Source organism: Neoroseomonas terrae (assembly GCF_018129025.1).
GTDB lineage: Bacteria > Pseudomonadota > Alphaproteobacteria > Acetobacterales > Acetobacteraceae > Neoroseomonas > Neoroseomonas terrae.
Genome location: NZ_JAAEDI010000040.1, coordinates 1 through 48,654 on the forward strand (window position 1 = coordinate 1; position 48,654 = coordinate 48,654).

Here is a 48,654-nt window from a genome sequence, read left to right on the forward strand (position 1 = left end):
GGCGCGGGCACGGCCTCGGCCACGCGCGGCGGTGCCGGGGGCTCCGCGGGACGCGGCGGGCTCGGCGGAGCCGGGGGTGTGGGCTGCGCCGGCTGAGCGGTAGGTGGCGGCGGGGGCGGCGGTGGTGGTGGGGCGGGCGGCGGGGCGAGGGTGACCGCGGGTGCTTCCTCCGGCGCCTCGGCGCCGCGGGGTGCCTGTTCCGCCCCGCCTTCGAACACCACGGCGAAAGACGGCGGCGGGAGTTCCTCCGGCGGGCGGCCGCGCGGATCGATCTCGAGCAGGATCGCGACCACCAGCGCGAGATGCAGCAGGACCGAGACCATTCCGGACCAGCGCAGCGTCCGCCGCGCGCGCCGCCGGGGCGCGAGCGGGCCTGGCGGCTCGGTCACGGAAAGGGCGGCCGGCACCGGGGGCGGCTGGCGGTCTCGCGGGGACAGGCGCATCGGGCGGTCGGGGAACCCCTGGCGATGTGACGGCAGCGGGCCGAATCGGGGATCCGGACGGGTTGCCGCGTGGAAAGGCTCTGCTACACCAAGGCGGCGCGCCGGGTTAGCACAGTGGTAGTGCAGCGGTTTTGTAAACCGAAGGTCGGGGGTTCGAATCCCTCACCCGGCATTGCCACTCAGGCCCTCCGTCGCGCGCTTGGGCCCGGCCCGAAGGCTCTTTCACGCGCTTCTAACGCGACGCTCACCCCACGCTCCGCTAATTCTCGATGCCGTGATGGAGAGTTGGCGATGATTGGCGTCGCAGCCCGTTCCGGCGGGGATGATTTTGCTCAGTTGGCGGCCTCGGTGCAGGCAATGCGGGAACTGGTCTGTGCGGCAGGCGAAACCGCGCAGTCGGAAGCCGTGACCACGTTGCATAGCCTCGCCAGGATCCTGGAACGCGTCGCCCAGCAGTAGCCCGCGTCAGCGTACGTACGGATCGTACGGCTGGATCGGCACAGGCGCTTGCTGGGTCGCCGACAGAATATCGAGCGACGTTAAGAGGACGATCGCGAGAGCGAGCGCGACCGAAATCAGCGCAAATTTCATGGGTCGCGCGTACACGGCCCCGTGATGTTGCGCCAATCACGGTTTCGAGATCAGAAGGATGATCTCGGCCACCGGCGGGAAGCTGCGACCCCATTCACTACACCGCCGGGTTCGCCGGGTCGCTTGCCGGGGCCGCAAGCACGAAGGCGCTGCCGCGCGACACCGGCGCCAGCACCAAGCTACCCCCCGCCGCCTCGGCCAAGCTCCGCGCGATGGCGAGACCGAGCCCGGTGCCGCCGCTTTCCCGAGTCGTTGTGAAGAAGCGGTCAAACACGCGTCCCGCATTACCGGCCGAGATGCCCCGGCCATCGTCGCAGACGGTGACCCGCACGGAGCCGCCCGAGCGTGCCCAGGCGATTCGGCACCGCGCGCCCGGCCCGGCGTGCTGCCGCGCATTCTCGAACAGGATGGACAGGATGCTGCGCAGCGCCTCCGGTGCCATGGCGATGGCGACGTCGTCCTCCCCGTCGAGCATGATCGCGAGGCCGGCGGCCATACACGGTGCCGCTGCCTCGCCCGCCACGGCCGCTACGACGGCCCTATCCGCGCCGTGGGCGTGGGGCACCTCAGCGCGCGCAAGGTCCAGCAGCCGTGTCACCAGGCGGTCCAGCCGCTCCACATCCGCCATTGCCTGGGAAAGGAATTGGGTGCGCTCGGCCTCCGTCATCGTCGCCGCATGGTCCTGCAGCAGTTCCACGGCGCCGCGCAGGGCTGCGAGGGGCGTCTTGAACTCGTGGCTGACGGCCGTCGCGAACTGGCCGATGTAATCAGCCCGCCGTTCCAGCGTCTGCGCCATGCTGCCGATGGCCACTGCCAGTTCGTCGGCCTCCCGCACGGCGCTGCGGCGGACGCGGCGGGCTTCCACGCGGGCCCCGGCGGCCACGGCCCGCGCCTGGTCGGCCACGGCGCGGATCGGGCGGCTGACGGTATAGGCGGTGAAGCCTGCCAACAGCGCCGCGATGCCCAGCAGCGCCAGCGTCAGTGCCGCGAGCTCCCGCCGCTTGTTGTGCAGCGCCTGCCGGATCGAGGACGGTGTGCGCGAGAGCAGCACGGCGCCGATCACGCGGTCGGCCTCGCGCACCGGCAGCGCGACGAAGACGCGGAAGGATGCGGCCCGGCTGATCGAAGCGGAATCCGCGACCGTCACGGCTTCCCGGCGCGCACGAACGCGGGATGCGGGTTCCCCGGCCAGGGCGGCGGCAACCTCCTCGAGAGGCAGGAGGGACAGCCCGCCCTCGCCGGCGGTACTGGCGACGACGATGCCGCCCGCATCGGTCACGCGCATCGCGGCAAGGGTGATGCGCTGTGTCTCGGTAAGCACCGGCGTCAGCATCGCCCCCGCGGCACGTGCGACCCGGCCCGCGGATTGAGCGGGCGCTACGGCGTCCGGCGGCGGCGGCAGAATGGGGTCGCTGGCCAGATCCAGGGTCGCGTAGCGTGGCGCCCACCCTTCCGCACGCGGTACGGTGGGTAGCGCGGCCAGAAGGGCGGGCGCCTCCCCCCCGGCCTCGGCCAGCCAGGCCTGGCGATAGGCGGCGGCGATCACGGCGGCTTGCGACACCAGCTCGGTTTCGGTCTGCCGCACCAGCGCGCTCTCATACAGCCGCAGCATCCACAGCCCGCCGAGCGGCAGGCCGAGCAGCGCCAGGTTCACCAGCAGCAGCACGGTGCGGATGCGCGGCTTGCGCCGCGGCATCGGCGGGTCAGCCGTCATCCCGGTACCTGTAGCCGAGGCCGTGCACCGTGCCGATCGGGCTCGCCCCCACGGCCGCCAGCTTCGCGCGAAGGTGGCGTACATGGCTGTCGATGGTGCGGTCGGCGACGATGCGCGCATCGGCATGGGCGGCGGCCATCAGCGCGTCGCGAGTGAAGACGCGGCCGGGTCGCGCCGCCAGGGCCTGGAGCAGGCGGAACTCCGTCACCGTCAGCGGGATCGGGTGGCCGGACCAGCGGGCCTCGAAGCGGTCCGCGTCCAGGCTCAGCGCGCCGCGGCGCAGCGGCACCGGCGCGGCATCAGGCGAGCCCGCAACGCGTCCTTCCCGCCGACGCAACAGGGCGCGGACGCGGGCGACCAGCTCGCGCGGGCTGAAGGGCTTCGTCATGTAGTCGTCGCCGCCGAGTTCGAGGCCCAGCACCCGGTCGAATTCCTCGTCGCGGGAGGAGAGGAAGATGATCGGCACGTCGCTGTCGCGCCGCAGGCGCCGGCACAGTTCCGTGCCGTCCATCTCCGGCATCATCACGTCGAGGATCAGCAGGTCCGGCGCCTCGCCCGTCGCGAGGGCGAGCGCCGCGGCACCGTTCGCGGCCTCGATGGTGGCATGACCGTCCCGCGCCAGGGCGAAGCGAATGACGTTGCGGATATGCGGGTCGTCGTCGGCGATCAGGATCTTCGGCACGCGGGCGCCCTCTGCACGACATTTGCACCAAACATCCCGCGCTCCTGCAAGGGCGCGCCATGGGCACTGCATCGGGGCGCGCGAGGCTGTCGGTACCACGCAACAGCAGGGATCCCTCCGCATGTCCGATACGCCCGCCGCCCCCACCCAGCCGCCCGATCAACCCGGCACCGCCAGTGACGTGAAACGCACGCTGGGGCCGGCCGGAATGAAGCTCGCCGCAATCGGCGCACTCGTGCTGGGGTTGCTGCTGCCGCAGTACTTCGTCGCAGGGCTGATTGGTGAGCGGGAATCCCGGCAGGCGGAGGTGCAGTCGGAGATCGCCCGCGCCTGGGGGCAATCGCAGACGGTGCTCGGCCCGCTGCTGGTGGTACCGATGCGGCCGAGCTTAGGCCCGGACGGCAAGCCGGTCGCGCCGTGGAGCATCGCGATCCCCGCATCCGAACTGTCGATGACCGCGACCATGGAGCCGGAACGCCGGCGGCGAGGCCTGTTCGAGGCCGTCGTCTATACGGCGCAGGTCGAGTTCTCCGGCCGCTTCGGCCAAGTGGCCGCCATTCTGCCTGCCGACGCGGACCCGGACTGGGCAGGTGCTTTTCTGATGACGGGCGCGAGCGATCTGCGCCCGGCGACGGACGCGCCCACGCTGCGCTGGGGTGAGCGGCCGCTCACGATCTTCAACGAAGGCGCCATGCGCTGTGGCCCAACGGAGGCGATGCGCTGGCCGCTTGGGCTGAACGGGCCGCCCGAACCGGGCGCCGCCTTCACCGGTAGCATGGAACTCCGCGGCACCGGCACGCTTGCCTTCGTGCCGGCGGCGCGGCGGCTTCAGTTCGTTGCCCACGGCCCGTGGGCGACGCCGAGCTATGTCGGCGCGAACCTGCCGCTGCGCGCTGAGACCGACGAAGCAGGCTTCCGCGCCGAGTGGGCTGGCGGCATGGCGGCACAGGCCATTCGCCTGAACCCCGGTCACTGCGCCGGCAACGTCCTGCCGAGCGCCATGGGCGTCGCGCTGCTGGAACCGGTGCCGACCTATCGCATGGTGAACCGCACGGCGAAGTACGCGGTCCTGTTCGTCCTGCTTGCCGTCATGACCTACTGGTTGTTCGAGATAACGGCGCGAATCCGCATCCATCTGGTGCAGTACGGGCTGCTCGGCCTGTCGATGGTACTATTCCCGCTTCTGCTGCTGGCGATCGCCGAGACGCTCGGCTTCGGCGTGGCCTATGTGATCAGTGCGGCGATGGTGATGGGGCAGGCCGGGCTCTACACCGCGGCGGTGACGGGGCGCGTACTGCTCGCCACGATCTTCGCCGGTGTCCTCGGGGTGCTGTTCGGCTTCCTCTACGTCGTGCTGCGGATGGAAAGCATGGCGCTGTTGGCCGGTGCGTTGGGACTGTTCGCGTTGCTGTCGGCCGTGATGGCGGCGACACGGCGAATGGGAACCAAGGAGGCGTGAGGGTTGTCAGGGGAGGGGCGGTGCCCCTCTCCGTCAACGCGCCGGCTGATGGTCCTTGAACATCTCCCGCAGCCTCGTCTTCAGGATCTTCCCCGTCGCGGTGTGCGGGATCTCGTCCAGCACCGCGAGGTCATCCGGCAGCCACCACTTCGCGACCTTGTCCGCCAGAAAGGCATTCATCTCCGACAAAGCCGGCGCGGCCGCGCCGTCCTTCATCACCAGGATCAGCAGCGGCCGCTCGTCCCACTTCGCATCCTTCATCGACACCACGGCGGCCTCGGCGACGCCGGGATAGCCGACGGCGGCGTTCTCGAGCGCGATGGAGGAAATCCATTCCCCGCCGGACTTGATCACGTCCTTCGAGCGATCGGTGACTTCCATGTAGCCGTGCTCGTCGATGGTCGCGACGTCGCCCGTGTCGAAGAAGCCTTCGCCGTCGAGGATCTCCTCCTCCTCGCGCCGGAAGTAGCGGCGGGAGATCGCCGGGCCGCGCACCTTCAGCCGGCCGAAGGTCGTGCCGTCCCAGGGCAGAGGCCGGCCGTCGTCGTCGGTGATCTTCATCTCGATCGTATAGGGGGGCGTGCCCTGCTTGGCCTGCAGCCGCAGCATTTCGTCGGTCGCGAGTGAGGCGACCTCCGGCTTCACGGAGCACAGCGTGCCGACCGGGGACATCTCGGTCATGCCCCAGGCGTGGATGACGCGGACGCCGTACTTCTCCTGATACGCCCTGGTGATTGCCGCAGGGCAGGCGGAGCCACCGATCGCCACGCGGTTCATCGAATCAATGCGCCCGCCGGTGGCCTCGAGATGCTGCAGCAGCATCATCCACACCGTGGGCACGGCGGCCGAGAACGTGACCCGCTCCTGCGCGACCAACTCATGCACCGAGGCGCCGTCCAGCCTGGCACCTGGCATTACCATCGCCGCGCCGACCATCGGCGCGGCGAGAGCCAGCGACCAGCCATTGGCGTGGAACATCGGCACCACCGGCATGACGCGGTCTGCCGAGCCCAGCCCGAAGGCATCCACCTGATTGCACGCCAGCGCGTGGATCACGTTGGAGCGGTGCGAATAGACCACGCCCTTCGGATCCCCGGTTGTGCCGGAGGTGTAGCAGATGCCGGCCGCCGCATTCTCCGCGACCTTCACCCAGGCGTAGTCGCCATCGATTTCTGCGATCCAATCCTCATACGCGACCGCGTTGCGCAGCGTGGTCCGCGGCATATGGGCCGCATCGGTCAGGATGATGAAGCGTTCCACCTGCGGCAGCTTGTCGGCCAGCGATTCAGCGAGCGCAACGAAAGACAGGTCGAGCATCAGGATGCGGGATCCCGCGTGGCTCATGATCCATGCGATCTGGTCGGGGAACAGCCGCGGATTGACGGTGTGATAGACCGCGCCCGCGCCGGCGATGCCGTACCACGCCTCCAGATGGCGCCAGGTGTTCCAGGCGAGGGTTGCGACGCGGTCCCCGTTGCGGATGCCGTCCTTCGCGAGGCGCTGGGCGACGCGCAGCGCGCGGCCGCGCAGCGTGGCGTAGTCGGTGCGGTGGAAGGGGCCTTCGACGGACCGGCTCACGACCTCGCGTTTCGGGTGCTGCGCCGCGGCATGGTCCAGCACCGTGTGCATCAGCAGCGGCCAGTCCTGCATCAGGCCAAGCATGGCGTATCCTTCCCTGCGTGGCCGCCCTTCGTGGCAGGCCTTCGTCGAAGGCGCAGGCTACACCGATTCAGCACGGATGCAGGAAGGGCGAAGCACCCGGCAGTGCTTGCCCTCGCCGCGCCGCTGCATCATTTTTCGCCACGAACCTAGCTGCAAGGAGCCGCATCGTGACAGGCGTTCCTGATATCGGCCCCACGGAGACCTGGCAGTTCCTCAGCGAGGGGCCGGACACTGCCCTGGTGGATGTTCGCACCGACGCGGAGTGGAACTTCGTCGGCTTGGTGGATCTGACCGCGGTCGGCAAGCAGCCGGTGCTGATCCCGTGGCAGCTCTACCCGACCATGCAGGTGAACGATCATTTCACCGATCAGCTCCGCAAGGCTGGGCTCACGCCGCTGCACCGGATCTATTTCATCTGTCGCTCCGGCGCGCGGTCGCTCGTGGCCGCGCAGGCCGCGCAGGCGGCGGGCTTCCCGCACGCCTTCAACGTGGCGGATGGGTTCGAGGGGCCGGTGGACGAGCAGGGGCATCGCGGGACGGTCGCCGGGTGGAAGGCCGCGGGGCTGCCCTGGCAGCAGCGCTGAAGCGCGGGCATTCTTCTCGGCATTGACCAACGGGAAGAACGCCATGACGACGCTGCCGCTGACCTCCGAATTCCTGTTCCGCCTGGCGCTGTCGGCCGGCGCGCCGCAGATGGCGGGCACGGCGCGCAACGGAGAGCTGCGCGTCATTCCCGTGACCGGCGGCACTGCGACCGGCCCGCGCTTCAACGGGGAAGTGCTGCCCGCCACCGCCGCCGACTGGCTGCGCGTGGACCCCGACGGCACGGCGCACATGGATGTGAGGCTGACGTTGAAGGCGGCGTCCGGCGCCATCGTGTTCGTGCACTACACGGGCCTGCGCCACGGGCCGGCGGATGTGCTGGCGCGAATGAACGGCGGACAGCCGACCGATCCGTCCGAATACTACTTCCGCACCGCGATGCGGTTCGAGACGGGGGATGCGGAGCTCGCCTGGATGAACAAGGTGATCGCGGTCGGCGTCGGCCAGCGGCCACCGAGCGGGCCGACCTACGACGTCTACGCCATCACGTGATTCGTCTGCCTCCGGCGCCGGCGGCGCGATCTGGTGGCTTGGCTTTCCAGCGCTGCGCTGTTGTCTGATGGTTTGAGCGGGGTCGTACTGCGCGCTGCCAGCCCGATGCAGGCATCGGGCCGAAATCCATCACCGCGGCTGCCTGGATGATTTGTCTCAGCGAGGCACGTCGAGCCGCTGCAGGATCGGCCGCCACTGCTCGTCCGACCGCTTGAGGAAGGTGGCGAAGTCGTCGGGCGTGCCGCCGGCGAGGAACTGGCCTTCCGTCGTCAGGCGTTCGCGGATGCGGGCGTCCTGGAGCGCCTCATTCGCCGCGGTGTTCAGCCGCTGGATCATATCGGCGGGCGTGCGGGCCGGGGCCAGCATCCCGAACCAGGACAGCACGTCGAGACCCGGCGCGAACTGAGCGATGGAGGGCACGTCCGGCGTCGATTCCACGCGCCGCGCGCTGGTCCAGGCGATCAGCCGCCCCTGCCGGTTCAGATGGACCGGTTGCGCCGTGCCGCCGGCGACGATCAGCATGTCGAGGTCGCCCGCCAGGAACGCCGCGAGCTGGGCGGAATCGCCGCGATAGGTGACGTCCTGCATGGTGATGCCGAGGCGCTCCATCACCATCAGCATCGCGACGTTGGTCAGGGTCGTCGGGCCGTTGGTGCCGTAGGTCATCCGCCCCGGCCGTGCCTTCGCCGCCGCCACCCAGGCCGGCACGTCCACCGGGCCGCCATTCAGCTTCGTGATGATGCCGAAGGGGAAGGTCGTGGCGAGCATCACGGGCGCGAAGTCGTCCACCTTGTAAGGCAGGTTCGGCACGATCACCGGATTGATGGTGAGCGTCGTACCGGCGGCCATCAGCAGCGTCAGTCCATCCGGCCGCGACCGCGCGACGTATTCCGCGCCGATCACGGTGTTCGCGCCGGGGCGATTCTCCACCTGCACGGGCTGGCCCATCACTGTCGTCATGCGCTCGGCGAGCAGGCGGCTGACGATGTCGGTGCTGCCGCCCGGTGCGAAGGGGACGACGATGGTGACGGGGCGGGCTTGGGTCTGCGCCAGAGCAGGGGCGGGCAGGGCGGCGAGCGCGGCGATCAGCGGCCGGCGGCGGATGGCGAATGTCATGGCGGCATGTCCCTGGACGAGGCGTGGGTTGCGCTCTGGCGGCGCGGTGGCGGGCATCTTCGCCCGATCGGCGAGGCTTTGGAACCACGCCTTGCTTCACGGCAGGGGCCCCATCACTCCAGGAGAGCCTTACTGATGAGGTACTTACTTCCGTCGCCGGAGATCGGAGGGGCGCTGCCCCTCCGAACCACCCCGCCAGGGGGTTGGACCCCCTGGACCGCAATCTGTTGGTGTCGGGCGCAACGGCGGGCTTCGGCGTCGTCGTGCCCCCGGAGCACGGCGCCAGGTGGAGGTTTGCAAAGGCCCTTCGGCCTTTGCTGGGGTGGCTTGGAGGGGCAAAGCCCCTCCAATTCTGGCGCTGGAAGTAACGTCGTCGTCTGGAAACCGATCCCGGGGACGGCTCAGATCATGTCTCAGCGCTGGCTCGCCAGTTGCCGGTTCTCCAGCCGGGACAGCATCCGCACCACCGGCCAGAGCAGCAGGAAGTACACCACCGCCGCCGCCATGATCGGCGTCGCGTTGTAGGTGACGGATTGCGCCTGCCGCGCCTGGAACAGAAGTTCCGGCAAGGCGACGACCGATGCGATGGAGGTCAGCTTCACCACTTCGAGCGTATTGGAGATCAGATCCGGCAGGACGTTCCGCACGGCCTGGGGCAGCACGACATAGGTCATGGTCTGGCCGCGCGTGAGGCCGGTGGATCGCGCGGCTTCGAGCTGCCCGCGCGGCACGCTTTCGATGCCGGCGCGCAGGATCTCACCGTAATAGGCGCCGGTGTTCAGGAAGAAACCGATCGCGACGGCGCCCCAGGCACCGACATCGACGCCGATGAAGGGCAGGCCGGCGAAGACGAAGATCAGCAGCACCAGCGGCGGCAGGGCGCGGAAGATGTCCACCCAGACGCGCAGCGGCCATTTGATCCAGGGGCTGTGAAAGGTGGACAGCACCGCGATCAGGATGCCGCCGGCGAGCCCGAGCGGCACTACCAGCGCCGAGAGCAGCAACGTCGCCTTCAGCCCCTGCCACAGGATCGGCCAGGCCTCCGTGACGATCTGCCAGTTGAAGAAGGTGTCGAGGAACAGGTCCATCGGGGTCACCGCTTCCACGCGAAGCGTGTCTCGATCCAGCGGCCGAGCACGACGACGGGCAGGAAAAGCACGAGATACGCGATGGCGCCGAGTGTGAGCGGCGACGGGTTGAACGAGAAGGATACCCCCGCATTCGCCGCGCCCAGGATGTCCGGCACGGCGACGACGGAGGCGAGCGCCGTGCCCTTGGTGATCGCGATGGTGCGGTTGGTCAGTGGCGGGATGGTAATCCGCAGCGCCTGCGGCAGCACGACGTAGCCGAGCGTCTGCACGAAGCCGAGGCCGGTGGAGCGCGCGGCCTCCCACTGCCCTTTCGGGACCGATGTGATGCCGGCCCAGAAGATCTCCTCCGAGAAGGCCATCAGCACCAGGGTCAGCGACAGCCAGGCCGCGACGAAGCCCGATAGTTCCACCCCCGCATTGGGCAGGCCGAAATACAGCAGCACGATGATCACGAGCGGCGGCAGGGCGCGGAACAGGTCCACCACGAAGATGATCAGCCAGTTCAACGGCCGGATGCCAAAGGCGCGCACGACGGCGAGCAGCACGCCGAGCGCGAGCCCCGCCACGATGATCAGCAGCGCCAGCACCACGGTCAGCCCGAAGCCCTCGATGATCTTCGGGAGGTACTGCGCCATCACGCGCGCGTTGAAGAAGCTGTCGGTGAAACGATCCCAGCCGGTCATGGGGCGCGATATTCCTGGCCACCTGCGCTATGCTGCGCCGCCAACCGGATGGAGGGATGGCCTGGATGACGCCGCTGAAGACCTCGACCCTTGCCGTGCTTGCCCTGCTCTGCGTCGCGGCGGGTCCGCCGCCGGAGGAGGAGCGCATGGTGCCCGGGGGACGCGGCGGCTTCGTGAGCGACGGCGCCGGCGGCTGCTGGCTCTGGGCGAGCGGCATCCGCGCCGGCGTCACCGACCTTACCGCGTCCTGGACCGGGCCGTGCCCGGAAGGGCCGGCCGAAGGCGAAGGCCGCGCCACCGTCACCTGGCACGAGGACGGTAACGAAAGGTCGATGATCTACGAGGGCCCGCTGCGCCGCGGCAAGAACGAGGGCGTCGGCCGGCTGACCATCAGCACCGGCAAGCAGGTGCGCGTCATGCAGGAAGGCACCTTCCGCGACGACCATTTCGTGTCGGGGCGGGTCGAGATCCCGGCCGCCGGGATCGTCTACGAGGGCGGCTGGAGCATGGCGCACCCGAACGGCCGCGGCCGGCTCGTCACGCGCGGCCGCGTGATCGAGGGGAACTGGGTCAATGGCTGCCTGCGCGGCCCGCAGGGCTGGTTCGCCTTCACCCGGCCGCCGCAGGAATGCAACGGCATGGATACCTGACCGCGGCATCAATGCCGCTCGATCTGCGAGATGAAGGCGCGGGTGCGCGCATGCTGCGGGTCGGCGAAGATCGAACGCGGCTCGCCTTCCTCGACGATGGCGCCATCGGCCATGAAGACCACGCGGTCGGCGGCGGCCTTGGCGAAGCCCATCTCGTGGCTGACCACGACCATGGTCATGCCGTCCTCGCGCAACTCGCGCATCACTGCGAGCACGCCGCCGACGAGTTCGGGGTCGAGCGCGCTGGTGGGCTCGTCGAACAGCATTACGCGCGGTTCCAGCGCGATCGCCCGCGCGATCGCCACACGCTGCTGCTGCCCGCCTGACAGTTGCAGTGGGTAGTGGTCGGCGCGGTCGGCGAGGTGCACGCGCTCAAGGGCCCGCTGCGCCTTCGCCTCCGCCTCCGCCCGGCTCATGCCCTGCACTTTGCGCAGCGCCAGCGCGACATTCCCAAGCGCCGTCATGTGCGGGTAGAGGTTGAACGACTGGAAAACCATGCCGATGCGCTGGCGGGCCTTGTTGATGTCCGTCTTCGCATCGAGCATGTCGATGCCGTCCACCACGACCGAGCCGGAGGACGGATCCTCCAGCCGGTTCAGGCAGCGCAGCAGCGTCGACTTGCCCGACCCCGAGGGGCCGATCAGGAATACCAGCTCCTTCTCGGCCACCTTCAGATCCACGCCTTTCAGGACATGCAGATGCCCGAAATGCTTGTGGATCGCGCGTGCCTCGACGATCGGGCCCGCCATCAGCCGCAGGTCGGGTTCTGCGGGGTCGGGTCGTAGCCCGGCATGTCCGGCACGCCGTAGCCGGGGAAGACGATGCGTTCGGCCTGGTCCTCGCCGGGCGCGTTGCCGAACCAGCGTTCGGACAGGCGCGCGATGGTACCGTCGCGCTTCATGCAGACGATGATGTCCTCGACCTGGTTGCGCAGCGCGCCGGAATCCTGGCGGAACGGCGTGCCCCAGTGGAAGCGCGTGCCGGGCAGGACCCAGTCCGCGACATATTGCGGCGTGCGCGATGCGGAATACCGCACGACCGTGTTGCCCGAGAGGTTCGCGAAGGCGCGGCCCTGGATCACGGCCTGCGCAGCGTCCGCCTGGCTGTCGAAGGCGAGCAACGTCAGGTTCAGCCGCTCACGGTTGTTGTTGACCCACTGCTCATACGGCGTGCCCTTGTTCACGCTGATCGTCTTGCCGCGCAGGTCTTCCTCCGAGCGGATCGGCGGCGTGCCGCGGCGGATGCCGAACTGCAGTTCGGTCCAGATGTAGCCTTCCGTGAACAGCAGCGCCTGGGCGCGTTCCGGCGTGACGGTCGTGGGCGCGCAAAGGAAGTCGTAGCGGCCGGCGTTCAACGCCGGGATCAGGCCGGAGAACGCCGCGGAATCGATCACGATCTCTCGCCCCATGCGGCGTGCGACTTCGCGGAACAGGTCGATCTGGAAGCCCTGCACGCCGCCCTGGAGGTTGGGGAAGGCGTGCGGCGCGAAGGTGCCGTCGACGCCGCAGCGCAGCGGCGGCTGTGCCTGGGCGAAAGCCGGGCCGGCGGCCATGGCCGACAGCAAAGCAGCGGCGAGAAGCCTACGCATCGTGATGCCTCCTTATCTTTGTGCTGTGCAACATTTCAGATGGCCGCGCGGCTGTCCATGTGGGACTGCCATAAAAGGGCCTTGCCGGCGTCTCGGTCGCGCCGTGCCGTGGGTGTTCAATCCTTACTCACAGGAGGCACCCATGCCATTCATTCCCATCACCCTGCTCGCCACCGGTTTTATCGGCAACCTCCTGCTGGTTGCCCTGCTGATCGGCGATGCGACGGCCCCCGGTCGTATTCCCCTGTTCGCTGCGGCTGTGCTCGCCCTCGGCGGTGCGGCGCTGATGCTCGGGGGCCTGGCCCTGCTGGAACCGCGTGACGATCGCCGGTCACCCGCCGATCACCTCTCCTGATGGCGGTTGTCCATTCCGCGGAAGACGATCAGCGGTCGCGATGCGCGACGGCGCGGCGACATGTCGAGCCAGTCCAGAAATTCCACCAGCACGCGCCCGGTGATGTCCGCGACGCGGTGGCGATGCGCCTGTTCCGGCGTGAACCAACCAAGGCGCTCCAGTTCGCCTGATCCCGCGATGTCGCCGTGCACGGCCTCCGCCGGCGCGCACAGGAAGCGCGCATTGAAGCGGATCGGCCGCCCGCCTGGGGTCACGGCGCGGCACACATAGTCCAGCGACGCCAGATCGGCCGCGACGCCATCACCGCGGCGCTCTCCCAGCACGAGTCCGGTTTCCTCGAATAACTCGCGCACCGCCGCGATGGCGATGGCTCGCGCGCGGGCGGGCGTCGCACGGCGTTCCAGCATGCGCCTCGTGGTCACGGGCAGTTCCGTCACGGCGGGCTGGCGATGGTCGTCAGGATCCACGCGGCCGCCGGGGAAAACCATGACATCGGGCATGAAGCGGTGCTTCGCGTGGCGCTGGCCCATCAGCACCTCCGGCCCCTGCGGACCGATGCGCCAGACGATGAGGCTCGCCGCGTCGCGCGGGCGAACCGTGCGGCGCGTGCGGCCTTCCGTGTCGGCGCCGCCGGGATTGTCGGCGGCCGCGTCAGTCAAGCGCGAAGCCCCGCAGGCGCAGCCAGGCGCGGAAGCCGAAGCGCTCGGGGACAGAGAGCTGCCGCGCGGCGTTTTCCGACCAGGTGCAGCCCTCCGGCGCCGGCCCGTGGATGTCCGGATAGCGGGGCTTCTGCTTCGGGCGCAGCGCGTCATAGGCGTCGAGCGCTGCGGGCAGGGCGCTGTCGTCATAGGCCTCGCGATGGATCACCGCGACGGGCGGCAGGCGCGGCGTCGTCTCGTTGCGGTTCTCCGGCCAGCCGAGCGTCAGCCCCGCCACCGGATAGACCCCGTGCGGCAGGCCAAACAGCGGCCCCACCTTCTCGATATGGCTGCGGACGTAGGAGATCGGGCAGGTGCCGAGCCCCGCCGCGTCCGCCGCCGCGATCGCCATGCCCATCGCCAGCGCCGCGTCCACGGCGGTGTTAAGGAAGGTGTCCATGTTGTTGTTCGCGTGTGTGCGGCCGTGGCGGGCGCAGGCCTGTTGGCCGCGCCGCATGTCGCCGCAGAACAGCAGCAGGACCGGGGCGTCCTTGATCCACGGCATGGTGCCGATCCAGTCGGCGACCTTGGCGATCTTCTCGGCGTCCCGCGTGACGATGATGGAATATTGCTGCAGGTCCGACTTGGCAGGCGCCGACTGCGCCGCGGCGAGCACCGTGTCGAGCAGCGGGTCGGCGACGTCCTCCGCGCGGTAGCGTCGCGTCACCCGGCGGTCGAGCAACGCGGCGAGCGCGGGCGGGATCACCGCCGGCGGCTCGAAGGGCAGGGCGCCGTAGCGCGCGCGGATCAGGTCGTCGGGCGTCATGGCGGCAGGGTGGCACCCATCGGGCGACGGCGGAAGCCGCCCCGCCGCGAAGGCGTTGCCGCTCGCCATGGCTTGGCGGGCACCTCCCCCAATCGGAGGGCCGGGATCTCCTCTACCGGCCGCGCACCGCGGGCAGCAGGCGTAGGAAACTGACGGTGCCCGCCAGCCCCGCCACCGCGACGCCGAGCCAGATGGCAGCCACCATGCCCGCCTGCGGGTCTAGCGACAGGCAAACCGCCACCGCCGCGGCGCCCAGCGACTGGCCGAGCAGCCGCGACGCCGCGAGGATGCCGCCGGCGCCGCCGCTGCGGTGGGGCGGCGCGCTGCTCATCAGCGCCTTCATGTTCGGCGATTGGAAGAAGCCGAAGCCGATGCCGCAGATCACGAGCCGCCAGGCGATCGAGACGATGCCCGCATCTGGCGGCAGCGTCGCGATGGCTGCGAGGCCCAGGGCGACGACGAACAACCCGATGCCCCCCAGCAGCCCCGGCGCCACCCGGTCGCTGAGCGGCGCCGCGATGAGGGTCATCACGGCGAGGGTCGCCGGCCAGGGGGTGATGAGGAAGCCCGCCTCGACCTGGCTGTAGCCGAGCTTGAACTGGAACAGGAAGGGCAGCACCACGAACACCAGCCCCTGGATGACGAAGGCGCAGATCGACGTGGCCGATGACAGGGCGAACAGCGGCAGGCGGAAAAGGTCGACGGCGAGGATCGGCGCCGCGTGGTTCGCCTCCCGCCGCCGCAGCGCGAGGAAGCAGGCGACGGCGGCGCCCAGCGCGCCGGCGATGACGGGCCACGCCGCGCGATGCGCGATGCTCGCGACGCCAAACAGCAAGGCACCGAACATGGCCGCACAGAGCAGCGCCGAGATGGCGTCGAAGGGGCGGATGTTGCGCTCCGTCGCCGGCAGGTCCCGCGCGGCGAGACCGACGACGAGCAGCGCGAGCGGCACATTCATCAGGAACAGCCAGGGCCAGTCGGCGACTGACAGGATCGCCGAGGCGGCGGTCGGGCCGACCGAGAAGGCGATGCCGACCACCAGCGCATAGACGCCGAGCCCGCGGCCGAGCCGGTCCGGCGGGTAGAGGGTGCGGATCAGCGCCGGCGTCGTCGCCGATACCGCCGCCGACCCCAGCCCGAGCAGCGCGCGCGCCACGGCGAGGCCAGCGAGCGACTCCGCGAGGCCACTGGCGATGGCGCCGAGGGCGAAGACGCCGAGGCCGGCGAAGAAGATGCGCCGATGCCCATGGATCTCGCCCAGCGCGGCCAGGGGCAGCAGCGCAGCGATCACCGCGAGGTAATAGGCGTTCACGATCCAGATCGCGCTGGCGGGATTCGCGCCGATGCCCTGGGCGATGGCGGGCAGCGCGGTGCTCGTCAGGGAGATGTCGAGCGTGACGATGGCGACGCCGAGCTGGACGGCGACCACGGCGCGCAAGCGCGCCCCGCGGTCGGCAGGCTGGGTCATCGGCACGTCATGCCAGCGGACTGGTCAATCGACCGGTCCGAGGCCGCGAATGCGGCCCGCCGGTCGTCCGGCGAAAGCCAAGCCGACCGGAGGTCTGCGCCCCACGTCGGAGGGCATGAACAGGGTAGGGGCCGTTGGTATCATGCCCGGACCACCCAGGCGTCCGCCACGGTCACGCCCTGGCCTTCGGCATGAATGATCAGCGGGTTGATCTCGGCCTCCGCCACCTCCTCCAGCGCCGCGAGGCGGGAGGCGGCGACGATCGCCTTCGCCAGCGCGTCGAGGTCGCCCTTCGGCAGGCCGCGCCAGCCCGCGAGCGGCTTCAGCCCCTTCACCTCGGCGATCATGGCGTGGGCCTCGGCCTCGCTGACCGGGGCGGAGCGGAGGGCGGTGTCGCGGTGCAGCTCGGCCATCACGCCGCCCGCGCCGATCAGCACCATCGGACCGGTCTCGGGGTCGCGGCGGAAGCCGAGAATGGCTTCGGCAAGGCCCTTCGCCATCGGCTGGACCAGGAAGCCAGTGATGGTGGCCTCGGGCGCCTTTGCCTTGACGCGGGCGAGCATCTCGGTGGCTGCCGTCTTGAGCGCGGCGGCGTCGGGGATATTCAGCACCACGCCGCCGATCTCGGTCTTGTGGGCGAGGTCCGGGGACAGGATCTTGAGCGCGACCGGGTAGCGCATCCCGTCCGGCACGGCATCAGGCGTGGCCATGGTGGCGGTGCTGCCCGGTAGGCCCAGCGCGGCGAAGAGGGCACGCGCATCCGCCTCATCCGGCCGCGCCGGCAGGACGTGGGTGATGGCGGCGGCGGCCGGGACGCTGCGCGGCGCCTGCCAGTCGAGGAAGGCGCGGATCACGTCGGCGCAGGATTCCGGCGTGCGGAAGGCGGGGATGCCGGCCTCGCCCAGCATGCGCAGCGAGACATCGGCCTGCGGCACGAGGAAGGCCGCGACGGGCTTCGCCAGCCCGGCCTTCGCCGCCCCGAGGATGCCCGCCACCGCATCATGCGGCCGGAACTGTGCCGAGGAGCCGACCACCGACAGGGCAAGGTCGGTGTTCGGGTCGGAGGCGAGCGCGGTCAACGCTGCCTGCACCTTGTCCGCCCGCGTGCCGGCAAGCGTCACGTCGATCATCCGGCCGTGATGCGGCAGGCCGGCCGCCTTGAGGCCGGCGACGGCCGTCTCGTCGGGGGCGGCCGTCTCGATGCCGGCGACGCCCAGGGCGTCGACAGCCATGGCGCCGCCGCCGCCCGTGGTGGTCATCACCGACACAGCGCGCTTCGGCGCGGCGATGGGCTTGCGGCCGATGAACAGGGCCGGCGCCTCCAGCAGCCCCTCGATCATCGTCACGCGGGCGATGCCATTGGCCCGGAAGAAGGCATCGGCCGCGGCATCCGAACCTGCCAGCGCCCCAGTGTGGCTGTTCGCCAACTCGGCCCCGAAGGAGGACCGGCCCAGCTTGTAGGCGATGATCGGCTTGCCGGCCGCATGGGCGCGCCGCGCGGCCTCCGCCAGCAGGTCGGCACGGCGGATGGCTTCGAGGAACAGCAGGATGGCGTCGACCTGCGGGTCGTCCACCAGCATGCCCGCGATCTCGCTGGCGGTCAGGTCGGCCTCGTTGCCCGTGCTGATCAGATGCGAGAAGCCGAGGCCGCGCGCGGCGCCGCGCGCCATGATGGCGCCAAGCATCGAGCCCGATTGCGAGACGAGCGCGAGCCGGCCGGCCGGGAGGCTCTCTGCCTCGAGCGCCGCGTTCACGCTGCAGGCCGTGCGGCTGTTAAGGTTGATCAGCCCCATCGAGTTCGGGCCGAGGATGCGGACGCCGGCGGCCTTCGCCGTCGCCAATAGCCGCGCCTGCCGCGCCTGGCCTTCCGGGCCGGCTTCCGCGAAGCCATCGGCGAGGATGGCGGCGACCGGGATGCCCTTCGCCGCGACATCGGCGATGACGCCTTCGACATGCTCGGTCGCCAGCAGGAGGTAGGCGAGGTCGACCGGGCCGGGGATGTCGGCGATGGAGGGATAGGACTTCTCGCCGAGCACCGTTTCGGCGCGCGGATTCACGGGGTACAGCTCGCCGTCGAAGCCATGCTTGCGCAGATACACCTGCGCACGTGCCGTCAGCCGCGCCGGGTCGGTCGAGGCGCCGACCAGCGCGATGCGGCGGGGATTGAGCAGGGCAGGGGCGAGGGCGGTCATGCGGCGGTCCGGTTCAGCTCGGGCCCTGGGCGACGCAGTCCTCGGGCGGCGCTGCGGGCGGGGCGACATGGATGGCAAGGAAGGCGGGTGCTGCCGCGTCGGCCGGCAGCACGGCGAGGTCGTAGTCATGCAGGGAGATGCCGCCCTCCGCGATGCGCTGCCGTGTCGCGGCGCGGGCGAGCAATTCGCGCGTTGGGCGCAGCACGGCCGCGCGGCTGCCGGGCGGCAGACCGGGCAGGTCTCCGAACAGCACCACCGCTTCCGGTCGCGCCCAGGGCATGTTGGCGGGCAGCCTTTCGAGATGGCGCGCGACCGGCGCGAAGACGCAGGGCGCGGCGCGCAACGGCGCTTCGAGCGCGCCGGTCGGCGGCATGCGTTGCACCGCATCCACCACCACCGGCGGCACGCTGGCCGGTGGCGTTACGGTCACGAAGGGTGCCGGCGCATCCTGCGCCGCGGCGGGCAGGGCGAAGGCGCAGAGCGCCAGGATCGCCGCCCGCCGCAACGCCCGATCCTCAGATCGGGTCCCAGCAGAACACGTCGCCGGACCGCTCCAGCTTCGAGAAGCCCTGGGCGAGCGACGGCAGCGCGTATTCGGCAATGGCTTCCGGCGTCCAGCCATTCTCGCGATGCACCGACTTGATCGGGCGGATCTGGGAATAGACGAACAGCTCGTTCATGCGCGGGGAGAAGATCTGCCCCGTCACGTCCTTCGCCGCGTCCGAGGCGAGGAACACCGCGAGCGGCGCGTTCTTGTCCGGCGTCATCTGCATGATGCGCTCGACGCGGCGCTTCTGTTCCGGCGTCTCCGCGGGGATGGTGCCGGTCATGCGCGACCAGGCGAAGGGCGCGATGCAGTTCGAACGCACGTTGAAGCGCGCCATGTCGAGCGCGATCGACTTCGACAGGCCGGCGATGCCGAGCTTCGCCGCCGAGTAGTTCGCCTGCCCGAAATTGCCGATCAGCCCCGAGGTCGAGGACATGTGGACATAGGCGCCCGACTGCTGCTGGCGGAAATGCGTGGCGGCAGCGCGCGAGACGTAGAAGGAGCCGTTCAGGTGGACGGCGATCACCGCATCCCATTCCTCGGGCGTCATGCGGTGGAAGATCTGGTCGCGCAGGATGCCGGCGTTGTTCACGACGATATCGATGCGGCCGAAATGATCCAGCGCCGACTGCACGATCTTCTGCGCCGAGGCCCAGGAGGAGACGCTCTCGGACGAGATCTCGGACTGGCCGCCATTCTGGGCGATGATCGCCTTCGTCTGCTGCGCGGGCGTGGCGTCCGTGCCCTCGCCGGTCACCGAGGCGCCGATGTCGTTGATGATGACCTTGGCACCCTGGCCGGCCATCATGATGGCGATCTCGCGCCCGATGCCGTTGCCGGCCCCCGTCACGATCGCAACCTTGCCCTCGAGCATGTTCGGCATGCGGCATCCCCTCCGTGGTGTTAAGCCGCTTAAGCTTCTAGACCCGGCCCGGCGGGGCGTGAAGCCGGGTTGCCGGGATGCCGGCCGGCGACCAACATGGGCGACGACCGACAAAGAGGCTTTCGTGGCGCTGGTGACCCTGGAGGGCGTGGGCAAGACCTATCGCGGCCGTACCGGCGCGTGGGAAGCCGTGCGCGATTTCTCGCTCGACCTGGCGGAGGGGGAGTTTTTCTGCCTGCTCGGCACCTCCGGCTGCGGCAAGACCACCGTGCTGAACATGGTCGCGGGGTTCGAGCAGCCGAGCACGGGTCGCATCCTTCTGGACGGCTCCCCGGTGGAGCGGCCCGGCGCCGATCGTGGGGTCGTCTTCCAGGGGCATGACAGCCTCTATGACTGGCTGACGGCCATCGAGAACATCGGCTTCGGCCTGCGACTGCGCGGCATGGGCCGGCGCGACCGCCGCGCGAAGGCGGAGCATTACCTGCATATGGTCGGGCTGGACGGGCAGGGGGCCAAGCATCCGTCGGAATTGTCGGGCGGCATGAAGCAGCGCATCCAGATCGCACGCGCGCTTGCGAACGATCCCCGCATCCTGCTGATGGACGAGCCCTTCGGCGCGCTGGATGCCATGACGCGCGCCGTGCTGCAGGGCGAGCTGTCCCGCATCTGGGCGGAGACGCGCAAGACGGTGCTGTTCATCACCCACGATATCGAGGAAGCCGTGGCGCTCGCGACGCGGGTCGGCGTGATGAAGCGGGGCCCGGGCGGCACGCTGAAGGCGGTGATCCCGGTCGATCTTCCCTTCCCGCGCGAGCGGACCTCCGACGCCTTCATGGCGGCCTTCCGCGAGGTCCATGCGCTGATCCATGACGAGATTCACGGTGCGCACTGAGCGTTTCGCTACGATCGCCGGCTATGTCGCGGGTTTCGTGCTGCTGTTCCTGATCTGGCACCTGGCGGCGGTGTATCTGGTGAAGTCGGTGCTGTTCCCGCCGCCGATCCCGGTGTTCGACCGCGCGGTGGTGCTGATCGAGGACAACATCCTGCAGGAACAGATCGTCGCCTCCATGCGGCGCATCCTGCAGGGCTTCCTGCTTGGCAGCGTCATCGGCATCCCGATCGGCCTCGCCATCGGGTCCTTCCGGATCGTGCGCTGGCTACTGGAACCCTGGACGGAATTCTTCCGCTTCATCCCCGCCGTCGCGATGATCACCGTCGCGGTGATTTGGTTCGGCATCGGGGAGGAGAGCAAGATCTTCCTGATCGCCTACACCACCGTCTTCGTCGTGGTGATCAGCACGGCGGCGGGTGTCGGTGCGGTCGGGCGGGACAAGATCCGCGCGGCGCAATGCCTCGGCGCGTCGCGGTTGCAGGTCTTCGCGCTGGTCGCGCTGCCGGCGACGGTGCCCTACATCCTGACCGGCATGCGGCTTGCCATGGCGAATGCCTTCGTCACCATCGTGGCGGCGGAGCTGATCGCGTCGAATGACGGGCTCGGCAAGCTGCTGTGGGATGCACGCCTGTTCATGCAGGTCGAGGACATCTTCGTCGCACTGGTTGCGCTGGGCCTGCTCGGCTTCTTGACGGACCGGGTATTCCGGCTGCTGATCCGCGCCTTCGCCGGGCGCTTCAATGCCACCGTCTGAGCACGCCTCCGGCGTGAAGCAACTGTTTGAGCACGCCGCCGGCGTGACGGTCTGACAGGGAGACCCGCATCATGAACCGTCGTTCCATCCTCGCGCTGCCGGCCGCGGCCGCCGGTGCCTATGTGCTGCCGGCCGCCGGCCAGTCGCCGACAAAGGTGACCATCGCGACCGGCGTGGACCCGTCCTTCGCCGCCTTCTACGTCGCGAAGGAGGGCGGCTTCTTCGAACGCAACGGGCTCGACGTCACGGTCAATACCGGCCCGTCCGGCTCGGCCATGGTCGCCTTCCTGATCGGCAACCAGATCGCCTCCGCCTACGGTGCCGAACAGGCGGGCGTGTCGGCCAATGTTCGCGACCCGAATGTGGTCGCGGTGGCCGAGGGTGTCGCGCTGCTGCGCTGGATCAGCGTGCTGGGCCGCAACATCACCACCATGGAGGAGCTGAAGGGCAAGCGCGTCGGCGTCGCGCGCGGCACGGGCTCCGAGACCTTCTGGCTGTCGGTCGTCGCCAAGCTGAACCTGAACCCGGCCGACTACACCATCGTGAATGTCGAGGCGCCGGAGATGGTCGCGGCGCTGGAACGTGGGAACATCGACGCCTTCGCGGTGTGGGAACCCTGGCCGACCCGCGCGCAGCGCGCCATTCCCAACACGCACATCCTGGTCAACAACGAGCAGATCCAGATCGTCCGCAACTACATCTACATGAACAAGGCCTGGGCGACGGAAAACCGGCCCGTCACTGAGCGAATCATGCGTTCCTTGATCCAGGCGAGCGACTTCCTCGATTCCAACCGCGAGGATGCCGTGCGCCAGGTCGCGCGCTTCCTGCGCCAGGACCGCGCCCTGGTCGCCGAGCTGATGAACAAGGTCGGCTACCGCATGAACCTGACGGCGGACAGCGTGGCGAACATCCAGCTGGCGATCGACCAGCTGCGCGGCATGAACCGGCTGGACCGGCCTGTGACGACGGCCGATGTGATCTGGGCGGATCCGCTGCGCTGGGTCGCGCCGGACCGCGTGCGGATCTGACCCGGATGGCCGAAGACCGCCGGCTCGCCTCGCTGCAACGCTTCGCCGCCCATGTGGCGGAGGTCGCGCCCATCGACCTGTCGCTGCGACTGTGGGATGGCGCCCTGGTCGCGCTGGCACCGGCGGCGCGCAGCGACCTCGTGGTGTCGATCGCAACGCCGGCGGCGTTGACCCGGCTGGTCCGGCGGCCGCGGCTGACCACCGTGGTCGAGCTGATCGCCGAAGGCGCCGTGGACCTGGAGGGCGGAACGCTTCTTGACCTGTCTGCACGGCTCGGCGGCGGGTCGACACGCGGCATGGCGAAGAAGCTGAACAAGGTGCTGGCGGCAAAGACATTGCTGCCCTTCGCCTTCGGGCCCGGCAGCGGCGGGGCAGGGCACGCCTATGGCGGCAGCCAGCAGGCGAAGCTGGCGGCCGGGCGCGACGACAAGGCGCTGGTGCAGTTCCACTACGATTTGTCGAACGACTTCTATGCGCTTTTCCTCGACCAGGAGCGCGTCTATTCCTGCGCCTACTTCCCCGACTGGGAGGCGGATATCGAGACGGCGCAGAAGGCCAAGCTCGAGATGATCTGCCGCAAGCTGCGGCTGAAGCCGAGCGAGACGATGCTCGACATCGGCTGCGGCTGGGGCGGGCTGGTCTGCCACGCCGCGCAGCACCACGGCGTGCATGCGCATGGCGTGACGCTGTCCCAGGCGCAGCACGATTACGCGGTGGAGAAGGTGAAGCGGCTAGGCCTGGAAGACCGCGTCACCATCGAGCTGCGCGACTTCCGTGAGCTGTCGGGTGTCGAGTTCGACAAGATCGCCTCGATCGGCATGTTCGAGCATGTCGGGCTGGAGAACCGCGCAGGCTACTTCCAGCAGATCCGCGGGCTGCTCCGGCCGCGCGGCATCTACCTGCACCATGCCATCACGCGGCCGATGAAGAAGACCGAGCGTGACTTTCGCAAGAAGCGGCCGGAATACAGCGCCATCGTGAACTACGTGTTTCCGGGCAGCGAGCTGGACCACATCGGCGGCACCGTCGATGCGCTGGAAGCCGGCGGCTTCGAGGTGCATGACGTGGAAGGCTGGCGCGAGCATTACGGCCGCACCTGCAGGCTGTGGACGGAACGTCTGTACGCCAACCGCGCGGCGGCCGAGGCCGAGGTCGGCGCGGCGAAGACGCGGCTGTGGCTGCTGTATCTCGCCGGCGTCTGCCTGGGCTTCGAGCGCGGCACGATCGGCATCTTTCAGACGGTTGCGACGAAGCGGGCGCGTGGGGCTTCCGGCATGCCGCCGACGCGCGCGGACCTGTACGCATGACCGGGCCGGCGTTCCGCCGAGCCACGTCGGCCGACCTGCCGGCGATCGTCGCGCTGCTGGCGGACGACGTGCTGGGCGCCGCGCGCGAGCGGCCCGGTGATCCGGCCTATGACGACGCTTTCGCAGCCATCGACGCCGACCCCAACCAATTCCTGGCGGTCGTCGAGGACGGAGGGCGGATGATCGGCTGCTTGCAACTCTCCTTCATCCCTGGCCTGTCACGGATGGGGCTGTGGCGCGGCCAGATCGAGAGCGTGCGCATCGCCGCCAGTCACCGCGGCGCGGGCCTCGGGCGGCGCATGTTCGAGTGGGCGATCGAGCAGTGCCGGGTGCGCGGCTGCGGGCTCGTGCAGCTCACCACCGACAAGGCGCGGCCGGATGCGCGGCGCTTCTACGAATCCCTTGGCTTCGCGGCGAGCCATGAGGGCATGAAGCTGTCACTCACGACAGTGACGGCACCAGCGCCGCCGCCGCCGGCCTGACCGGCGGCGCGCCTTCGTCTGTCCGCACGTCGAAGGGCGCCGTGTCCAGCAGTTTGTCGAGGTCGGGCGGCGCCTGCATGACCCGCGCGTGCCGGCGCACTAGCCCCGCCGACAGCAGCTCGATGCCGGACAGGTCGAAGGGCGCAACGTCGGTGATGCCGACCGAGGCGAAGTAGTCGAGGAACTTCACATGGTTGCCCTGGATACGGGTGGTGGCGCCGCTGAAATCGGCCCAGACTGCGGGGATGCCATAGGCATGCGCGACGATCAGCCCATGCAGGGATGTCGAGATGATTATCTCACAGGCCAGTACCTCATCGAGGAAGGCCTCGATCTCCTCGGCACCGCAGCGAAGGATGTCGATCTCGGCGACGTCGGGCGCCAGGGAAAGCGGCTCCTCGCCGTGGACGTGGTGCCGGATCAGGCCGAGGGCGTGACGCTTGGTGACCCGAGGATGATATAGCCGCGGCAACAGCAGGGCGGGGTCGCCGTAGATCTCGGGGCAGGTGCCGCCGCTGTCGCGCACCAGCCGGCGGGTCAACGGCCCGCGCACCGCGCAATAGGTCGCGTCGGGACTGAGTCGGTCCGTCAGCCGCGGTGAGCCCGATCCCCAGACCTTGGTATTAGCGCGGGCGAACTTGATCACGGACCCGATGGCGAGCACGCCCGCCCCCGGGGCGACGAAGCGCGGCGGCATGCCGGTCAGGCGGTGCACGAGCCAGGGGTTCAGCACGTCGCCGAAATTGCCGGGATAGGGCTGCTCCATCCACCACAGCGGGACCCGGTCCTTGGGGCGGCCGATCCGTCGCGCCTCGGTTTCGAGCGACAGGCGATACGCCTTGCTGCGCGCGAGACCCGAAGCCGCGGGATCGTCCAGCGCCGCGATCCGCTGCAGCACCTCCGTCGCTAGGTCGAGCCGGCTGGAATCGAGCACGAACTCGAAATAGCCCGACAGGAACTCGCGCAGGCGGCGCGGCTCGGCCTCCGGGACAGCCAGGATCGCCTGGAGCCGCGCCTCGTATTCGCCGAGCGCTTCTTCCAATTGACCTTTCCGGCGCAGGACGCGCGCCAGCGTCCGGACGGCACCGTCATGCCCCTCATCGAGCCGGATCATGCGCTGCAGATAGACCGTCGCCTCGGGCAGCCGGCCCTTGCCGATCTCCTCCTGCGCCAGCCCTTGTAGGCCGGTGAACAGCCGCTGCCGCTCGAAGGCCGCGGCGCGATGCTGCTCGACCTGGCTGATGAAGGACCGAACATTGCCCGACTGTCCTACTTCGAGCCAGGGATCCTCGGCCGGCGCGTCGGTCGACCGGCGCAGGGCGACGCCACCCGGGGAGAGCAGGGTGACGTCGAGGTGGCCCTGGAATTCCCGCCAGGCCTCCTCGAGGAAGTAGTCGTCCGTGGCGCGCAATTCCGACGTCGCCTCAAGCTCGGCGACGCGTGCGGCGAGGCGGCGGCCCGCCTCGGTGTAGTTGAAGTAGAGAAAGGCCGGCACGAAGGTGCGGCCGCGCTGCACCGGGTCGAAATCCTGGAGGCGGGCGAAGTTGCGCAGGAAGGCTGCGAAGTCGCTGCCCAGCCCTTCGAGCACCGGTGGCCGCTTCCGCACGCGGCTGTCGACATCGAGCCAGAACACCGGCGCGCGGTGCTGTTCCAGCTTGCGGCGAATGAAGGCGGGCTTCATCCGGCAGATGTCGGCCCAGTCGCGGCCTTCGGGGGGCTCCACCTCCTCGATGTCGTGCGGCAGGCCCAGGGCGTCGAGGTCCGCCCGCAGCTGCGCCGCGGCATCGTAGTAGTAGCGCCGGCCAGCATAGAAGCTGATGAAGATGGGAGCAGTCACGGCGGTCTCCGGCGCGGGGCGGCTTCAGGGCGCGGCAGCGGGCTGCGGCTGCAGGGCGACCGACGCGGCTTCGGTGCAGAGGATGGCGCGCTGGCGGAGCGCCGGCTCGGCCTCGAACAGCGGCACGGGGGTGAGCCTCCCCTCCCGCGCGGCCAGCAGCAGCCGGCGGGTCAGGCCGATGGTGACGAGCAGGGCGTCGAAGCTGTCTGAATCCGGGGGAATCCCCGGGCGCTCGAGTACCATGACCGCCGGATCAAAGAGGCGCACCGCGCGGTGCGCCAGCGCGATCTCGGTGCCCGCGAGCCGCAGCACGGCGACGGGCTCGGCATCCGCCGCCAGCGCTGCGGCGATGCTGTCGAGCCAGGGACCGTCGGGGTCGAGCTTCACCCGCCGCGCCGCGTCGCCCGGCGACGTCAGCGTGAGTGCGGTCCGTTCGGCCAGCGCCGTACCGTGCCGGCCGAGGCGGCGTTGCACCGCCGGGTGCAGGGCGGGCGGCGGCGGGGCGCCGATCGTCAGCATGATCCCGCCACCGGACAGGAGCTGCGCGCAGGCGTCGACGAGCGCCGCGCCCCAGGGCAGCGGCGGGGCTGCCGGCGCGGGCGGGATGGCGAAGGCCGGCACGGCGGCCATGTGCGCGGAGGCGCGGACCGGCTCCTCCGGTGCGAGAGTACGGCGCCGGCCGAGCGCGGCGGCAAGCCGCCCTTCCGCCGCCAGGGCAGCCCGGCGCTGGGCGGCCACTTCGGCGGGCGCGGCGGGCCGGGCGAGGCGGGCGAGATCCCTTCCGTCCAAGGCGGGGCTCCCGCTCTCGTCCAGCGGCGTCATGGCGCCTGCGAGCGATGGCAGTGCCTGGTTTACCAGCCTGCCGAGCTTGGCCGAGGCATTGCAGACCGTCGCCACCGGGGTGCCGGTGAGCGCGGCGAAGATGGTCCCGTGGAAACGGCTGGTGACCACCAGGTCCGCGGCGGCGTAGGTGGCGATCGCCATGGGCACGCCGAGCGCGGCGAGGTCGATGTGGCGGATGCCGAGGATGCGGGCGGCTTCCGCATGGACCGCCGCATCATCCGTGGAATGGCGCGCGAGCAGGAGCTCATGCGTCTCGCCGACGCTGCGGGCGAGGCCAAGGATGGTGCGTAGCAGCGTCTCGCCCTGCAGCCCCGGCGTCTCGCGTGTGTAGCCGAGCGAGAGCAGCGCGAGCGGCCGCGGGCGCGTCGGGCGCACCACCGGGGCGAACCAGTGCGGTTCGAGCTCGGGCAGGGCGAAGGCCAGATCGGCGCCAAGTTCGACCTGGGCCAGGCCGCAGCCTTCCCGCAGCTCGGTGACATCGGTCCGGTCGCGGGCGGCGATGACGGCGGCACCGGACAGCGCCTCCAGATAGGCGGCGCGGCCGAAGGCGGTGCGGATGCCCTGCGTCCCGACGCCGAGCGCCGCATGCGGCACCCCGCAGTCGGCGGCGAAGCGCAGCGGCGCGGTGTAGTTGGCGGTGTTCGCGATGTCGTTGTCGTAGATGAGGCCGCCGCCGCCCAGCAGGACGAAGCCCGCATCTTCAATGAGGTCGAGCGGACCGTCGGGACCGAGCAGCGACACCTCGTCGAAACCGAGGCGACGGCAGATCGCGGCGGCAGCCAGCGTCACCGCGTCATCGCCGCAATTGCCGAGGTTCCAGGCGGAGGAAACGACGGCTCGCGAGCCGCGGGCGGCGCGGCGCGGCAGCGACTGCCAATGGCGGCAGAAGGCGAGCAGCGGCGCGAGATGGGCCTCGATGCCCGCGGGGGGCTGCGTCGCGCCGCGCCGGAAGACGACGAACACGTCGTTCGCCAGCACGGGGGCGCCGGCGGCGATGGTGGCGGCGAGCCGCCGCCAGCCCAGCGCCCGCAGCATGCCCTTGTGCACGACGACTGCCTCCGCCTGCCCGTCCCCCAGCGCCGAGGCGGCGCAATAGGGATAGGCGACGACGCCCGGAACCGCCTGATGAAGACGATCCACCATATAGTCCGGGCAGATCAGGGGGGTGGCAGGGTGCTCCGCTAGAAATCCAATGACGTCGGCATGTTGCGCATCGAACATGAAATCAGCGTAACGCCGTATGGATGAATTGTCGATAAACAATGCGCGTTATTGGTTTATTAACTGTTGGATGCCGACGCCCTCGTGAGGTGCCGGCGCCCGGTCCGGAAAAGCGCCGTAGACCCTTTTCCGGACGCTCCGCTCAGCTCTTCGCCGCGATGATCGACCCGCTCAGGCTTTCGGGGATCCGCCGCCGCCAGGCCCCCGCATCGACCTGCGTCACGAAGTCGAGCACCGCGCGGTTGAAAGCGTCGGGGTATTCCAGGTTCATGGTGTGCCCGCATTTCGGCAGAACGAGCAGGGCGCTCGTGGGGATCGTGCGCTTCAGATACAGCGCCGGTTCCAGCGTCGGGTCATCCTCGTCGCCCGCGACGATGAGCGTCGGGGTCGTATAGGCGCGGAAGCCCTCCGCAAGGTCGAACAGCGACGGGCGTTCACGCTGCACGCCGTTCATGGTCAGGGCCGAGCCCTCGGTCGAATGTTCGCAGAGCTGGTCGCGGAACTCGGCGTAGCCGCGAGGGTCGGTCTCCTCGAACACCAGGCGAGTGGGGCCGCGGCTGTAGCTCTTGCCGAACTCGGCCATGGTTTCGCCGCGGATGCGGGCGATGGCGCCGTCGGTCTCGGCACGGAACTGGTCGCGCTTGCCGGGCTCGGCGCCATAGCCGACGCCGGCGGCAGTCAGGCTGCGGGCGAGGCCCGGGTGGCGCAGGCCGAGATGCAGCGTGGCGAAGGCGCCCATCGACAGCCCGACGACATGCGCCGGCCCGAGGTCGAGGCCCTTGATCACCGCTGCGATGTCGTCCGTCGCGCGGTCCTGCGAATAGGCCTTCGGATCGCTGGGCACGGCGGAGGGCGGATAGCCGCGTGCACTGAAGGTGATGCAGCGGTAGCGGCGCGCGAAGAACCGCATCTGCGGTTCCCACGACCGCATGTCGCCGGCGAATTCGTGCACGAAGACCATCGGGATGCCGGCGCCGGCCTCCTCATAATACAGGTCTACGCCGTCATCGGTGCGGATCGTCGGCATCTGGAGCCCCTGGAACTGTGGATGCGGCAACGATGGCGAGGGCGGGCGGCGGCGTCCAGATGGGGCGTCAGGTGGGCTCGTCCGCTTCGACCACGGCATGGGCAGCGCGGTCGCGGCCTGCGCGCTTGGCCTCGTACATCAGCGCATCGGCGCGGCGGATCGCATCCTCCGCCGATGCCGGCGGCGTGTGGAACGTGACCGTGCCGATCGACGCGGTCACCGCCCAGCCGGCCTGTTCCATGCGCGAAGCAATGGCCTGGCGCACCCGTTCGGCGATGTCGCGCGCGTCACGCAGGTCGATGCGCCAGAGCACCGCCGCGAACTCGTCTCCGCCGAGACGCGAGGGCTCGTCCTCCCGCCGCAGCGTCGCGGCGAGCTGGGCACCCACGGCGCGCAACACCGCGTCACCCTCGGCATGACCGAAGCGGTCGTTCACCGCCTTGAAGCCATCGAGGTCGAGCATCAGCAGCGAGAAGACCTCCCCGTCGCGTCGCGCGCGCTGGATCGCGCGGTCGAGTGAAGCGAGGAAGCCCACGCGGTTCGGCAGGGCGGTGAGTGAATCGCTCGTCGCCATGGACCGCATGTTCAGCGAGGCGCGGCGCAGTTCGAGCGTCGTCACCACCATGCGCGCCAGGGCGCGCAGCGTGGCGTTGTCGGCGTCGCTCAGCTCGCGCGGTTCGTGATCGAGTACGCAGAGCGTCCCGAGCGCGTGCCCCTCCGCATTCACCAGCGGGACGCCGGCGTAGAAACGCAGGCGGGTCTCGCCGGTGACGAAGGGATTGCCGGCGAAGCGGGGATCCTTCGTGGCGTCCGGCACCACCATCGTGGCGCCGGCGGGTTCGAGGATCGCATGGCCGCAAAAGGAGGTGTCACGCGGGCCTTCCGTAGCCTCGAACCCCGCGCGAGCCTTGAACCATTGGCGGTCCGCATCGAGCAGCGTGACCAGGGCGGTGGGAACGTTCAGCAACCGGCGGGCGAGTTCGGCCACGCCATCGAAACTCTCCTCGCAGGCGGTGTCGAGCACGTCGTAAGAACGCAGGGCGGCTAGGCGCTCGGCCTCGTTCGGCGCCGGGGGTGGGGGAATGAACCCGGCGGCCGTCGCGGCAAGTTGCATCAAGCTGGGGTCCTCCCGATCGGTTCACCAAGTCCATTCTTACTTATGGAGCCTGCGGCTCAGGTCCACCCGTCTTGACTTCATCGAGTCGCGAGCGCATCTGCAATCCGTACCATTCGGGTCCTGATTTTTGGAGGGCAACGGCCGTGCTGCGGCTGTCCAAGCTGACCGACTACGCCGTCGTCGTTCTGGCAAGGCTGGAGGAGGCCGAGGATGGGCGCGTGCTGACCGCGCCCGGGCTCGCCGCCGCCACCGGGCTTGGGGAACCGACCGTCGCTAAGGTGCTGAAGACCCTGTCCCATGCCGGGCTGGTCGAGGGGCGCCGCGGGGCGTCGGGCGGCTACCGCCTGGCGCGGCCGCTGGCCGCGATGCCATTGACCGAGGTGATCGCGGCGATAGACGGCCCCATCGCGCTGACGGCCTGCGTGGACAACGCCGCCGGCTGTTGCGAAACGGAGGACCGTTGCGCGGTTCGCGGCCGGTGGGACCCGGTGAACGATGCCATCCGCCGGACGCTGTCCGGCATTTCCATCGCTGATCTTGCGGGAGCGTCGGCCGTCATGCCGCCGCACGCCGCCGGGGCGCGGCGCCCCGCCACGTTTGCCGCCGAGTAGGACGGAGAAGAGAATGCCTGCCGTCACCGAGACGATTGAAACCGTCCAGTCGGTCACTGAATCCACGTACAAGTGGGGCTTTGAGACCGATATCGAGATGGAGTTCGCACCCAAGGGGCTGAACGAGGACATCGTCCGCTTCATCAGCGCGAAGAAGAACGAGCCCGAATGGCTGCTCGAATGGCGCTTGCGCGCCTTTTCGGCCTGGAAGGCGATGGTGGAACCGCGCTGGGCCGCGGTGAAGTATCCGCCGATCGACTACCAGGACGCGCATTACTACGCCGCGCCGAAGACGAAGGTCGGGCCGAAGTCACTGGACGAGGTCGACCCCGAGCTGCTGAAGACCTATGCGAAGCTCGGCATCCCGCTGCGTGAGCAGGAGATCCTGGCCGGCGTCGAGGGCGCCGGCTCGGTCCCGGCCGAGGGTCGCATGCCGGTGGCCGTCGATGCCGTGTTCGACAGCGTCTCGGTCGCGACCTCCTACAAGGAGCGGCTGGGCAAGGAAGGCATCATCTTCTGCTCGATCAGCGAGGCGGTGCAGGAGCATCCCGAGCTGGTGCGGAAGTACCTCGGCACGGTGGTGCCGCAGGGCGACAACTTCTTCGCTGCGCTGAACAGCGCCGTCTTTACCGACGGGTCCTTCGTCTACATCCCGAAGGGCGTGCGCTGCCCGATGGAGCTGTCCACCTACTTCCGCATTAACGCGAAGAGCACCGGGCAGTTCGAGCGCACGCTGATCATCGCGGATGCGGGGTCGCATGTCTCGTATCTCGAGGGCTGCACCGCCCCGATGCGCGACGAGAACCAGCTTCACGCCGCGGTGGTCGAGCTGGTCGCGATGGATGACGCGACGATCAAGTATTCCACCGTCCAGAACTGGTACCCCGGCGATGCCGAGGGCAAGGGCGGCATCTACAACTTCGTCACCAAGCGCGGGGCCTGCCGCGGCGCGCGGTCCAAGATCTCCTGGACGCAGGTGGAGACGGGGTCGGCGATCACATGGAAGTACCCGTCCTGCATCCTCCAGGGGGAGGATAGCGTGGGTGAGTTCTATTCCGTCGCCATCACCAACAACTACCAGCAGGCCGATACCGGAACGAAGATGTTCCATATCGGGCCGCGCACCAAGTCGACCATCGTGTCGAAGGGCATCAGCGCCGGGCATGGGCAGAACACCTATCGCGGGCTGGTGCGCATCGGGGCTAAGGCCAAGGGCGCACGCAACTTTACTCAGTGCGACAGCCTGCTGATCGGCGATCTCTGCGGCGCCCACACCGTGCCCTACATCGAGAATCGCTGCGTGAGCGCCAAGGTCGAGCACGAGGCGACGACCAGCCGGATTGCCGAGGACCAGCTTTTCTACTGCCGCCAGCGCGGGCTAACGCAGGAGGAGGCGGTCGGCCTGATCGTCAACGGCTTCTGCCGCGAGGTGCTCAAGGAACTGCCGATGGAGTTCGCGGTCGAAGCGCAGAAGCTGCTGCAGATTTCTTTGGAAGGGAGCGTGGGCTGATGCTCCGCATTGAAGGACTGACCGCCGAGATCGACGGCAAGGAGATCCTGAAGGGGATCGACCTGGAAGTGCCGACCGGCGAAGTGCACGCCATCATGGGCCCGAACGGCTCGGGCAAGTCGACGCTGTCCTATGTGCTGTCGGGCCGCGAAGGCTATGAGGTCACGGGCGGCTCGGCGACGCTGGACGGCGTGGACATCCTCGCCATGGAACCCGAGGAGCGCGCCGCTGCCGGCCTGTTCCTCGCCTTCCAGTACCCGGTCGAGCTACCGGGCGTGGGCAACGTCACCTTCCTGCGCACGGCGCTGAACGCCATCCGCAAGGGGCGGGGCGAGAGCGAGCTGGATGCGATGCAGTTCCTCAAGCTGGCGCGCGAGCGGATGAAGGCGCTGTCGATGCCCGAGGACATGCTGAAGCGCGGCGTGAATGTCGGCTTCTCGGGCGGCGAGAAGAAGCGCAACGAGATCCTGCAGATGGCGCTGCTGCAGCCGTCCATGGCGATCCTCGACGAGACGGATTCGGGCCTCGACATCGATGCGCTGAAGATCGTCTCGGATGGCGTCAACGCGATGCGCGGGCCGAACTTCTCGGCGCTGGTCATCACCCATTATCAGCGGCTGCTCGACTACATCGTGCCGGACCGCGTGCATGTGCTGATGCAGGGCCGCATCGTGAAGTCGGGCGGGCCGGAACTGGCTCAGGAGCTGGAGGCGCAGGGGTATGGCGCCGTCCAGAACGCCGCATGACCGCGCCCGTCCCGACCGGCGCCGCGGGCTTCCTCGCCCGCTATGAAGGGCTGAAGGACCACCTGCCCGGCGCCCGCAAGCCCTGGCTGAACACGCTTCGGGCTGATGCCGCCGTGCATTTCGCCGCGCGCGGCTTCCCGACGCGGCGGGTGGAACAGTGGAAGTACACCGACCTCGCCCCCGTCGCGCAGGCGCATTTCGCCGAGCCGCTGACGATGGTCGAAGGCGCGCTGGCGCTGCCCGTGCCGAATGCGGCGCATCGCGCCGTCTTCGTCGATGGGCGCTTCCGGCCTGACCTGTCGGCGCTGGAGGGGCTGCCGTTCCGCGCCGTCGGTCTGGCGCAGCACCTGAACGACGCGGAGACCTTCCTTGGTTCGCTCGCGAAGCCGGAGAGCGAGCCGCTCGCCGCGCTGAATACCATGCTGTTCGAGGACGGGCTGTTCATCGACGTGCCGGATGGCGTCGATGGCGGGTTGCTGGAACTGGTGTCGATCACGGTCGATCCCGGCCGGCCCTTCGCCTTCCATCCGCGGCATCTGTTCCGCCTGGGCGCCGGCGCCTCGCTGACGCTGATCGAGACGGCGACCGGGCGCGGCCAGTGCCTGCACAATCCGGTCTTCGAGATCGACGTCGCCGAGGGCGCGACGCTGACCCACGGCAGGATGCTGCAGGAGGAAGCCACCGTCTTCCACCTGTCCACGATCTACGCGACGATCGCGGGCGGCGGCACCTACGACAACTTCACCGTCGCGGCTGGGCCGCGGCTGACTCGCAACGAGATTCATGCCGCGCTGACCGGCCCCAAGGCCGCCTGCCACATGAACGGCGCGCAGATGGCGGCCGACGGCCAGCATGTGGACACCACCACGGCGCTGGACCACGCGGCGCCGGATTGCGCGTCCCGCCAGACCTACAAGACGGTGCTGGCCGGCCGTGCCCGCGGCGTGTTCCAGGGCAAGATCCTGGTGCGGCGGGAGGCGCAGAAGACCGACGGCTACCAGATGAACCAGGCACTTCTGCTGTCGGAGGACGCGGAGATCGACAGCAAGCCGCAGCTTGAGATCTACGCCGACGACGTGAAGTGCAGCCATGGCGCAACGGTCGGCGCGCTCGATGCCGACAGCCTGTTCTATCTGCGCGCCCGCGGCATCCCGGAATCCCAGGCCAAGGCCATGCTGGTCGAGGCCTTCCTGCACGAGGCTGTGGAAACCGTGTCGGACGAAACGCTGCGCGGGGCACTGACCCGTGCGCTGGATGCCTGGTGGTCACGCCAGGGGCAGGCTGCGTGATGGATACGCTGGCGCCCGCCACCTTTGACGTCGCGCGCATCCGGCAGGATTTCCCGATCCTGTCGCAGCCGCAGGCGCGCGGGCGACCGCTGGTGTTCCTCGATTCCGGCGCGTCGGCGCAGAAGCCGCGCGTCGTGATCGACGCGATGGTCCGCTGCATGGAGACGGCCTATGCCAACGTCCATCGCGGCGCGTACCGGTTGAGCGAACTCGCGACCAATTCCTACGAGGCCGCGCGCGAGGCGACAGCGCGCTTCATCAACGCCGTGGATGCCCGCGAGATCGTTTTCACGCGCAACAGCACGGAGGCGATGAACCTCGTCGCCCATGGGTGGGGCCGCGGCGTGATGAAGCCCGGCCAGGCGGTGCTGATCAGCGAGCTGGAGCATCATGCCAATATCGTGCCCTGGCAGATGCTGCGCGACGACAAGGGCAACGAGCTGCGCGTCTGCCGCATCACCGACAGTGGCGAGCTGGACCTCGACGACCTCGAGATGAAGCTGGCCGACGGCAAGGTCGGGCTGGTCGCCATCGCGCATATGTCGAATGTGCTTGGCACGGTCACGCCGGTCGAACGCATCGTCGCGATGGCGCATGCGCATGGCGCAAAGGTGCTGCTGGACGGTTCCCAGGCCGCGGTGCATCGGCGCGTGGACGTGCAGGCGATTGGCTGCGACTTCTACTGCTTCACCGGGCACAAGCTGTACGGGCCGACCGGCATCGGTGTGCTGTGGGGGAAGCCGGAGCATCTCGACCGCATGCCGCCGATGCTCGGCGGCGGCGACATGATCTCCTATGTGACCTTCGAGAAGTCGGAATGGGCGCCGGTGCCCGCGAAGTTCGAGGCCGGGACGCCCGCGATCGTCGAGGCGGTCGGGCTGCACGCCGCGATCGATTACGTGACCGCCATCGGCATGCCGGCGATCGAGGCACATGAGCGGTCCCTGGTGGACCATGCGACGTCGACGCTGGCGACCGTGCCGGGGCTGACGCTGCTGGGTGCCGCGCAGGATCGCGGTGGCGTCTTCGCCTTCGCGCTGGATGCGGCGCATCCGCACGATCTCGCGACGCTGCTCGACCGCGCCGGCATTGCGGTGCGCGCGGGGCGGCATTGCGCGGAGCCGCTGCATACCCGCTTCGGCCTCGAAAACGGTACCACGCGCGCCTCCTTCGGCCTTTACACGACGCGGGAGGAGATCGACATCCTGGCTCAGGCGCTGACCGAAGCGCGGGAGTTCTTCAGATGAGCGGGTTGTTCGACGATCTGCGTGATCTCTACCAGGAAGTCATCCTCGACCACGGCCGCAAGCCGCGTAACTTCCGCCGGCTGGACGATGCCGACGCCACCGCCCGCGGCGACAACCCGATGTGCGGCGACCGGATCGAGCTGTTCATCAGGCGCGCCCCGGATGGCAGCATCGCCGACGCCGCCTTCCAGGGCCGCGGCTGCGCCATCTCCACTGCCTCCGCCTCCCTGATGACCGAGACGGTGAAGGGTAAGACGGCGGATGAGGCGAAGGATCTGGGCGCGAAGTTCCGCGAACTTGCGATGACGGGCGTCTGCCCCGATTGCGGTGCGTCCTTCGCCGATGAAATGGAGCGCCTGGCGCCGCTGTCGGGCGTGCATGAGTTTCCGTCCCGCGTGAAATGCGCGACGCTGGCCTGGCACACGCTGAACGCCGCGCTCGACGGGGCGAAGGAGGCGAGCAGTGAGTGATCCCATGACGGAAACCCGCGCATCCTGGACCCCGGACGGCGAGGTGCGACCACCCGCGCCGAAGGTGGACGAGGATGCGGTGATCGGCGCGATCTCCACGGTCTATGATCCGGAGATCCCCGTCGACATCTATCAACTCGGCCTGATCTACGCGATCGAGATCGAGGATGGCGGCAAGGTGAAGGTCGAGATGACCCTGACCACCCCGTCCTGCCCCTCGGCGCAGGAACTGCCGAGCCAGGTCGAGGAATCGGTCCGTGCCATCGAGGGCGTGACCGACGTGCAGGTCGAAGTCGTGTGGGACCCGCCTTGGGACCAGTCGCGCATGAGCGAGGATGCCCGCCTCGCGCTGAACATGTACTGAGGGGGGGAGGCCCGCGATGAACATCTCCGTCGAGGCACCGCGCGCCCGCCGCGCCCTGCCGCCGCTGATGACGCTGACCGACGGCGCCGCCGACCGCCTGCGTGCCCTCTACGCCCGTGGCCAGCAGGGCAAGCTGCTGCGCATCGGGGTGAAGACCAAGGGCTGCTCAGGCCTGTCCTATGACCTGTCCTGGGCGGACGAGGCTGCGCCCAGCGATGAGGTCATCACCGACAAGGACGTGACGGTCCTGATCGACCGCAAGGCGACGCTGTTCCTGATCGGTACGGTCATGGACTACGAGGTGAAGGCGATGACCGCGGGCTTCACCTTCACCAACCCGAACGAGAAGGGCCGCTGCGGCTGCGGCGAATCCTTCCACGTCTGACGGGAGGTCAGACCACGCTCGACCAATCCGCCGGCACGAAGCGGAATCCGTTCCCGACCTTCGCCACATGGCCGTTCCCCGGGAAGGGGTAGTGATAGCCGGTGACCCGGATCCGATCTGTCGCCGCCATATCGAGCACACGCCGCCGCGTCGCTGCCGCCGCATCGCCGTCGAAATCGAAGACGATCTGCCAGTCGGGGTTCGCCATCATGATCTCGGGCCGGTTGGTCACGTCGGCCAGGAACATCATTTCCGCATTGCCGTCCGCGACGCGGAAGATGGTGTGGCCCGGCGTGTGGCCCGGCGCGGCGATCGCGGTGATGCCGGGCACCACCTCTCCCGGCTGAAAGGGCGTGACGCTGCCCTGATAGGGGGCGAAGCGCCGCGCGACGTTGGCGAAGGTGCCGCGCTGGCCTTCGGGGCTGCGCGTGGCGTTGCCGGCATCCGTCCACCAGGCCCATTCTGCGGCGGGCACCAGTAGTCGGGCATTCGGAAAGGCGCGGCCGCCCTCGGCGTTCAGCAGGCCGTTCACATGGTCGCCGTGGAAATGGCTGAAGATCACATGCGTCACGCGCGCGGGGTCGATACCGGCGGCGGCCATATTGGCCATCAGCCGCCCGGCGGTAGCGCCGGCCGGTGTCACGCCGTTGCCGGTGTCGAAGATGGTGAGCATGTCGCCGCGCTGCACGACGGTGACGGTGAAGGGAATCACCGTGCTGTCGGCCGGCAGCAGGACCGCCGCGGCGGCGGCCTGGACATCCGATAGCGGCGCATTGCGGACGAAGCCGTCCAGGGGGCGCGCGGCGAATCCGTCGCTGAGCGTCGTCACCACGATGCCGCCCACGCGGAACCGATAGAAGCCCGGGGCCTGCTGGATGGAGGTGGCGGGCGCCTGGGCGGCCCCGGGGCGGTGCAACGCCGACGCGGCGATGAGCCCGCCGGCGGCGGCCAGGGTGTGGCGGCGAAACAATGCCATGAATGGTCATCCTTTCGTGGAACTGGCGGTGGAATCATGATGCGCTGCCGCTGCGGCGCAAGGGGTCCGATCTTGCAGCCATGGGTTGCCAGCGGGCTCCAGCAGTGTAATTTTGTAGACGGGGCAGATCGCGTGTGAACAGGGTCCAAGGAATACCGGTGCCAAAGGATAATCCGCCCGAGCCGTTCGAGACGTCCCGAGGGGGCCTCGTGCCCCGCTTCCTATCCTGGCTGTTCGCCACCGCCCCGCGCCAGAGTCGCGTTGCTGTTCACGGCACGCATGAGGAACTGTTCCGCATGCGTGGCGAACTTGCCGTTCTTCGCGCCGCGGTCGAAGCTGTCAGGGCAGAGGTCGGCCGACGAGACGTCGCGACGCTCGAGGAATTGCTGCGCACCGGCAATCGCCGCGAGATCGAGGCGTTGATCCGCGACCGCACTCAGACCGTGCCGCTGCCCGACGGTTCCGTGCTGTGCCGCGCGCTCGGCCGCTTCAAGATGTTCACCGATGCCGCGGATGCGGGCATCGCGCCGCATCTGCTGCTCGACGGGTACTGGCAGTACTGGGTCACGGAGTTCGTCTGCCGGAATGTCTCCCGCGGCGAGACCGCCTACGACGTTGGCGCCATCTACGGCTATTGGAGCCTCGTGCTGGCCGACCTCGTCGGCACCGAGGGCCGCGTGGTGGCGCTCGAGGCGAACCCGTGGCTCAACTGGTTGCTTCGTCGCAACATTATCGTGAACGGGCTGGGCGGTATCATCACTGCGAAGCGCATCGCCGCAGCCGAGGCGGCACATGAATCGATCAGCATGCCGGCCCTGCTGATTGGCCCGGCCAATGGTCCTTTCGCGACCGCCTTCAGCACCGAGGGCCCCCGCCCGCAATTCACCACGCCGGCCAAGCCGCTGGAGGATATCGAGCCCGGCAGCGTCGACTTCATGCGCATCGGTGTGGCGACGCGGGTCGAGCGCGTGGTGGCCGGGATGGGCGGCCTGCTGGACCGCAGCCCAGGGCTGCGTATCCTTCTCGACTTCGACGCGACGCGCTGCGCCGATCCGGCAGCGGTGCTCGCCTCCCTGGAGGCGCGCTTCCCGCTGCGCTTCGTGGACGGGGATTCCCGTGCCAAGGCCTGTTCGATCGCGGAACTGCTCGGCCGCCGGCGGGTCACGACGCTCTATCTGTCGCGCACGGATCCCCGCTGAGGCGCCCGCGCGAAGGCGACCACGGCTTCGAGCTGTGCCGAGTGGACGAACTGGTCGATCGGCGTCGCAGCGGCCAGCGTCCAGCCGGCCTGAGCGAAGGCCCGCGCATCGCGCGATAGCGCCGCCGGGTTGCAGGAGACGTAGATGACGAGCGGCACCGCGCTGCGCGCCAGCAGCGCCACCTGCTCCGCCGCCCCGGCATGGGGCGGGTCCAGCACCACCGCGGCGAAGGGGGCCAACTCGGCGACGGTCAGGGGCTGGCGGGCCAGGTCGCGACGGGTGGCGCTGAGCGGCACGCCGGCCCGGCCGGCAGCGGCGGCCAGGGCGGAAACGGCCGCCGCATCCCCCTCGAAGGCCGCGACCCGGCCGCGCGTGGCAAGCGGGAGGGAGAGGGTGCCGAGCCCGGCATGGAGGTCCGCGATCCGCCCGCGCCCGGCAAGCTTCGCCGGCAGGGCGGCGAGCACCGCGGCGATGATGGCGGCCTCGCCATCCGGGCTCGCTTGCAGGAAGGCGCCGGGGGCCGGGGCGAGGGCTGCGCCGGACAGGGTGATGGCTACCGGCCCTGTCTGCGCCGCGATCTCAGCCGCACCGTCCTTCAGCGCCCAGGCGATGCGCGGGATGCCTGCCTCCTGCGCGAAGGCGGCGAGGGCGACCCGTTCGGTCGGGGAGAGCGGGCCGTCCGTGCGCAGCAGCACGTCCGGCCCGGTGTCCAGCAGGTTCACGACCGCCGAACCGTCGCGCCGCAGCGCACCGAGGCGACGCAGCATCTCCCGCAACGGCGCGATCAGCGCGGCGAGGCGCGGGTCCACCACCAGGCATTCCCTGATGTCCAGCACCTCGCCGCTGCCGGCCCGGTGAAAGCCGAGCCGGATGCCGTCGGGGCCGCGCCGGACCGCGAAATCGGCGCGTCGGCGGCGGCCGGGCGGCGTGCTGACCGTGTCCGCCACGGCGGCGTCGGGGAAGCCGCCCCGCGACAGGGCCTCGCGCAGGCGGTCGTGCTTCCAGCCCGCCTGGGCGGCCGGCGCCCAATGCTGCACGGCACAGCCGCCGCAGCCTTCGGCGAAATGCGGGCAGGGCGGCACGACCCGGTCGGGGGCGGGCCGCAGGATCTCAACGAGCCGCGCGGGCACGCCGTCGCGCCGTCGCGGGCCGAGCTCCGCCCGGACCTGCTCGCCCGGCAGGGCGCCGGGGACGAAGGCGGTGCCCCCGCCGGGCAGCGGTGCGATGCCGTCGCCGCCGGAACCGACGGCGGTGACCGCCAGTTCAGCGATGTCCGTCATGTGGGTGTCCCGATCACAGGGCGATTTGGCTGTTTCCCAGCACTGCCTTGTAGCGCGAGATCTCGAGCGCCACGAAGTCGCGGAATTCCGCCGAGCGGCGGGTGGCGGGAATGGTGCTGGCGCCATCCAGCACGCGCCGCATGGTCGCCGACGCCATCGCCTGGTCGGTCGCCGCCACAGCGGCCTGGACCAGCCCCGGCGGGAGGCCCGGCGGGCCGAAGACCCCGACCCAGCTCATGGCGTCGATCTCGCCATAGCCCTGTTCCTGAAGCGTCGGCATGTCGGGCCAGCGGTCGATGCGCGCCAGCGTCCCGGCGGCGAGCGGGCGCAGCGTGCCTTCGCCGATGGGGCCGGCGACGGCGCTGACACCGTCGATCGTCATGTCCACGCGGGCAGCCAGCAGGTCCGCCATGGCCGGCGCGCTGCCGCGATAGGGGACGTGCACCAGCTCGACGCCTGCCTTCTGCGCAAGCGTCGCGCAGGCGACGTGGTGCACCGATCCGATTCCGGAGGAGGCATAGGAGATGCTGCCCGGACGCGCCCGCGCGGCGTCGATCAGCGCGGCGGTCGTGCGGTAGGGGGAGGCGGCGGGGACGACGAGAAGGTGCGGATGCACTGCGATCTGCGCGATCGGCGTCAGGTCGTTCAGCGGGTCATAGGGCAGGTTGCTGAACAGTGCCGCGGCGACCGCATTCGGCGTCGAATGGCCAAGAAGCAGCACCGAACCGTCAGGCGGCGCCTTGGCGACGACATCCGTCGCGAGCGTGCCCGAGGCGCCGGAGCGATTTTCCACCACGACGTTGACGGCGAGGCTCTGGCTATACTGTTCCGCTATCGCGCGGGCCACGATGTCGGCGAAGCCACCCGGCGCGAAGCCGACCAGCATGCGTACCGGCCGGCGCGGCCAGGCGGTCTGCGCAAGGGCAGGGAGGGCGAGCGCCGAGAGGGCGGCAGCGCCGAAGCAGCGGCGAGCGATCATGACAATCTCCTGACCGCCGGCATGTACGGGCTGTGCTGCGTTGCAGCAACAGGCGTCAGTCGTCCGCGTAGAGCCGCAAGCCATGGCGGCTCACCAGCACCTCGCAGAGGAAGAACGTGACGGACGCGGTCAGCATCAGCATGGCCGCCACCAGGAGGCTGGCGACATGCAGCCCGGCCGTGACGCCGGCGAGCGGCTCCAGGAAGCCGGCGATCACCAGGAGGCAGAGCAGCACGGCGGTGACGATGGCACAGGCAATGGCGTTGTAGATCAGCCGAGCCCGCCGCTTGATCTGCCGGCGCTGCGCGGGTGGGGCACTGCCGGCGCGCTCCATCTCGTCGCGGATCTCGGCCAGACGGTTCAGCCGGGCGGTCAGCAGCGTCAGGAGCGAGAAGACGCCGGACAGCAGGAAGGCGGGGGCGATCGCCAGCTGAAGGGCACGCTCGATCGACAGAAGATCGTGCCCCGTCAGCATGACGCCGTCGCCCGCCGCCGATGGTGCTTCAGCCGCCGAAGGCGTTGAGGCCGGTCTGGGCGCGCCCGAGGATCAGCGCGTGAACGTCATGCGTTCCCTCGTAGGTATTCACCGTCTCGAGGTTCATGACGTGGCGGATCACGTGATACTCGTCGACGATGCCGTTGCCGCCATGCATGTCGCGGGACATGCGGGCGATGTCGAGCGCCTTGCCGCAATTGTTGCGCTTGACCAGGGAGATCATCTCGGGGGCCGCCTTGTGCTCATCGAACAGGCGGCCGACGCGCAGCACGGCATGGAGGCCGAGGGTGATCTCGGTCTGCATGTCCGCGAGCTTCTTCTGGATGAGCTGTGTCGCCGCCAGCGGCTTGCCGAACATCTTGCGGTTCAGCGTGTAGTCGCGGGCGCGGTGCCAGCAATCCTCTGCCGCGCCGATCGAGCCCCAGGCGATGCCGTAGCGGGCGCGGTTGAGGCACTGGAACGGGCCGGCGAGGGACTTCACGCCCGGAAGCCGGTTCTCCTCCGGCACGAAGACCTCATCCATCATGATCATGCCGGTGACCGAGGCGCGCAGCGAGAACTTGCCCTCGATCTTCGGGAAGGACAGGCCCTTCATGCCGCGCTCGAGGATGAAGCCGCGCAGCACGCCCTCATCATCCTTCGCCCAGACCACGGCGACATCGGCGATCGGGGAGTTGGTGATCCAGGTCTTGGAGCCCGACAGCAGGTAGCCGCCATCGACCTTCTTCGCACGCGTGCGCATGGAATTCGGGTCGGAGCCGGCATCGGGCTCGGTCAGGCCGAAGCAGCCGACCCATTCGCCGGTGCGCAGCTTCGGCAGGAACTTGTCCTTCTGCGCGTCCGATCCGAAGGCATGGATCGGGAACATCACCAGCGATGACTGTACGGAGAACGCCGAGCGGTAGCCGGAATCGACGCGCTCCACCTCGCGCGCCATCAGCCCGTAAGCGACATAGCCGACGCCGGCGCAGCCATGGCTGTCGAGCGTGGCGCCGAGGAAGCCCATCTCGCCGAATTCGTTCATGATCTCGCGGTGGAAGTGTTCCTTGCGGAAGGCTTCCTGGACGCGCGGCAGCAGCTTCTCCTGGCAGAAGTCCCGCGCGCTGTCGCGGATCATGCGCTCATCCTCGGTCAGCGCCTCATCCAGCAGCAGCGGGTCGTCCCAGACGAATTGCGCACGGGCGGGTTTGGAGACGACGTTCATGGCGAGGTTCCTCAGCAGTCTGAACAGGGCGCGGCGAGCGCGCGGCGTCTATCTGCCCGGCCGGCGCGCGCCGAGCAAGGATTGCGACGGTATGACAAGCGAAAGGGCCGGAGGTCGACTGACCCCCGGCCCCTGTCCTGGTGCGGCGGCGGCCGTCAGGCCGCTTCGGTCTCAGGTGCCGTATCGGCGGCTGGCGCCTCGGACGGCTTTTCGGCGCGCGGGCGCGGCAGCGGGATCAGCATGAAGGCTGGGACGACATCGCCGAAGCCCTTCACCGGCGGGCCGAGATCCTCCTGCCGGTAGCGGCGGTCGCGGTCGCGGTCGCGATCCCGGTCGCGCTCGCGGCGCGGCTCGCGGTCGCCGCGGGCCGGCTCTGCGGTCTCGCGCTCGATCCGGGCGTCGCGATCACGGTCGCGGTCCCGCTCGCGACGCGGCCGCGCCTCGGCGGCTTCCTCGCGATCGCGGCGGGGGCGAGCCTCGGCCGCCTCGTCACGGTCCCGCTCGCGCGGGGCACGATCGCGGGGCGCGCCGTCACGACGGCCACCGGATTCACGTCGGCCGACCTCCCGGCGGTCATTGCCGCGGCCCTTGGCGGGCGTGGCAGAACGCCCACGGCCCCGGCCCTTCGGCGCGTTGCGGGCTTCCTCGATCTCCTCCTCCGGCACGGGGTCCAGGCCCTCGATCGCCATCCGGGGGATGGGCTTGCCGGTCAGCTTCTCGATCGCCGCGACGTTCTTTGCGTCATCGGCGGTCGCGATGGTGTAGGCGTGGCCCTCGCGTCCCGCGCGGCCGGTGCGGCCGATACGGTGGACGTAATCCTCGTCGCGGAAGGGCACGTCGAAGTTGAAGACGTGGCTCAGCCCGCCGATGTCGATGCCGCGGGCGGCGACGTCCGAGCAGACGAGAAGTTGGAGCTCGCCCGCCTTGAAGGCATTGAGTGTGGCGAAGCGGGACGCCTGGTCCATGTCGCCATGCAGGGCGCCGACGCTGAAGCGGTGCTTCTTCAGCGACTTGTAGAGGATGTCGACCTCGATCTTCTTGTTGCAGAAGATCAGCGCGTTCTGCACCTGCTCGGTGCGGATCATGCGCCGCAGCGCCTCGCGCTTGTCGTGCGGCTGGACGTAGGCGAGGCCGGTGGTGATGGTGGTCGCGACCGAGGCGGGCGGTGCGACCGTGATCTCCTTCGGATTGGCCAGGAAGGCATCGGCCAGGCGCCGGATCTCGGGCGCCATGGTGGCGCTGAAGAACAGCGTCTGGCGCATCTGCGGCAGCAGGGAGACGATGCGCTCGACATCGGGGATGAACCCCATGTCCAGCATGCGGTCCGCCTCGTCGATCACCAGCAGCTTCACATCCGCCATCAGGATGCGGCCGCGGTCGAACAGGTCGAGCAGCCGGCCCGGCGTCGCGATCAGCACGTCCACGCCCTTCTCGAGCACGTCGCGCTGGTCGTTCATGCTCTCACCCCCGATCAGCAGGGCGTGGTTGAGCTTCAGGTACTTACCGTACTTCTCGAAATTCTCGGCGACCTGCAGGGCCAGCTCGCGCGTCGGCTCCAGGATCAGGCTGCGCGGCATGCGCGCCTTGGCCCGGCTGCCGGCCAGGATGTCGAGCATCGGCAGCACGAAGGAGGCGGTCTTGCCCGTGCCGGTCTGGGCGCAGCCCAGGACGTCCCGGCCCATCATCACCCAGGGGATCGCATGTTCCTGGATAGGGGTGGGGTGGACGTAGCCCGATTCCGAGACGGCGCGAAGGAGTTCGTCCGACAGGCCGATATCGGCGAAGGTCGTGCGCGGCGGGGCCGGCTCGTCCTCTTCCTCGGAGTATTCGGGAACGTCGTCGTCGCGGTCCTCGCCGCGCGGCGCCGCGGCGGCGGCCTCCACGGTGTCGGCGTCAGGCGCCTCGCCGGCGGCTTCCGGGGTGTCGGCGGACACCGGAACCTCGGTGGCGCCTGCGGACGGCTCCGTGGCGGGCTCGGCCGGAGCCTGCTCGGGCACGGATGCCGTCGGCGCGGGCACGGTGGCACCGGCTTCGGGGGTGGGGGCCGGCTGTGCCGGGGCGTTGACCGCCTCGGCGGTCGCAAAGGGAAGCTCGTTCAAGGTCGCTCTTTTCCATGGGCCCATCGCGACGGGCCGACAGCGGGTATGCGGTGGGTGGCCGAGCCCCGTCAGGGCGCACAACGGGGCCGGCGTCCGGCCCGCCAATCCACGAGCGCGCCGGATATGCGCCGCTTCATGCAGAAGATCAAGGTTTTCGGCGTCTCGGTGCGCATGGACTGCCCCGGCCGGCCGCGATACAGGCCCGGACATGACGCCCATGCCCCTGCTTTTGCTCCCCGGCCTGCTTTGCGACGCACGGCTTTGGCGGGACCAGGCCGCGGCGCTGGCCCCGATCGCGGCGCCGGTCGTCGCCGATCTCACCCTGGATGACCGCATCGAGGCCATGGCGGAACGCGCCCTGGCGTCGCTCGAGGGGCCCTTCGCCCTCGCGGGCCTGTCGATGGGTGGTTACGTCGCGCTTGAGGTCATGCGTCGGGCCCCCGGGCGGGTGACGCGCCTGGCACTGCTCGACACCTCCGCCCGGCCGGATACGGAGGAGCAGAAACGCCGCCGGCGGGGGCTGATCTCGCTGTCGCGCTCGGGCCAGTTCCGCGGCGTGACGCCGCGGCTACTGCCGTCCCTGATCCACCCGTCGCGGCTGGACGGGCCCGTCGCGGACGATGTGATGGCCATGGCCGAGCGTGTCGGCAAGGAAGCCTTCCTGCGCCAGCAGGAGGCCATCATGAACCGCGTGGATTCCCGCCCCGGCCTCTCGCAGATCGCGGTGCCCACGCTGGTCGGGGTCGGCGCGGCGGATGTGCTCACGCCGCCTGAGCTCGCCGCGGAGATGGCGGCGCTGATCCCCGGTGCGCGGCTGCGGCATTTCGCGGGTACGGGCCACCTGCCGACGATGGAAACGCCCGAGGCGGTAAACGCTACCTTGGCGGCCTGGCTCGTGGCCTGATACCGCTCTGCTGCAATACACAGGTGGCAATGCCCGAGCGGCGTTTTGGCGGGATCGCTTGTCAATGCCGGGAACGACTGCGGATCCGCCGCTTATTTTTGGTTCACTTCGCCGAACTATACTGAGTGTCACGTTCGCGTGCATGCATGACTGCAGATATACACTGCGCTAACTCGCACGGAGCGGATCGTCCTTTTCGGACAATCAACATCAGCGTCCAGACCGGCGCCGCCTGTGCGCCATCATCTGACGCTGGTGGCATAATGGCGGCTGCCCTTTCGGGGTCGCCGCCACCCGCGTGTCGGGCGGCGCGGCTACGCGTCCAGCGCCTCCGCCTCCACACTCGCCGCATTCTCCTGGATGAACTGGAAGCGCAGTTCCGGCCGGCGGCCCATCAGCGCGTCGATGCGTTCGGAGGTGTAGGCGCGGTCTTCGGGCGGCAGGACCACACGCAGCAGCGTCCGCTTCTTGCGGTCCATGGTGGTTTCCTTGAGCGAGGCCGGCGGCATCTCGCCCAGGCCCTTGAAGCGGCTGACCTCGACCTTCTGGTTGGCCTTGAAGCGCGCCTTCAGCACGCGCTCGCGGTCGGCATCGTCCATCGCATAGACCGACACGCCGCCCGCCTGCAGCCGGTACAGTGGCGGCTGCGCCAGGAAGACGCGCCCCTCGCGCACCAGTTCCGGCAGTTCCTTATAGAAGAAGGTCATCAGCAGCGCGGCGATGTGCGCGCCGTCGACATCGGCGTCGGTCATGATGACGACGCGGCCATAGCGCAGGCGCCTGATGTCGAAGCGGTCGCCGACGCCGCAGCCCAGCGCCTCGATCAGGTCCTTCAGCTCCTGGTTCTGGCGCAGCTTCTCGGTCGACGCGCTGGCGACGTTCAGGATCTTGCCGCGCAGCGGCAGCACGGCCTGGGTCTCGCGGTCGCGAGCCTGTTTAGCGGAACCGCCGGCGGAATCGCCCTCGACCAGGAACAGTTCCGTCCCTTCCGCGCTCTCCCGCGAGCAATCGGCCAGCTTGCCCGGCAGGCGCAGCTTGCGCGTCGCGGATTTGCGCGGCGTGTCCTTCTCCGCCCGGCGACGCAGGCGTTCCTCGGCGCGTTCGATCGCGAAGGCGAGCAGATTGTCCGCGGTCGCCGGGTCGCCCGCGAGCCAATGGTCGAAATGGTCGCGCAGCGCGTTTTCGACCAGCTTCGCGGCCTCGACGTTGGTCAGCTTGTCTTTGGTCTGGCCCTGGAAATGGGGGTTGCGGATGAAGACCGACAGCATGCCGGCGAGGCCGCCGAGCAGGTCCTCCGCGGTGACGGTGGCGGCGCGCTTGTCCTTCTTCAGCTCGCCATAGGCACGCAGGCCCTTGACCAGGGCCGCGCGGAACCCGGCCTCATGCGTGCCACCCTGGCCGGTCGGGATGGTGTTGGCATAGGTGTTCAGGAAGCCCTCGCCGCGTTCCACCCACGTCACGGCCCATTCGACACGGCCCGCGGCTTCGGGGAACTCCGCGAGCCCGGCCCAGGGCGCCGGCACGACGGTTGCTTGGCCCTCGATGGCGCCCGCGAGGAAGTCGGTGAGTCCGCCGGGGAAATGCAGTACCGCCTCGGCGGGCGTGTCGTCCTTGACCAGCGACGGGTCGCAGGACCAGCGGATCTCGACGCCGCGATAGAGATAGGCCTTCGACCGGCAGAAGCGGAACAGCCGCGCCGGCTTGAATTCCAGCGTCCCGAAGATCTCCGGATCGGGCTTGAAGCGGATGGTGGTGCCGCGGCGGTTCTGCACCGATCCGGCATTCTTCAGCTTCGTGACCGGCTTGCCGCGCTCGTAGGACTGCGTGAACAGGGTGCGGTCGCGCGCGACCTCAACCTCCAGCCGCTCGGCAAGCGCATTGACCACCGAGGAACCGACGCCGTGCAGGCCGCCCGAGGTGTCATAGGCCTTGCCGGAGAACTTCCCCCCCGAATGCAGCGTCGTGAGGATGACCTCGAGCGCCGAGAGCTTGGGGAACTTCGGATGCGGGTCGGTCGGAATGCCGCGGCCGTTGTCGCGCACGGTCAGCCAGTTGCTGGCTTCGAGCGTCACCTCGATGCGGTCGGCATGGCCGGCCACCGCCTCGTCCATGGCGTTGTCGATGACCTCGGCGGCGAGGTGGTGCAGCGCGTTCTCGTCTGTGCCGCCGATATACATGCCGGGGCGCCGGCGAACGGGCTCCAGCCCCTCCAGCACCTCAATATCCTTGGCGGAATAGCCTTCGCCCTGCCCGGCGGCGCCTTTACGCGCGCCGCCCCGGCCGAACAGATCGTTCATGTCTTGTTCCCTTGCGGCCGGGGAGAATACCGGCCCGCGTCGCCGGAAACAACGCGGGCAGCGATTCGATCCGCATCAGGCTCCGAGTTCGAACCCCGACACCGCCGCATCCCGGGCCAGTGCCAGGCTTTCCGCGAAATTGTCGCGTCGTGCGATGTTGGTGGCCGCCAGCTGCCGCACCGGCCCGCCAGTCGCCGCCGCCGGCGCGATCTCGGCGATCTGGAAGGCGCCGGCCGGCGCATAGCCGCGTTGCCCCTGGCCTTCCACGAGCGCGAATCCGGATTGCGCCGGACGCACCTGCACGGTCTGTCCGGCCGCGACGCGACCGATTTCGGGGGCGCCGGCCTCGGGCCGCAGCCGCAGCGGCACCGTCGCGGCCGCCGTCACGCGGCGGGTCGCGCCGG

Annotated in this window: 48 protein-coding genes, 1 tRNA gene and 1 pseudogene; 22 read left to right on the forward strand and 28 right to left on the reverse strand. The window is 69.5% G+C overall.

Annotated features, from left to right (window positions below; genetic code table 11):
• Positions 1-389, reverse strand: a pseudogene (locus GXW78_RS25725) (hypothetical protein); the annotation flags it as partial.
• A 154-nt stretch (positions 390-543) separates the two neighbouring features.
• On the opposite strand from GXW78_RS25725, the gene GXW78_RS25730 reads away from it, so the two are divergent.
• Both GXW78_RS25730 and GXW78_RS25735 read left to right on the forward strand, forming a co-directional pair.
• Positions 544-615, forward strand: a tRNA-Thr gene (locus GXW78_RS25730).
• A 119-nt stretch (positions 616-734) separates the two neighbouring features.
• Positions 735-902 (forward strand): hypothetical protein, encoded by a 168-nt coding sequence (locus GXW78_RS25735; RefSeq protein ID WP_211871783.1) that lies wholly within the window; start codon positions 735-737, stop codon positions 900-902.
• A 6-nt stretch (positions 903-908) separates the two neighbouring features.
• On the opposite strand, the gene GXW78_RS28375 is transcribed toward GXW78_RS25735, so the two are convergent.
• The 3 genes from GXW78_RS28375 to GXW78_RS25745 all read right to left on the reverse strand — a co-directional run bounded on the left by GXW78_RS28375 (position 909) and on the right by GXW78_RS25745 (position 3,430).
• Entirely contained in the window at positions 909-1,034 is a 126-nt protein-coding gene (locus GXW78_RS28375; RefSeq protein ID WP_272876911.1) for a hypothetical protein, read from the reverse strand.
• 97 nt (positions 1,035-1,131) lie between these two features.
• Positions 1,132-2,748, reverse strand: coding sequence for a sensor histidine kinase (locus tag GXW78_RS25740; RefSeq protein WP_246522640.1), 1,617 nt, complete (start codon positions 2,746-2,748; stop codon positions 1,132-1,134).
• Positions 2,738-3,430 (reverse strand): response regulator, encoded by a 693-nt coding sequence (locus GXW78_RS25745; RefSeq protein ID WP_338147849.1) that lies wholly within the window; start codon positions 3,428-3,430, stop codon positions 2,738-2,740. The genes GXW78_RS25740 and GXW78_RS25745 overlap by 11 nt, the downstream gene beginning before the upstream one ends.
• 121 nt (positions 3,431-3,551) lie before the next feature.
• Here GXW78_RS25745 and creD point away from each other — a divergent pair, with 121 nt between their 5' ends.
• The gene (gene creD / locus GXW78_RS25750) at positions 3,552-4,889 is read left to right on the forward strand and encodes a cell envelope integrity protein CreD (protein WP_211871784.1); all 1,338 of its coding nucleotides are present in this window, start codon (positions 3,552-3,554) and stop codon (positions 4,887-4,889) included.
• Positions 4,890-4,922: 33 nt separating this feature from the next.
• Here the strand turns inward: creD and GXW78_RS25755 are convergent, their stop codons facing one another.
• A complete protein-coding gene (locus GXW78_RS25755) occupies positions 4,923-6,551 on the reverse strand; it encodes a long-chain-fatty-acid--CoA ligase (protein WP_211871785.1) in 1,629 nt (542 codons plus the stop codon).
• Positions 6,552-6,718: 167 nt separating this feature from the next.
• Here GXW78_RS25755 and GXW78_RS25760 point away from each other — a divergent pair, with 167 nt between their 5' ends.
• Together GXW78_RS25760 and GXW78_RS25765 are read left to right on the forward strand one after the other, a co-directional pair.
• The gene (locus tag GXW78_RS25760) at positions 6,719-7,135 is read left to right on the forward strand and encodes a rhodanese-like domain-containing protein (protein WP_211871786.1); all 417 of its coding nucleotides are present in this window, start codon (positions 6,719-6,721) and stop codon (positions 7,133-7,135) included.
• Between the two features lie 43 nt (positions 7,136-7,178).
• Positions 7,179-7,646, forward strand: a complete 468-nt coding sequence (locus GXW78_RS25765; protein WP_211871787.1) for a DUF3237 domain-containing protein — start codon at positions 7,179-7,181, stop codon at positions 7,644-7,646.
• 156 nt (positions 7,647-7,802) lie between these two features.
• Here the strand turns inward: GXW78_RS25765 and GXW78_RS25770 are convergent, their stop codons facing one another.
• The 3 genes from GXW78_RS25770 to GXW78_RS25780 form a co-directional block, all read right to left on the reverse strand.
• Positions 7,803-8,762, reverse strand: coding sequence for a Bug family tripartite tricarboxylate transporter substrate binding protein (locus GXW78_RS25770; protein ID WP_211871788.1), 960 nt, complete (start codon positions 8,760-8,762; stop codon positions 7,803-7,805).
• 413 nt (positions 8,763-9,175) lie between these two features.
• Positions 9,176-9,868 carry an amino acid ABC transporter permease gene (locus GXW78_RS25775; RefSeq protein WP_338147850.1) on the reverse strand — a complete coding sequence of 231 codons (693 nt, stop codon included), beginning with the start codon at positions 9,866-9,868 and terminating at the stop codon, positions 9,176-9,178.
• The gene (locus GXW78_RS25780) at positions 9,856-10,536 is read right to left on the reverse strand and encodes an amino acid ABC transporter permease (protein WP_211871789.1); all 681 of its coding nucleotides are present in this window, start codon (positions 10,534-10,536) and stop codon (positions 9,856-9,858) included. The genes GXW78_RS25775 and GXW78_RS25780 overlap by 13 nt, the downstream gene beginning before the upstream one ends.
• A gap of 65 nt (positions 10,537-10,601) precedes the next feature.
• Here GXW78_RS25780 and GXW78_RS25785 point away from each other — a divergent pair, with 65 nt between their 5' ends.
• Positions 10,602-11,186: a hypothetical protein gene (locus GXW78_RS25785; protein ID WP_211871790.1), complete on the forward strand. Its 585-nt coding sequence runs from the start codon at positions 10,602-10,604 to the stop codon at positions 11,184-11,186.
• 8 nt (positions 11,187-11,194) lie between these two features.
• On the opposite strand, the gene GXW78_RS25790 is transcribed toward GXW78_RS25785, so the two are convergent.
• Both GXW78_RS25790 and GXW78_RS25795 read right to left on the reverse strand, forming a co-directional pair.
• Positions 11,195-11,935 carry an amino acid ABC transporter ATP-binding protein gene (locus GXW78_RS25790; protein ID WP_211871791.1) on the reverse strand — a complete coding sequence of 247 codons (741 nt, stop codon included), beginning with the start codon at positions 11,933-11,935 and terminating at the stop codon, positions 11,195-11,197.
• The gene (locus GXW78_RS25795) at positions 11,935-12,774 is read right to left on the reverse strand and encodes a transporter substrate-binding domain-containing protein (protein ID WP_211871792.1); all 840 of its coding nucleotides are present in this window, start codon (positions 12,772-12,774) and stop codon (positions 11,935-11,937) included. Before GXW78_RS25795 ends, GXW78_RS25790 begins: the two co-directional genes overlap by 1 nt.
• Positions 12,775-12,916: 142 nt before the next feature.
• On the opposite strand from GXW78_RS25795, the gene GXW78_RS25800 reads away from it, so the two are divergent.
• The gene (locus tag GXW78_RS25800) at positions 12,917-13,129 is read left to right on the forward strand and encodes a hypothetical protein (protein ID WP_211871793.1); all 213 of its coding nucleotides are present in this window, start codon (positions 12,917-12,919) and stop codon (positions 13,127-13,129) included.
• Here GXW78_RS25800 and GXW78_RS25805 read toward each other — a convergent pair.
• From GXW78_RS25805 to GXW78_RS25825, 6 genes are all read right to left on the reverse strand, one after another.
• Positions 13,117-13,788: an NUDIX hydrolase gene (locus tag GXW78_RS25805; RefSeq protein WP_246522641.1), complete on the reverse strand. Its 672-nt coding sequence runs from the start codon at positions 13,786-13,788 to the stop codon at positions 13,117-13,119. The genes GXW78_RS25800 and GXW78_RS25805 overlap by 13 nt on opposite strands.
• A complete protein-coding gene (locus GXW78_RS28160; protein WP_246522642.1) occupies positions 13,781-14,593 on the reverse strand; it encodes a nitroreductase family protein in 813 nt (270 codons plus the stop codon). Before GXW78_RS28160 ends, GXW78_RS25805 begins: the two co-directional genes overlap by 8 nt.
• A 112-nt stretch (positions 14,594-14,705) precedes the next feature.
• Entirely contained in the window at positions 14,706-16,061 is a 1,356-nt protein-coding gene (locus GXW78_RS25810; RefSeq protein ID WP_211871795.1) for an MFS transporter, read from the reverse strand.
• A gap of 140 nt (positions 16,062-16,201) precedes the next feature.
• Positions 16,202-18,253 (reverse strand): acetate--CoA ligase family protein, encoded by a 2,052-nt coding sequence (locus GXW78_RS25815; RefSeq protein ID WP_211871796.1) that lies wholly within the window; start codon positions 18,251-18,253, stop codon positions 16,202-16,204.
• Positions 18,254-18,266: 13 nt separating this feature from the next.
• Positions 18,267-18,758, reverse strand: coding sequence for a hypothetical protein (locus tag GXW78_RS25820; RefSeq protein ID WP_211871797.1), 492 nt, complete (start codon positions 18,756-18,758; stop codon positions 18,267-18,269).
• Positions 18,759-18,768: 10 nt separating this feature from the next.
• Entirely contained in the window at positions 18,769-19,683 is a 915-nt protein-coding gene (locus GXW78_RS25825; protein WP_246522643.1) for an SDR family NAD(P)-dependent oxidoreductase, read from the reverse strand.
• Positions 19,684-19,807: 124 nt separating this feature from the next.
• On the opposite strand from GXW78_RS25825, the gene GXW78_RS25830 reads away from it, so the two are divergent.
• The 5 genes from GXW78_RS25830 to GXW78_RS25850 all read left to right on the forward strand — a co-directional run bounded on the left by GXW78_RS25830 (position 19,808) and on the right by GXW78_RS25850 (position 24,149).
• Positions 19,808-20,575, forward strand: a complete 768-nt coding sequence (locus GXW78_RS25830; RefSeq protein WP_211871798.1) for an ABC transporter ATP-binding protein — start codon at positions 19,808-19,810, stop codon at positions 20,573-20,575.
• On the forward strand, positions 20,550-21,329 hold the full coding sequence (locus GXW78_RS25835) for an ABC transporter permease (RefSeq protein WP_211871799.1): 780 nt from the start codon (positions 20,550-20,552) through the stop codon (positions 21,327-21,329). The genes GXW78_RS25830 and GXW78_RS25835 overlap by 26 nt, the downstream gene beginning before the upstream one ends.
• 71 nt (positions 21,330-21,400) lie before the next feature.
• Positions 21,401-22,360 carry an ABC transporter substrate-binding protein gene (locus GXW78_RS25840; RefSeq protein WP_211871800.1) on the forward strand — a complete coding sequence of 320 codons (960 nt, stop codon included), beginning with the start codon at positions 21,401-21,403 and terminating at the stop codon, positions 22,358-22,360.
• A 5-nt stretch (positions 22,361-22,365) separates the two neighbouring features.
• Positions 22,366-23,667: an SAM-dependent methyltransferase gene (locus GXW78_RS25845; protein ID WP_211871801.1), complete on the forward strand. Its 1,302-nt coding sequence runs from the start codon at positions 22,366-22,368 to the stop codon at positions 23,665-23,667.
• Positions 23,664-24,149 (forward strand): GNAT family N-acetyltransferase, encoded by a 486-nt coding sequence (locus tag GXW78_RS25850; protein WP_211871802.1) that lies wholly within the window; start codon positions 23,664-23,666, stop codon positions 24,147-24,149. Before GXW78_RS25845 ends, GXW78_RS25850 begins: the two co-directional genes overlap by 4 nt.
• Here GXW78_RS25850 and GXW78_RS28555 read toward each other — a convergent pair.
• The 4 genes from GXW78_RS28555 to GXW78_RS25870 all read right to left on the reverse strand — a co-directional run bounded on the left by GXW78_RS28555 (position 24,109) and on the right by GXW78_RS25870 (position 30,191).
• Complete coding sequence (locus tag GXW78_RS28555) at positions 24,109-25,986, reverse strand: polysaccharide pyruvyl transferase family protein (protein ID WP_211871803.1); 1,878 nt, start codon at positions 25,984-25,986, stop codon at positions 24,109-24,111. The genes GXW78_RS25850 and GXW78_RS28555 overlap by 41 nt on opposite strands.
• A gap of 24 nt (positions 25,987-26,010) precedes the next feature.
• Positions 26,011-27,972 (reverse strand): polysaccharide pyruvyl transferase family protein, encoded by a 1,962-nt coding sequence (locus tag GXW78_RS25860; RefSeq protein ID WP_211871804.1) that lies wholly within the window; start codon positions 27,970-27,972, stop codon positions 26,011-26,013.
• Between the two features lie 220 nt (positions 27,973-28,192).
• On the reverse strand, positions 28,193-29,077 hold the full coding sequence (locus GXW78_RS25865; protein ID WP_211871805.1) for an alpha/beta fold hydrolase: 885 nt from the start codon (positions 29,075-29,077) through the stop codon (positions 28,193-28,195).
• Positions 29,078-29,144: 67 nt separating this feature from the next.
• Entirely contained in the window at positions 29,145-30,191 is a 1,047-nt protein-coding gene (locus tag GXW78_RS25870) for a GGDEF domain-containing protein (protein WP_246522647.1), read from the reverse strand.
• 146 nt (positions 30,192-30,337) lie between these two features.
• On the opposite strand from GXW78_RS25870, the gene GXW78_RS25875 reads away from it, so the two are divergent.
• Genes GXW78_RS25875 through GXW78_RS25910 form a run of 8 tightly spaced genes read left to right on the forward strand, consistent with a single transcriptional unit; the run spans position 30,338 to position 36,816 of the window.
• Positions 30,338-30,805 carry an SUF system Fe-S cluster assembly regulator gene (locus GXW78_RS25875; protein ID WP_211871807.1) on the forward strand — a complete coding sequence of 156 codons (468 nt, stop codon included), beginning with the start codon at positions 30,338-30,340 and terminating at the stop codon, positions 30,803-30,805.
• Between the two features lie 13 nt (positions 30,806-30,818).
• Positions 30,819-32,315 (forward strand): Fe-S cluster assembly protein SufB, encoded by a 1,497-nt coding sequence (gene sufB / locus GXW78_RS25880; protein WP_211871808.1) that lies wholly within the window; start codon positions 30,819-30,821, stop codon positions 32,313-32,315.
• Entirely contained in the window at positions 32,315-33,061 is a 747-nt protein-coding gene (gene sufC, locus GXW78_RS25885) for a Fe-S cluster assembly ATPase SufC (protein WP_211871809.1), read from the forward strand. The genes sufB and sufC overlap by 1 nt, the downstream gene beginning before the upstream one ends.
• Positions 33,058-34,350 carry a Fe-S cluster assembly protein SufD gene (gene sufD, locus GXW78_RS25890; RefSeq protein WP_211871810.1) on the forward strand — a complete coding sequence of 431 codons (1,293 nt, stop codon included), beginning with the start codon at positions 33,058-33,060 and terminating at the stop codon, positions 34,348-34,350. The genes sufC and sufD overlap by 4 nt, the downstream gene beginning before the upstream one ends.
• Positions 34,350-35,597, forward strand: a complete 1,248-nt coding sequence (locus GXW78_RS25895; protein ID WP_211871827.1) for an aminotransferase class V-fold PLP-dependent enzyme — start codon at positions 34,350-34,352, stop codon at positions 35,595-35,597. The genes sufD and GXW78_RS25895 overlap by 1 nt, the downstream gene beginning before the upstream one ends.
• Positions 35,594-36,067 (forward strand): Fe-S cluster assembly sulfur transfer protein SufU, encoded by a 474-nt coding sequence (gene sufU, locus GXW78_RS25900; protein ID WP_456307091.1) that lies wholly within the window; start codon positions 35,594-35,596, stop codon positions 36,065-36,067. The genes GXW78_RS25895 and sufU overlap by 4 nt, the downstream gene beginning before the upstream one ends.
• Before the next feature lie 4 nt (positions 36,068-36,071).
• A complete protein-coding gene (locus GXW78_RS25905; protein ID WP_211871811.1) occupies positions 36,072-36,431 on the forward strand; it encodes an SUF system Fe-S cluster assembly protein in 360 nt (119 codons plus the stop codon).
• Between the two features lie 16 nt (positions 36,432-36,447).
• Complete coding sequence (locus GXW78_RS25910; protein WP_211871812.1) at positions 36,448-36,816, forward strand: HesB/IscA family protein; 369 nt, start codon at positions 36,448-36,450, stop codon at positions 36,814-36,816.
• 7 nt (positions 36,817-36,823) lie between these two features.
• On the opposite strand, the gene GXW78_RS25915 is transcribed toward GXW78_RS25910, so the two are convergent.
• Positions 36,824-37,792, reverse strand: coding sequence for an MBL fold metallo-hydrolase (locus GXW78_RS25915; RefSeq protein WP_211871813.1), 969 nt, complete (start codon positions 37,790-37,792; stop codon positions 36,824-36,826).
• A gap of 158 nt (positions 37,793-37,950) precedes the next feature.
• On the opposite strand from GXW78_RS25915, the gene GXW78_RS25920 reads away from it, so the two are divergent.
• On the forward strand, positions 37,951-38,991 hold the full coding sequence (locus GXW78_RS25920; protein WP_211871814.1) for a class I SAM-dependent methyltransferase: 1,041 nt from the start codon (positions 37,951-37,953) through the stop codon (positions 38,989-38,991).
• On the opposite strand, the gene GXW78_RS25925 is transcribed toward GXW78_RS25920, so the two are convergent.
• The 5 genes from GXW78_RS25925 to GXW78_RS25945 all read right to left on the reverse strand — a co-directional run bounded on the left by GXW78_RS25925 (position 38,964) and on the right by GXW78_RS25945 (position 45,073).
• Positions 38,964-40,271 (reverse strand): class I SAM-dependent RNA methyltransferase, encoded by a 1,308-nt coding sequence (locus tag GXW78_RS25925; protein WP_211871815.1) that lies wholly within the window; start codon positions 40,269-40,271, stop codon positions 38,964-38,966. The genes GXW78_RS25920 and GXW78_RS25925 overlap by 28 nt on opposite strands.
• Before the next feature lie 13 nt (positions 40,272-40,284).
• Positions 40,285-41,250: a Bug family tripartite tricarboxylate transporter substrate binding protein gene (locus GXW78_RS25930; protein ID WP_211871816.1), complete on the reverse strand. Its 966-nt coding sequence runs from the start codon at positions 41,248-41,250 to the stop codon at positions 40,285-40,287.
• Between the two features lie 55 nt (positions 41,251-41,305).
• Entirely contained in the window at positions 41,306-41,725 is a 420-nt protein-coding gene (locus tag GXW78_RS25935; protein ID WP_211871817.1) for a DUF2721 domain-containing protein, read from the reverse strand.
• A gap of 28 nt (positions 41,726-41,753) precedes the next feature.
• Positions 41,754-42,950: an acyl-CoA dehydrogenase gene (locus GXW78_RS25940; protein ID WP_211871818.1), complete on the reverse strand. Its 1,197-nt coding sequence runs from the start codon at positions 42,948-42,950 to the stop codon at positions 41,754-41,756.
• A gap of 155 nt (positions 42,951-43,105) precedes the next feature.
• Positions 43,106-45,073 (reverse strand): DEAD/DEAH box helicase, encoded by a 1,968-nt coding sequence (locus GXW78_RS25945; RefSeq protein WP_211871819.1) that lies wholly within the window; start codon positions 45,071-45,073, stop codon positions 43,106-43,108.
• A gap of 193 nt (positions 45,074-45,266) precedes the next feature.
• Here GXW78_RS25945 and GXW78_RS25950 point away from each other — a divergent pair, with 193 nt between their 5' ends.
• The gene (locus GXW78_RS25950) at positions 45,267-45,953 is read left to right on the forward strand and encodes an alpha/beta fold hydrolase (protein WP_338147851.1); all 687 of its coding nucleotides are present in this window, start codon (positions 45,267-45,269) and stop codon (positions 45,951-45,953) included.
• A gap of 314 nt (positions 45,954-46,267) precedes the next feature.
• On the opposite strand, the gene parE is transcribed toward GXW78_RS25950, so the two are convergent.
• Both parE and GXW78_RS25960 read right to left on the reverse strand, forming a co-directional pair.
• Positions 46,268-48,250 carry a DNA topoisomerase IV subunit B gene (parE, locus tag GXW78_RS25955; protein ID WP_211871821.1) on the reverse strand — a complete coding sequence of 661 codons (1,983 nt, stop codon included), beginning with the start codon at positions 48,248-48,250 and terminating at the stop codon, positions 46,268-46,270.
• Positions 48,251-48,325: 75 nt separating this feature from the next.
• Positions 48,326-48,654 (reverse strand): SH3 domain-containing protein (locus GXW78_RS25960; protein WP_211871822.1); only part of this gene is annotated, 329 nt, incomplete at its 5' end.

Excerpts from the sequence above, each read along its gene's own strand:
- GXW78_RS25735 (WP_211871783.1), top strand. The coding sequence starts at position 735 with ATGATTGGCGTCGCAGCCCGTTCCGGCGGGGATGATTTTGCTCAGTTG.
- GXW78_RS28375 (WP_272876911.1), bottom strand. The coding sequence starts at position 1,034 with ATGAAATTTGCGCTGATTTCGGTCGCGCTCGCTCTCGCGATCGTCCTC.
- GXW78_RS25740 (WP_246522640.1), bottom strand. The coding sequence starts at position 2,748 with ATGACGGCTGACCCGCCGATGCCGCGGCGCAAGCCGCGCATCCGCACC.
- creD (WP_211871784.1), top strand. The coding sequence starts at position 3,552 with ATGTCCGATACGCCCGCCGCCCCCACCCAGCCGCCCGATCAACCCGGC.
- GXW78_RS25755 (WP_211871785.1), bottom strand. The coding sequence starts at position 6,551 with ATGCTTGGCCTGATGCAGGACTGGCCGCTGCTGATGCACACGGTGCTG.
- GXW78_RS25765 (WP_211871787.1), top strand. The coding sequence starts at position 7,179 with ATGACGACGCTGCCGCTGACCTCCGAATTCCTGTTCCGCCTGGCGCTG.
- GXW78_RS25770 (WP_211871788.1), bottom strand. The coding sequence starts at position 8,762 with ATGACATTCGCCATCCGCCGCCGGCCGCTGATCGCCGCGCTCGCCGCC.
- GXW78_RS25780 (WP_211871789.1), bottom strand. The coding sequence starts at position 10,536 with ATGACCGGCTGGGATCGTTTCACCGACAGCTTCTTCAACGCGCGCGTG.
- GXW78_RS25785 (WP_211871790.1), top strand. The coding sequence starts at position 10,602 with ATGACGCCGCTGAAGACCTCGACCCTTGCCGTGCTTGCCCTGCTCTGC.
- GXW78_RS25790 (WP_211871791.1), bottom strand. The coding sequence starts at position 11,935 with ATGGCGGGCCCGATCGTCGAGGCACGCGCGATCCACAAGCATTTCGGG.
- GXW78_RS25795 (WP_211871792.1), bottom strand. The coding sequence starts at position 12,774 with ATGCGTAGGCTTCTCGCCGCTGCTTTGCTGTCGGCCATGGCCGCCGGC.
- GXW78_RS25800 (WP_211871793.1), top strand. The coding sequence starts at position 12,917 with ATGCCATTCATTCCCATCACCCTGCTCGCCACCGGTTTTATCGGCAAC.
- GXW78_RS28160 (WP_246522642.1), bottom strand. The coding sequence starts at position 14,593 with ATGACGCCCGACGACCTGATCCGCGCGCGCTACGGCGCCCTGCCCTTC.
- GXW78_RS25810 (WP_211871795.1), bottom strand. The coding sequence starts at position 16,061 with ATGACCCAGCCTGCCGACCGCGGGGCGCGCTTGCGCGCCGTGGTCGCC.
- GXW78_RS25815 (WP_211871796.1), bottom strand. The coding sequence starts at position 18,253 with ATGACCGCCCTCGCCCCTGCCCTGCTCAATCCCCGCCGCATCGCGCTG.
- GXW78_RS25825 (WP_246522643.1), bottom strand. The coding sequence starts at position 19,683 with ATGCCGAACATGCTCGAGGGCAAGGTTGCGATCGTGACGGGGGCCGGC.
- GXW78_RS25835 (WP_211871799.1), top strand. The coding sequence starts at position 20,550 with ATGACGAGATTCACGGTGCGCACTGAGCGTTTCGCTACGATCGCCGGC.
- GXW78_RS25840 (WP_211871800.1), top strand. The coding sequence starts at position 21,401 with ATGAACCGTCGTTCCATCCTCGCGCTGCCGGCCGCGGCCGCCGGTGCC.
- GXW78_RS25845 (WP_211871801.1), top strand. The coding sequence starts at position 22,366 with ATGGCCGAAGACCGCCGGCTCGCCTCGCTGCAACGCTTCGCCGCCCAT.
- GXW78_RS25850 (WP_211871802.1), top strand. The coding sequence starts at position 23,664 with ATGACCGGGCCGGCGTTCCGCCGAGCCACGTCGGCCGACCTGCCGGCG.
- GXW78_RS25860 (WP_211871804.1), bottom strand. The coding sequence starts at position 27,972 with ATGGTGGATCGTCTTCATCAGGCGGTTCCGGGCGTCGTCGCCTATCCC.
- GXW78_RS25865 (WP_211871805.1), bottom strand. The coding sequence starts at position 29,077 with ATGCCGACGATCCGCACCGATGACGGCGTAGACCTGTATTATGAGGAG.
- GXW78_RS25870 (WP_246522647.1), bottom strand. The coding sequence starts at position 30,191 with ATGCAACTTGCCGCGACGGCCGCCGGGTTCATTCCCCCACCCCCGGCG.
- sufB (WP_211871808.1), top strand. The coding sequence starts at position 30,819 with ATGCCTGCCGTCACCGAGACGATTGAAACCGTCCAGTCGGTCACTGAA.
- sufC (WP_211871809.1), top strand. The coding sequence starts at position 32,315 with ATGCTCCGCATTGAAGGACTGACCGCCGAGATCGACGGCAAGGAGATC.
- sufD (WP_211871810.1), top strand. The coding sequence starts at position 33,058 with ATGACCGCGCCCGTCCCGACCGGCGCCGCGGGCTTCCTCGCCCGCTAT.
- GXW78_RS25895 (WP_211871827.1), top strand. The coding sequence starts at position 34,350 with ATGGATACGCTGGCGCCCGCCACCTTTGACGTCGCGCGCATCCGGCAG.
- sufU (WP_456307091.1), top strand. The coding sequence starts at position 35,594 with ATGAGCGGGTTGTTCGACGATCTGCGTGATCTCTACCAGGAAGTCATC.
- GXW78_RS25905 (WP_211871811.1), top strand. The coding sequence starts at position 36,072 with ATGACGGAAACCCGCGCATCCTGGACCCCGGACGGCGAGGTGCGACCA.
- GXW78_RS25910 (WP_211871812.1), top strand. The coding sequence starts at position 36,448 with ATGAACATCTCCGTCGAGGCACCGCGCGCCCGCCGCGCCCTGCCGCCG.
- GXW78_RS25915 (WP_211871813.1), bottom strand. The coding sequence starts at position 37,792 with ATGGCATTGTTTCGCCGCCACACCCTGGCCGCCGCCGGCGGGCTCATC.
- GXW78_RS25925 (WP_211871815.1), bottom strand. The coding sequence starts at position 40,271 with ATGACGGACATCGCTGAACTGGCGGTCACCGCCGTCGGTTCCGGCGGC.
- GXW78_RS25930 (WP_211871816.1), bottom strand. The coding sequence starts at position 41,250 with ATGATCGCTCGCCGCTGCTTCGGCGCTGCCGCCCTCTCGGCGCTCGCC.
- GXW78_RS25935 (WP_211871817.1), bottom strand. The coding sequence starts at position 41,725 with ATGCTGACGGGGCACGATCTTCTGTCGATCGAGCGTGCCCTTCAGCTG.
- GXW78_RS25940 (WP_211871818.1), bottom strand. The coding sequence starts at position 42,950 with ATGAACGTCGTCTCCAAACCCGCCCGTGCGCAATTCGTCTGGGACGAC.
- GXW78_RS25945 (WP_211871819.1), bottom strand. The coding sequence starts at position 45,073 with ATGGGCCCATGGAAAAGAGCGACCTTGAACGAGCTTCCCTTTGCGACC.
- GXW78_RS25950 (WP_338147851.1), top strand. The coding sequence starts at position 45,267 with ATGCCCCTGCTTTTGCTCCCCGGCCTGCTTTGCGACGCACGGCTTTGG.
- parE (WP_211871821.1), bottom strand. The coding sequence starts at position 48,250 with ATGAACGATCTGTTCGGCCGGGGCGGCGCGCGTAAAGGCGCCGCCGGG.